The sequence below is a fragment of the Microbacterium sp. NIBRBAC000506063 genome (assembly GCF_017968845.1).
Lineage (GTDB): Bacteria > Actinomycetota > Actinomycetes > Actinomycetales > Microbacteriaceae > Microbacterium.
In genome coordinates, this window is record NZ_CP072876.1 from 1,008,199 (window position 1) to 1,062,793 (window position 54,595).

A 54,595-nucleotide genomic window follows, 5' to 3' on the forward strand; every position below is an offset into this window, starting at 1 on the left:
GCGGCATCGCTGACGGGTTGGCTGATCCTCACAGGCCAGATCTGCCTGCTGGTCGTTGCCATCGTGATGGTCGTCGCGGGATCATGGGTCGGCAGGGGAACCTGCGTGCGCAGCACGTCACTGGCCTGCTGACGGTCGCGGCGATCGCGATCGCCGGGTGGATCGGGGTCACCGCGGCGATGACCCGGCAACCGCCCCGCAGTACTTCGTGCCCACGAGCATCGAGCAAGTCTTCATGGGCTTTGACGTGCCCGACCCGCCAACCGCGGTGGTGCTGTTCACGCACTGGCGCCCCAACCTGCTGTTCCTGGGCCTCGCAGCTGTCGGCGTGACGGTATATCTCCTCGCCGTCCGCATCCTGCATCGCCGGGGAGACCGATGGCCTGTCGGGCGTACCGTGTCCTGGGTGCTCGGGTGGGCGGTGATCGTCTTCGCAACCAGTTCGGGGTTCGGGAAGTACTCAGCACCGGACTTCGGCATCCACATGATCGTGCACATGAGCCTGAACATGCTCGCCCCCGGCCTGCTTGTCCTCGGCGGCATCGTCACTCTCCTGCTGCGCGCCAGCCGTCCCGACCCTCAGAAGCCGGCCGGGCTGCATGACTGGGTCACCTGGGTGCTGCACTGGCGGGTGGCGCACTTCGTCTACAACCCGCTGATCGTCTTCGTCGTGTTCATCGGCTCCTACTACGGGCTATATCTCACGGGCATCTTCGGCGACTTCATGCGCTTCCACTGGGCGCACCAGGCGATGAACCTGCACTTCCTCATCGTCGGCTATCTGTATTACAGCCTGATCATCGGCGTCGATCGCCCGCCCCGACCGCTCCCGCACATCGGCAAGCTCGGCTATGTCCTGGCCGCGATGCCCTTCCACGCTTTCTTCGGCGTCATCCTGATGACAAGCGGCACGATCATCGCCGAGACCTTCTACCGCTACCTCGACCTGCCCTGGGCGGATCTGCAGGCTCAGCAGTACCTTGCCGGCGGCGTCGCGTGGGCGGGCGGGGAGATCCCGTTGCTGATCGTGATCACCGTGCTCTCTATCCAATGGGGGCGTCAGGACGCGAAAGAGGCTCGCCGTAAGGACCGACACTTGGACGCCGGCCGAGACGACGAGTTCGACGCCTACAACCAGATGCTCGCCCGCCTCACCGAACGCGACCGGCGAAGTCCCGCACCCACCCCGGCCACTGGCAAGGAGGAATGAGGCACCATGACCGATACGCTCACGAACCTTGTCGCTGCGGATGCGCTCGAGCTGGACATCTCCGGGATGACCTGCGCCGCCTGCGCGGGGCGCGTCGAACGGGCGCTGAACAAGCTCGACGGTGTCACCGCAACCGTCAACTACGCCACCGAACGCGCTCTGGTCACCGGAATCGCCCCTTCGGATGCGGGAGCCGCGATCCGGCAGATCGAGAACGCCGGGTACGGCGCCCACCTGCGCAAGAACGATGATGACGCCTGGTCACGGCGCGCGACCGAGGTGCGGATCACCTCGCTTCGCCGTCGTCTCATCGTCTCCGCGTTGCTGACCGTGCCGCTCATGGACATCACCATCGTCCTCGCCTTGGTCCCGGAGTGGCGTTTCCCCGGGTGGGAGTGGCTGTGCATCCTCATGGCGCTGCCGATCGTAACCTGGTGCGCCTTGCCCTTCCACAGGGCCACGATCCGCAACCTCCGTCACGGCATGGTCAGCATGGACACCCTCGTCTCCCTGGGCATCGCCGCCGCCTTCGGCTGGGCTGTGGCCACACTCCTGTTCGGATTCGGGCAGACGGGCGAGGGCGGGTACTGGCTCGGCTTCGGAATCACCCCGCCGGGGCGGACTCGCTCTACCTCGATGTCGCCGCCGGGCTGACCACGTTCCAGCTCGCCGGCCGCTACTTCGAGACCCGTTCCCGCCGGAAGGCCGGGGACGTCCTCGGCGCACTGAACGCCCTCGCCGCCACACACGTCCGCATCCTCCGAGACGCCACGGAGACTGTGGAACCGGCGGGGAACCTGCGCGTCGGCGATACCTTCGTCGTCCTGCCCGGCGAGACGATCCCCGCCGACGGCACCATCACCGCCGGAACCGCCGCCGTCGACGCGAGCATGATGACCGGAGAACCTGTACCCGTTGCCGTGAGCGAAGGCGAGGCCGTCACCGGGGGACGATCAGTACCGACGGGCGGCTGGAGGTCACGGCAACTTCCGTCGGCGCGAACACCCAGCTCGCGCAGATGGCCGCCCTTACCGAGCAGGCGCAAGCTCGCAAAGCCCGCGTTCAGGCGCTCGTCGACCGCGTCGTCACCTGGTTCGTCCCGTCCGTCATCACTCTCGCCCTCCTCGTCGGTACCGCCTGGGCGCTGGCCGGCTCACCGATCGAGAATGCCTTCGGCATCGGCATCAGCGTGCTCATCATCGCCTGCCCCTGCGCCCTGGGTCTGGCGACCCCGACCGCTCTCATGGTCGGCATCGGAAGAGCGGCCACCCTCGGGATCCTCATCAAAGGCCATGACGCCCTCGAAGCCTCCGGCGGTGTCACCACCGTCGTCCTCGACAAGACCGGAACCCTCACCACCGGTGCCATGACCGTCCAGGCGCTCACCGTCTTCGACCTACCCGAACACGAGGTGTGGCGTCTGGCCACATCCATCGAACAAGGTTCCGAGCACGCCATTGCCCGAGCGATCGAACGAGGCGCGAAGAACCACGTCACCGATCTGCACCCGCTCCAGGGCTTCACAGCCCTGCCCGGCCTCGGCGCCACCGCCCACGTCAACGGCCACGCTCTCCTCATCGGCAGCCCCACGCTCCTCAACGACAACGGCATCCCCGTGACCGCGCGGGCCCAGCAGGCGATCGAGGAAGCGGATGCTGCCGGGAACACCGTCGTTCTCCTCGCCCAAGACGAACAGATCGTGGGGATCTTCTCCCTCGCCGACACCCTCAAGCCCCGCGCCGCAGAAGCGATCTCCGCCATCCATGACCTCGGACTGGAGACCGTGCTGCTCACCGGAGACAGCCCCGCCGCAGGCTCCCGCATCGCCGCCGAGCTCGGCATAGATCAAGTACACGCCGGCGTCACCCCCGACCGTAAAGCCGACACCATCCGCGCCCTCCAAGCCGAGGGCAAGAAGGTCGCGATGGTCGGCGACGGCATCAACGACGCCGTCGCCCTCGCCACCGCCGACCTCGGCCTGGCCATCGCCACCGGCACCGACATCGCCCTCAAAGCCGCCGACATGATCCTCGTCCGAGACGACCTCCACGTCATCCCCGATGCCATCACCATCGCCCGCAAGACCCTCAGCACCATCCGCATCAATCTCGTCTGGGCCTTCGGATACAACATCGCAGCTATCCCCATCGCCGCCGCCGGCCTCCTCAACCCCCTCATCGCCGCCGGAGCGATGGCACTCTCCTCCGTCTTCGTCGTCTACAACAGCCTCCGCATCCAACGCGTCCACGGCACCCGGTAGTCCCGCCTTCCCCAGCTACGGGAGAACCTGCCGACTCACCAGTCAGCCATGTTCTTCCGAATGAACGTATGCTACCGTGGTAGATAACATAGTTTCCGTACTAGAAATCCTGGGTGGTGAGCCTCATGCATGGCGGTGTGATTCTGTTCCGGGGAACCGGGGCCGATGCGCGCCGTTATGTCGAGGCCGACCGCTCTCGCGCGGATGACTACTACCTCGGCACTGACGCGTCCGTGGCGGATTTCACTGCGCTCGATGGTGCCGGGAACGTGACAGTCGCGCTGGGCCTCGACCCGGAGGCGTATGCAGCCTGGGTGGACTGGACGAGCCCGCTCACAGGCGAGTCGATGGGCAGGCCCCGTTTGCCGGGCGAGGGGCGGCAGGGGTCTCCGAGGTTCGCGGAGATGGTCGTGAACGCCCCGAAGTCGCTGTCGATCGCCGCAGCTCTCCACCCGGAAGTCTCTGCTGCTCTCGACCGGGCGCAGCAGGACGCGGTGGCGGAGATTCAGCGGTGGCTCGCTCAGCACTCCGTGACCCGTGTGGGTCCGCGCGGCAAGCAGGAGGTTGTGCCCGTCCAGCAGTTGCAGACGGTGGCGGTGTCGCACCGCACGTCCCGGGCGGGTGATCCGCATCGGCATATCCACTTCCAGATCGGCACCCGCGTATGGGCGGCCGGGAAGCGGCGGGCGCTGGACACGGCGGCGTTGTTCCGGCAGCAGGGCGCGATTCGCGCGCTCGGTACTGCCGTGATCGCCGCGCACCCGGAGCTTGCGGAGGTGCTGGATCGGCACGGCCTGACTCTTGACCCCGTATCGGGTGAGGTGGTCGAGCTCGAGCGGTTCAACGGCGTGATGAGTAAGCGCGGCGAGCAAGTGCGCCGACACCTCGAACGGTTCGAAGCGGAGTGGGAGGCGGCACATCCCGGCGAGTCGATGGGGCCGGTTGTCTCCGCGCGTCTCGCGGCGAAAGCGTGGGCGCACGAGCGGCCCGCGAAGAAGCCCACGACCCTCCGCGAAGAGCAGGCGTGGGTGACCGAGCTGCACGACGTCGGCTACGACCCGGCCAGGTTGCGCCGGCCTGCGCGCCGTACGCCGGCGTCACTTGACGACCTCTCCGTGCAGACCGTCGCGAACCGGGCACTGGATCGGTGCGCGGCTGGTGGTTCGGCGTGGACGAGGCATACGGTGCAGGAGCACGCGACACGGATCATGACCGAGTATGGCGTGCAAGCAGCGCCCGCCGAGATACGCGAGTTCGTGAACGTCGCAACGGCGTTGGCGATGGAGGATTGCTTCTCGATCCTCCCGCCTGGCGCACCCGCCCCGGAGCATGTGGCGCACCTCACCTCGCTCAGGGTGGTGCAGGCGGAGACGGAGCTGCGCGACCTCATCTCCGCGCGCATCCCGCAACAAGACCCGGAGCACCCGGACGTAAGCCGGGCGGCGCGCAGGCGTGGCCTGGACGCCGGGCAGGAGCGCGCCGCCGCCGCGGTCGCATCGACCGATCCGCTCGTGATCGTGGAAGGCGCAGCAGGTAGTGGGAAGACGACGATGCTCGGTGTTGCAGTCGAGGCCGCCGCACTGCACGGGCGGGCGTCGCGGGTGGTTGCGCCGACGTTGCGCGCCGCGCAGGTCGCGCACGATGAACTCGGCGTGCCCGCGACCAGTGTTGCGGCGCTCGTGCACGCTCACGGGTGGCGATGGAACAGCGACGGCGTCTGGACGCGCCTCGCACCCGGCGACACCGACCCCGACACCGGGCACACCTATCACGGCCCAGTCGAGGGTGCGCGGCTGGCGCGGGGTGAGCGGGTGATCGTGGACGAGGCCGGAATGCTCGACCAGGACACCGCAATCGCCCTCCTGACCGTCTGCGATGAGGCGGGCGCGACGGTCGCGCTCGTAGGGGATCGTGCGCAGCTCGCCGCCGTCGGTCGTGGCGGGGTTCTCGACATGGCCGCACAGCTCCGGGGCCGCACGTTCGACATGGCGCAGGTGCACCGTTTCACTGACCGCGCCTACGCCGACCTGACGGTGCGGATGCGCGACGGTGGCAACCCTGGCGAGGTGTTCGACCGGCTCACCGTGCTCGGCCTCGTACGCCTGCACGCCAGCAACGAAGACGTGCGCGAGCACATCGCCAAGCGAAGCCGGGAGGGAGAAACCGTCACGGTCACGTCCAATGACGAGGCTCGCGCTGTGAACGCGCGTATCCGTGAGGAACGGGTGGCGCGTGGAGAGGTCGACGACCATCGCACCGCGACCGGCAACGACGGCCTCCCCATCGGTGCTGGGGACGTGATCCAAACGCGCAAGAACAACACCAGCATCGGTGTGGCGAACCGTCAGAACTGGATCGTGCAACGCGTCGAGCAGGACGGGGCCTTGCGTGTGCGCGAGGCGGGGAACGGGCGGAAGCGGCAGCGCACCGTGCGCCTGCCCGCCGAGTATGTGGCCGAACACGCGCACCTGTCGTATGCGGCGACCGCCTACGGGGTGCAGGGCGCGACCGTCACCGGGTCGCACACGATCCTCACCGACGCCACCAGCGCCGCAGGCGTGTACGTCGGCATGACTCGCGGCCGCGAACAGAACCTGCTGCACGTCGTTGCCGAGACCCAGGAGCAGGCGTGGGAGCAGTTCATCGCGGCGATGGAGCGGGACCGTGCCGACCGAGGCCTCACCGACGCGACCGAACGCGCAGCAGACGCTGTGCGGGGCTCGTGAACGATGGGCCGGTACGGCTCGTGCAGACGGAGCGGGCACGCCTGACGCAGCTCATCGAACGCGCAGAGCAGCACGCAGCACTGTTCGAGGATGCCGCCGCCCGATTCGCCGCACAGAAGCAAGCGCATCACGTCGAAGCCGAGGAGCACGCCGAGCGTGTGACCCATGCCAAGGCGCTTGCAGAGCACACCCGGCACGCGTTCACCGCCGAAGTGGAGACGCGGGTGCGGACAGATGGGCAAGAACTCGTGGAGGCTCGCGCGCAGCTTCAGGCCGCTCGCGACGCGGCGCGTGCGGCGAAGTTCGGGCGCAGGCGCACCGCCGCCCGGGACATCAACACCGCGGAAGAGTCGGTGGCGAAGATCGAGCAGCGCGTCACCCAGACCTGGGGCACCTCGCCGTCTCTCTTGCGCCCTGTCGCCGAGTGGGCGACGAAGATCGCGACGGAACACGCTGACGCTCACTCGGAGGTGCAGGCGGCTGAACAGGCTCTCAGCGACACCGAGGCCGCGAGGCAGCAGGCGGCCCAGCGGCAGGCCGTCGAACGGGATCGCCTCACCGTCGAGGTGTACGGCGCGGAGCAGGCACGGCAGATGCGAGGCACCTTCCGCACCCCGAACCCCAAGGCCGACGCCGAACGCGCCAGGAAGCGGGCAGCCGACGCGCGGCGGGTCATCGCTGAGTTGGATGCCCGCCCCGTCGCTGAGGCCGCCGAATGGCTCGCCCAGCGGCGAGAGCAGCAACGGGCCGAGCGCGAGGCGCTGCAAGCCCGTCAGGAGGCCCTCGCGCGCCGCAGCGCAGGGCTGACGAGGACTGGCCCGGATCAGCGGCGAGAAGGGCCGGGGCGCAACTTGTGACCCGGCCTGGTGACGCTACAGAGACAGCCCACCGTGGGGCGTTGGCGGCTCCGGGCGGCGCGCGCCCGTGCCGAACGACCCCGCGGCCGAATGAGAACGTCGGCGGCGGGCTGCGTCGAGTTCGCGATCCAGCACGTCCGGCGTCCGCGAGACACCCCGCGCTTGGAAGCTGCGCACCTGCTCCACCGTCACCGCCTCCCCAGCTCGCCCGCCTGCGTCGAGCCGGTGGAGGTTCGGCCGGATCAGCGCGTCGATGCCTGTGTGGTCTTCCACGATCGCGAGGGTGCGGGCGTGGGCGAACACGTCGCCGGGAATCTGAGACCAGTCGATGACCCATCCGGCGTCGCGGGCGAGCTGGTTGAACATGATGTGCTGACTGCGGGTGTTCACGTCACGGAACGGGTGGATCGCGGTCGTCTCACCCCACACCCAGGCCAGCCCGTCGGAGAACGCATCCGCGTCCAGGCCGCGGAGATGGTCACGGGCAGCGAGTTCCCCGAAGACGCGCTCAGCCTCGGGCACGATGAACGGCGGACGGCAGTGTGCGATACCCGTGCCGCCGGGGTGCGTGTCGGTGTCGCGGATGTCACCACCCCAGACATACAGATCGGCAGTCAGATGCCGGTGGATGGCCTGCAAGTGGGCGAGGTCGTATCGGCCGGGGATCGGGTGCTCGGTGAGTTCGACCATGCGCTGATGGATCGCGGCCGTCTCCACGGCTTTCCAGCGGTCGTAGTCGGTGATGCCGAGCTTGTTGATCAGAACGAGGCTGTTCGGGTAGCTGTAGCGGTCGGGCACTGGTGCTCCTGCCCGGACGGGTTACTTCTCGGGGAAGCGGTCAAGCGCCGCAGCGATCGCCTCGCGCACCGCCTCATCCGCGGACAGTTCACCGCGCACCTGACGGCGGGCAATCTCTCGGTCCGCCTCAGTCACGACCGCACCGGCCGTGACCTGCCCGGCCTCGACCTCCGCGAGCACTCGCCGGACATGGGCCTCGGATACCGGAGTCTTGAGAGCCATGCGGGGTGCCTCCTTATGGTTGGCGTTCTGTACCTAGTTTACGTCGCCCCACCGACATCCACCCGGAAGCCAGGGGCGGGGGTGCCGATTCGGCACAGCCAGCGGAGTGTCAGGATTCGCCGGTATCAGTCCCGACATCTGCGAAGAGGGCGAGGAACTTCTCACGCGGGATCACGATGCGCCGACCGAGCTTCACATGCGGGATGGTGCCCTCGTTGATGCTCGTGGTGATCGTGCGGGGATCGACGCCGAGTGCTTCGGCGGCTTCTTTGCGGGTGATGACGAGGCTGCGTCGCCCACGGAGGTCGTCCATGTCGAGGGTGCTCTGCCGCATGTCGCACCATCCGTTCGTGTCAGCGCCGAGAAGTATGGTTCATCCCACCGTAGAGAATCGCACTTGCGCTGTCAAGCATTGCGCTGTAGTTTTCTACTATGGAAACCGAGAGGGTGCGGGGCAACCCCGCAGGCATCACGAACACGCACGTCGCACAGAACATCCGTGCGGCCCGGCAAGCGATCGGTATGGACTTGCGCACCATGTCCGACGGGCTGAGAGCCGCAGGGCGCAAGCTCTCCACCTCGGGCATCAGCAAGTTGGAGGCCGGGGATCGCCGCGTGGACGTGGACGACCTGACCGTGATCGCCTACCTGCTGCGCACCACCCCGCCGCGCTCCTGACCCCGCCCGACGAGCAGACGACCCTCACCGGGGTGCCGGAAGGGTATGAGCCGGAGGAGATCGACAGGTGGATGCGCGGGGAACTCGTGCTCACCGATGAGGGGCTGTTCAACTACTGGCAGCAGGAATGGGTGATCTGCACCGACCGCATCCACCACCTCGAAACCACCCTCGCAGGCATGACCGCCCGAGCAAGGACGATCCCGAGAAGCCGAGCGCCCACCCCAAGACCATCGCCGCCTACCAGGAACGTTTGGAGACAGCGCGGGCACGCGCGCGTGTGATCCGGGAGCGAGGCGTGCAACTCGACCCGGAGGGGCGTGTGTTCAACGCCGCCGACTACATCCAGAACTACGGCGATACCCATCGGCCCGGGCAGACGACGGCAAGGAGCACCCTGTCATGACGAAGAAGCCACAGTCCGCAGGGCGAGGCGGCGGGGGTGAGAAGCAGCAGCGGCGCTCCCGTTCCCGGCAGCCCGGTTCGATCCAGGCTTACGACACCGACATGGGGAAGCGGTGGCGGTTCCAGATCTACGTCCTGAAAGACCCCGAATACCCCGAGATGGGATCGCGGCGGCTGACTCGTTCCGGGTTCACCAGCACCGATGAGGCGAACGACGCCTTGCAGGAGGCGTTGAAGCAGCGCAAGCAGAACGAGAAGTTCGGCAACAAGGTGCCGACCGTGGGGACTTACGCGGATGAGTGGGTGGCAGGACTCAAGCTCGCGGCGTCCACGATCACCGGGTACAAGAAGATCATCCGCAACCACATCAGCCCCCAGCTCGGCGCGATCCGGCTCGACAAGCTCACCGCCACCCGTATCGCCCGCCACTACCGCGACCTCGAAGACCACGGCCGCAACGACGAATACGGCAAAGGACAGCCGCTCTCTGCCAACAGCGTCCACAAGGTGCATGTCGTGCTGGGTGCGATCCTCGACGCGGCGATCGACGACGGGCACCTGACGGTGAACCCGGCGAAGAAGAAGCGAACCGTCAAGCCGCCGAAGTCCAGCGAGGTGCGGGCGCAGAAACCCGAGATCGCGACCTGGACGGCCGAGCAGTTGCAGACCTTCCTCACCTGGAACCGCGACACCCTCGACGACGAACTGTTCCCGCTGTGGCGACTCATCGCCTACACCGGCATGCGCCGCTCCGAAGCGCTCGCCCTCAAGTGGTCGGACATCAACACGAAGACGATGCGAGTCAGCATCCGCCGCGCCGTCGATACCGACGACTGGACGAAGACGAAGACCACCAAGACCGGGCAAGCCCGCGTCATCGACGTGGACACCGAGACATTGAAGGTGCTCGCCTCCTACAAGGTCGCGCGGGCCGAGGTGTCGTTCGAGCTTGCGAAAGCCGACGCCTACATCTTCGGCGACGACGACGGGAAGCTCCGCTCACCCGACGCGATGACCAGCCGCTGGGATCGCCGCCTCAAATGGGCCACCGCGAAGTTCGACTCCCTACACCGGGTCACAATCAAAGGACTGCGTCACACCCACGCGACCCTGCTGCTCGAACTCGGCGAACACCCCAAGGTCGTGCAAGAGCGGCTCGGGCACTCCACGATCACCACGACGATGAACATCTACTCTCACGTCACCCCGACCATGCAGCGCTCCGCTGTAGACCGCTTCGCCGCCCATCTCAACTCGTAAGACCTATGGTCGTGCGTCGGCATCGCAACGCTAAAGGGACCCTGTCGTCGCCGATACGGGACGCCGTTGATCTCCGGGCGTCCAAATGACGCAGCCGCGCTGGTAACCCGCTTGACTCCGAGCCTCTCATAACACGGAAGACGTCATGCCATGCATGAGCCGCATGATTCCGGTCACCTTCTAGTCTCCGAGAGCGTCTCGGCCTGTAGCCGAATGGCGCGAAAACAGTTAGCCTCTCGCAATGTCCCGAGATGGCGTCGGCGTCAGCATGAAGAGTCGCCCGGCCAGCCCGGCTACGAGAGACTGCCGCGGGAATATCATTTCGGAGTCACGGATGATCGGAGCGCTCGAGAGTGTTCGCGAGCGTCTGGATGAACTTGCCGACCGCATCAGGGGCTGGCAGGTCGATTCGGAGTCGGATGCTTCCCGCTTTCGGTCCTGTGCCGTTGACGATTGCCGCCCCGCCGAGTTGGTCGAGAAGCGGGCCTATGGCGTCTGCTGCATCGGCGGGCAGATGGCCGACGCCGCGTCCGTTGGAGGTGACGGCGACCCCGGCTGGGGATCTTCGCGTGCGGGGCTGGGTGCGGAGGACGTAGGTGCGAGGCGCTTGGCTGTCGCGTTCGCGATCGTTCACGAGGTAGTGGGTCCGTTCCAGGGCGACCGGCCGTGTCGGCAGGTGCCGGAGATCGGGAAGTTCGTGGTGGCGACTGATACGACCGGTTGTGATGTGTAGAAGTTGTTCCCACCATGCGGGCATGAGCGCCCCTTCTCCTCGGATCGGTATGCCATCACCGAGGCGGAGCACGCTTCTACTATGTCAGCCCGTGCTGTGAATCCTCCGGTCAGCCGCGGGCCCGGACAGATCGCGCAGAGACAATGTCGTTGATCACCGGTATTCTCTGGCGATTGAGCGTAGCGTGAGGAGCATGTGGACAGTTCTTCTCATCCTGCTTGTGGCCTGGGCGGTGCTGTCGATCGTGGGATTCGTATTCGAGGGCCTGCTCTGGTTGGCCATCATCGGAATCGTGCTCTTCATCGGCACCCTGATCTTCGGGATACTCCGGCAGCGCGCCAAGCGCGCCAAGGCGTAGTCACCCCGCACGGGACGCACGGGGCGCGGTCCACCTCCCTTGCCGTGGCGTCGGGGTTTCTAAAGGCGTGACGGCCGCTGCCGGGCGGCGGTGCCCTTCTCCACCGAGTTCGTTTCGGCCGCCACGCGCACATGCAGGGCGCCCGGGCGGACGCTGACGCGGACACGGGTGATGTGACCGAAGCTGTCGCCGTCGAGTTCGATGAGGTGAGGGGCGTCGAACCGGGCTTCGAACCGGGTTCCTTGGACGTAGGCGAGCGCGTGGAGGTCGGGTGTCTGCTGGAGGAGCCGGCGGCTGAGCGGGGAGCGGCGGGCGAGGCCTTGCAGGGTGAGGCGGGTTCCGATCCGCGCCCACCCGAAGCGTCCTGTCGGGCGCATCATCACGACGTCCAACAGCCCGTCGTCGATGATCGCAGCGGGGATCAGGAGCATGTTCCCGGTAAGGGTTCCGCAGTTGCCGACGATCACCGTGTGCGCCCGCGTCGACCTCACCCGCCCTCCGTCGATTCGGTAGTCGAGATGGAAGAGCTTGTTCGCGATGACCGAGCGGGCGATCGGTGTGACATACGCGAACCAGCCGAGATGCTTCTTCGCAATGGCGCTCGTGCTCTCCGCCATCTCCGCATCCAGTCCGATGCCGGCCATGACCATGAACGTATGCGAACGCCGGGCGCCGCTCTCGTCCTCGAGCTCAGCCACCCCGACATCCACGGACCGGTCCTCACCTGCGAAGGCAACGGAGACGCAGGCGGCGATGTCGTTGAGCGGCGCACCGACATCACGTGCGAGGAGATTGCCGGTGCCCAGGGAACCAGCGCGACCGGGATGCCCGTCCCTTGCATCACCTCCGCGACGGCTCGGACCGTGCCGTCGCCGCCCGCGACCATCACCACCGCCGGAGCAGCAGCGAGAGCGTGCTCCGCGGCGGCCCGGCCCGCGTCGTCGCTGCGGGTCTCGTACCAGCGCGTCTGCGCCCACCCGTGCTGGGCCTCATACTCCGCGACCACGGGGCGAAGCCGCTCCAGCGGGGTCTTCACAGGGTTGTAGACGACGGCGGCGTGCCGTCGCCCGGCTGCCGTGTGGTCGTGCGTGCTCACTGCGGGGCTGCGGTGAAGTAGCGGCGCTGCTCGACCAGGGGCAGGTGAACACGTCGCGCTCCCCGAGCCCGACACGGTTGATGTACCGCACGATGATCGCATAGGACGCCAGCAGCCCGGTCTGCACATAGGGCACATCATGGCTCCGGCAGTACGCGGCGATGATGGGCGCTGCCTTGCGCAGGTGAGGGCGCGGCATGGATGGGAACAGGTGATGCTCGATCTGATAGTTCAACCCGCCCATCGCCGTGTCAAGCAGACGACCGCCGCGGACGTTCCGGCTCATCATCGCCTGGCGGCGCAGGAAGTCGAAGCTCGCATCGCGCGGCACGATCGGCATCCCCTTGTGGTTCGGGGCGAACGAGACGCCCATGTAGAACCCGAAAAGCCCGAGCTGCACCGCGAGGAACACGAACGCGATGCCCGGCGACAGCACGACGAAGACGAGCACCGGGAAACCGACCAGACGGACCAAGAGGAACCCGACCTCGACCCATCGCCTGCTCAACGGACCGCGCGTGACCACCCGACGCACCCCGGACGCATGCAGCGAGACGCCCTCCAGGAGCAGGACCGGGAAGAAAAAGATCCCCTGATGCGAGCGCAACCACGACAAGACCCGTCCTCTCGGCGCGGCACGCTCCGGGGCCACGACGATCACCGGCAACTCAATGTCGGGATCAGACCCCAGCTTGTTCGGATTCGCGTGGTGACGGGTGTGCTTGTGCTGCCACCATCCATAGCTCATCCCCACCAGCAGGTCGCCGAGCACGAGACTTGTCCAGTCATTCCACTTGCCCGAAACGAAGATCTGCCGGTGCGCCGAATCATGCCCGAGAAACGCGATCTGCGTGAACACGACCGCCAGGAACACCGCCGTGAACAGCTGCCACCACGTGTCACCGATCCACACGAACACCAACAGTCCGCCAGCGAGCACAAGCGGCAAGCCGATCAGCTTCGACCAGTAATACCCATACCGGCGACGCAGCAACCCCTGATCTCGGATCGCCTTCGCCAGGGCCGTGAACTCACTCCCCTGCTGCTCCGCCGATCCATCGAGCGCGGTGTGGTCGAACGAAACCCACCCATGATGCGCCCCACATCCCACGGCCACGGACGCCATCAACGCCCGTGACCACCCTCGTCAGTCCAGTCGTCGATACGGGCACGATCGTCGGTCGCCACGGCACGCCGATCCGGCTCAGGCACTCGTCTCTCGGAGGTGCGGAACGTCACCGACTCCGCGAGAGCCGCGACAGAGGCCGCTCTGTCATGCTCACCCGCAGCCGCCTCCCGGAACCGGACCGCCGCCGCATCCTGCTTCGCACGGACACCCTCGCTGATCTCCGCCAGGCGGTCAGCGAGCACGCCGCCGAGACCGTCGCGCAACTCCTCAAGATTCGTGTTCGCGATCTCCAAGCGACGATCCGAGATCGTCACCTCGACAGTCGAGTACCCAGCCTTCGCGAGACGTTCCCGCGTCTCGCTCCCCAGGATCTCCGTAATCTCGTCCCGATCGGGGCGGCGCGTGAACACCGCCTCCACCGTGTAACGATCCGGGGCCTCATCAGTCATCAGCGCCGCAGGCAACGAACCCACCAGCACCGATCCCAGGCCCAGCGTCGCGGTATCTGCACCGCTCGTTCGTGTCTGCGTCTCCATAACCCCACGGTACGCCCCAACATGTACGCCTCACAGGTTCAACCAAACCCGCGCGCGCCGCAGAAAACTCCAGGAAACAACCGACCCCAGCACAGCGGTCGCACTCGCACCGGGGCTCGACACCGTCACATGTCTACGCATGGCACCGTGACCTGCACGACGCGCAGGGGACGAGCCGATGAACCGCCCCTTCAACGCGCGAAGGACAAATCTCCACCTCAGCCCGAGGAAGCCCTGAATGTCACCGTCGTTGGCGTCTTACGATCCTTCCGGATCCGCGCTTAGCACTTTTTCTAGCACTTCCAACACGAATGGCCCCCGACCCGAGAGATAGAATCCCAGGTCAGGGGCCATTTCATTCGTGTGCGCGAGGGGGACTTGAACCCCCACGTCCGTAAGGACACTGGCACCTGAAGCCAGCGCGTCTACCAATTCCGCCACTCGCGCGAGTGGGATCGGGTTCGTTCAGAACCCAACCTCCCGAGGATATCACGCACTCGCGGGTGCTTCCGAACCGGCAATCCACAGCCTCACGCCGGAAAAGTCCGCAACCCTCAGGTGGGCTGACTACGATGTCCATACCGGTCGATGAGCCTTGGGAGCCCCGTGGGACTACTGGACAGCTTTGAGAAAGGTCTTGAGCGCGCTGTGAACAGCGCCTTTGCCAAGACCTTCCGCAGCGGCATCCAACCGGTCGAGATCGCCTCGGCCCTGCGCCGAGAGGTCGACACCAAGGCCGCGGTCGTCACCCGCGACCGCATCATCGCACCCAACTCCTTCGTGGTCCGGCTCAGCGAAGACGACCACGGGCGCATGCACGGACTCGGCGGCGCGCTCACCGATGAACTGCACGCGCTGCTCACGAAGCACGCCGACTCGCAGGGCTACAGCTTCGCCGGTCCCATAGCGATCAGCCTCGAGGCCGACGAGAAGGTCACCACCGGCACCGTGCGGGTGCACTCGACCACGGCCGAGGGCCGCGTGACCTGGCAGGCCGTGCTGGACGTCGACGGGCGCCGGCATCCGATCACCCAGGCGCGCACGGTCATCGGACGCGGAAGCGACGCGAACGTCGTGATATCGGATGCCGGATCCAGCCGCCGCCACGCCGAGGTCCTCTGGGACGGCGAGCGCGCCATGATGCGCGATCTGGGCTCGACCAACGGCACCAAGGTCAACGGCGTCCGCGTCGGCGAGGCCGCGCTTCCCACCGACACGACCCTCACGATCGGGCGCACCGACCTGGTGTTCCGGATCGTGCCGATCGCCGCGCCGACGACAGCGCCGCACGACGACGCGACCCGCGCCTACGGGGTGAGGCCGCAATGAGCGCCGTCCGGAGGTCGTGTCACCACGTTTCGTCTCGCTGCGCTCGCTCAACGACCGGGTTGCGTGGGAAGGATCTGCCGTGAGCGAGTTGACACTGCTCCTGCTGCGCATCGGCTTCCTCGTGCTGCTGTGGTTCTTCGTGTTCGCGGTCGTGTACTCGTTGCGCGCCGACCTGTTCGGGGTGAAGGTGCGCAAGCTCCCGGTGGAGGCGACCGCCGGGGCGGGCGCGACCGCGCCGGCTCCGACTCCGGCGCCGCGCGCGTCGAGCCCGGGTGCGGCATCCGGAGCCCCCGCCGCCCTCGGCGCCGCATCCCGACTCGTGATCACCTCCGGCCCGAAGGCGGGTCTGGAGCTGCCGCTCGGCGACGAGCCGATGACGATCGGGCGCTCGAGCGAGTGCGGCCTCGTCATCCGCGACGACTACACCTCCAGCCAGCACGCCCGTCTGCTCGTGCGCAGCGGCGTCTGGACGATCCAGGACCTCGACTCGACCAACGGCACCTTCCACGGCAAGGACCGCGTGGGCTCGGGCACGCCCGTCACGATCGGCACCCCCATCAAGGTGGGCGCCACGACCTTCGAGCTGCGGGCATAAGAACGGCATGGTCTTCGAGGGCTCGAGCGCCGCGATCTCGCACACCGGGAAGGTCCGCTCCAACAACCAGGACTCCGGCTACGCCGGAGACAACCTGTTCGTCGTCGCCGACGGCATGGGCGGGCACGCCGGCGGCGATGTCGCCTCGAGCATCGCGATCGCCCACCTGGAGGGTCTGGACGAGACCTACTCGTCCACCGACGACGCGCAGGCCGCGCTGCAGGCGGCGACCACGACCGCCGCACGCGCGCTGATCAAGGCCGCCAAGGAGCGTCCCGAGCTCGCGGGCCTGGGCACGACCGTGAGCGGGATCATCATGGTCGACGACTCGGCGGTCATCGGCCACATCGGCGACTCCCGCATCTACCTGTTCCGCGACGACGAGGTCACCCAGATCACGGCGGACCACACCTTCGTCCAGCGGCTCGTCGACTCCGGGCGCATCACCCCCGAAGAGGCCCGCTACCACCCGCGGCGCTCGGTGCTCATGCGCGTACTCAGCGACATGGACCCCGACCCGGAGCTCGACCTCTCGGTCATGCCGACCCTGCCCGGCGATCGCTGGCTGCTGTGCTCGGACGGGCTCTCCGGCGTGGTCGACGACGCGCATCTGCGCAAGGCGCTGCGCCTGGGCCTGGCGCCGGGACGCACGGCCGACATCCTGCTCAAGCAGGCCCTCGACGGTGGCGCCCCCGACAACGTCACGATCGTCATCGTCGACGTGGGCGGGCAGCATCCGCTCCGCTCCGGCCCGCCGATCATCGTCGGCTCGGCCTCGAACCCCTCCGGCGTCGTCGTGCCCACGGCCCGGCCCGGGCGCACGAGCTGGCTGCACCCGGTCCGCCAGGCGGCGAACGAGCCCAGCCACTTCGAGCCGGCCGCCGCATACCTCGAGGAGATCATCGAGGAGGACCGCCGCCGCGCCCGGCGCCGCCGCATCGGCTGGTTCGCCGGCCTCGTGCTCGTGCTCGGGCTGTTCGCCGGCGCCCTGTGGTCGGCCTACAACTGGACGCAGACGCGGTACTTCATCGGTGCCGACGAGGACACCGTGGTGATCTTCCAGGGCATCCAGCAGAACATCGGGCCGTGGTCGCTCTCCGAGGTCCACGAGGACACCGGCATCCTGATGGACGATCTTCCGTACTTCACCCGCACCCAGGTCGAGCGCACGATCACCGCGGCCTCGCTCGAAGACGCCGAGGCCATCGCCGAACGGCTGCGCGTCACCGCGGAGGACAACGTCGCCCGTCAGCTCGAACGCGAGCAGGCCCAGCGCGAGCAGGCCGAACGCGAGGCGCAGCGCGAGCGGGAACGGGAGCAGGAGCAGGACGACGAGGCCGATGAGGACGAGGGGTGACCGGATGAGCACCGACATCTCCCCCGACACCAGCATCGTCAAGGCCCTGCGGAAGACCCGGATGCCGCAGACGCAGCGAAACCGCGAACTCTGGCTGATCCTGTTCGCCCTGGGGCTCAGCGGCGCGGCCCTCACACTCGTGCAGCTGGGCGCGCTCGGTCACATCGAGCCGGAGATCCTGTCCCTCGGCGGCGGTCTCGCGGTCCTCGTCCTCGCCCTGCACGTGACCCTGCGCATCGTCGCCGCCAACGCCGACCCCTTCGTCGTGCCGATCGCGACCCTACTGACGGGCTTCGGCATCGCGATGATCTACCGGATCGACATCGCCCGCGGACTCGAGGGCTGGAGCGCGCTGTCGGTGCGTCAGCTGGCGTGGACGGCGATCTCGCTCGCCGGCGCCATCGTCGTGGTGATCGCCTTGCGCAACTATCGCGTCCTCTTCCGCTACACCTATGTGTTCGGCCTGGCGGGCATCCTGCTGCTCCTGCTGCCGTTCGTGCCGGGCCTACGCATCCCGGGGGCGAACGCCGACGTGTGGGTATCGGTCGGGAACCTCTTCACCTTCCAGCCCGGCGAGATGGCCAAGCTGTGCCTCGCGGTGTTCTTCGCCGGCTACCTCGTGCGCACCCGCGAGAGCCTGACCTCGGTGGGCACGCGCTTCCTCGGCATCACCTGGCCGCGCGCCCGCGAGCTCGGCCCGGTGCTGGTGATCTGGCTCGTCTCGCTGGCGATCATCGTCGTGCAGCGGGACCTCGGCACGGGACTGCTGCTGTTCGGCATGTTCATCGCGATGCTCTACGTCGCCACCGGGAAGACCAGCTGGGTGCTGATCGGCCTGACCCTCGTGGTGCTGGGCGCCGTCGCCGCCACGCGGGTGCTGCCCTACGTGCGCGGGCGCTTCGCCGCCTGGCTCGATCCCTTCAACCCCGAGGTGATCGAGGCCGCCGGCGGCAGCTACCAGCTCATCCAGGGCCTGTTCGGCCTGGCGCACGGCGGGCTGATCGGCCGCGGGCTCGGCCAGGGCCGCCCGCACCTGACCCCGCTGTCGCAGAGCGACTACATCATCCCCAGCCTCGGCGAGGAGCTCGGGCTCATCGGGCTGTTCGCGATCCTGTGCCTGTACATGCTGTTCGTCAGCCGCGGCATCCGGATCGGCATGGCCGGGCAGGACGACTTCGGCAAGCTCCTCGCGACCGGCCTGTCGTTCACGATCGCCCTGCAGGTGTTCATCATGGTCGGCGGTGTCACGCGCGTCATCCCCCTCACGGGTCTGACGACCCCTTCCTCGCCGCGGGCGGTTCCTCGCTCGTGGCCAACTGGCTCATCGTGGCGCTGCTGCTGCGCATCTCCGACGGCGTGCGCCGCCAGCCCCGGGTGGTGATCGGATGATCCTTCACTCGGTCACTGAGCCCGTCGAAGTGCAGGGACCCGCGTGCACTCCGCCTCAAGGAGGCGTCGCGTGACGAAAGAGCTCCGGCGCCTCAGCGTCATCATGCTGTTCATGTTCATCGCCCTGTTCGGGGCGACGAGCTGGATCCAGGTGGTGCACGCCGATGCCCTGATCCAGCATCCGAACAACAACCGCACCCTCTACGACAGCTACGAGATCCAGCGCGGGGCCATCATCGTCGACGGGACGCCGATCGCCTCCTCCGTGCGCTCGGACGACGTGTACTCCTTCCAGCGCATGTACCCCGATGCGGAGATCTGGGCGCCGGTGACCGGCTACTTCAACCCGGCGCTGCGCTCCTCGACGGGCATCGAACGCGCACTGAACGCCGATCTGTCGGGCACGGGCGCGAGCGCGTTCTTCGCGAGCATCGAGCGGATCCTCTCGGGGCAGCCGCAGCGCGGGGCCAACGTCGTGCTCACCCTCGACGCGGCCGGCCAGGAGGCCGCCTATGCGGCGCTGGAGGGCCTGCAGGGGGCCGTGCTCGCGCTCGATCCGGCGACGGGCCAGATCCTCGTGATGGCCTCGACGCCGGGCTTCGACACCAACCGCCTGGCGGTCCACAGCGTGAGCGACGCCAATGCCGCCTACGAGAGCCTCCAGGACGACCCCTCGAACCCCATGTACAACCGGGCCATCGCCGGCGACACCAACCCGCCCGGCTCGACATTCAAGGTCGTCGTGGCGGCGGCCGCCTTCGACACCGGCGAGTGGACGCCCGAGTCGACCTTCCCGAACGAGACGAGTTACACCCTTCCGGGGACCTCGACGCCGATCTACAACGCCTGGAACGGGGCCTGCGGCCCGGGGGACACGGCCACGATCGCCGATGCGCTGCGCTTGAGCTGCAACACGATCTTCGCCCAGCTCGCCGTCGAGCTCGGCGATGACACGATCCGCGAGATGGCCGAGAAGTTCGGCTTCAACCAGGGCTTCGAGACCCCGCTGGAATCGATCGCCTCCTCCTACCCGCGAGCGCTCTCCCCCGACCGCACGGCGCTGTCCGGCTACGGCCAGGGCGACGTCACCGCGACCCCGCTGCAGATGGCGATGGTCTCGGCCGGCATCGCCAACGACGGCGTGGTGATGAACCCGTGGATGGTCGAGTCCGTGCTCGGCAACGACCTCTCGGTGCAGCGCTCCTACGACCCCTCGGTGTTCCAGGAGGCGCTGTCACCGGAAGTGGCCCAGACGCTGACCGAGATGATGGTCGACGGCGTCGAGAACGGCGCCGCCGGGAATGCAAGAATAGACGGGATCGCTGTCGCGGGTAAGACCGGAACGGCGCAGAAGGGTGACGAGCAGCCGAAGGTGCTGTGGTTCACCGGATTCGCGCCGGCCGACAACCCACGGATCGCGATCGCAGTCGTCGTCGAGGACGGCGGAGGACAAGGACAGTCGGGAACGGGCGATGGCATCGCCTCCCCGATTGCGAAGAGGGTCATAGAGGCGGTGCTGAACAGATGAGGCCGACGCAGGGTGTGTCGTTCGGTGGTCGCTACGAGCTGCAGTCGCGGATCGCGATCGGCGGCATGGGTGAGGTGTGGGAGGCGACCGATCACGTCATCGGACGGGTCGTCGCGATCAAGATCCTCAAAGACGAATACATGGGCGACCCCGGATTCCTCGAGCGCTTCCGCGCCGAGGCCCGCCACGCCGCGCTCGTCAACCACGAGGGCATCGCGAGCGTCTTCGACTACGGCGAGGAGAACGGCAGCGCCTACCTCGTCATGGAGCTCGTGCCCGGAGAGGCGCTCTCCACCATCCTCGAGCGCGACGGGATGCTCAGCGCCGACAAGACGCTCGACATCGTCTCGCAGACGGCCGCGGCGCTCCAGGCCGCGCACGCGGCGGGCCTGGTCCATCGCGACATCAAGCCCGGCAACCTCCTGATCACCCCCGACGGGCGGGTGAAGATCACCGACTTCGGCATCGCCCGCATCGCCGACCAGGTGCCGCTGACGGCGACCGGCCAGGTCATGGGCACGGTGCAGTACCTCTCGCCCGAGCAGGCCTCAGGTCATGCCGCCTCGCCCGCGACCGACATCTACTCGCTGGGAATCGTCGCCTACGAGGCCCTCGCCGGCAAGCGCCCCTTCACCGGGGAGTCGCAGGTCGCGATCGCGATGGCGCAGATCAACGATGCGCCGCCGCCGCTGCCCTCGACAGTGCCCGTGCCGGTGCAGAACCTCGTCATGGCGATGATCGCCAAGAAGCCCGCCGACCGGCCCTCCTCGGCCGCGACGGTCTCGCGCGCCGCCCAGGCCCTGCGTCGCGGCGACATCAACTCCGCCGCGATCGCCGTTCCGGCCATCGCCACCGGGGTCGCCGACGACGATGTGACGCGGATCCTCGGCACCTCCTCCGGTGAGGATGCGACGCGGATCCTGCCGACGACGGCGCAGCTTCCGGCATCCGAGGGGAGGAAGAGGACAAGCCCAAGCGGAGCCCGTGGACCTGGCCCCTCATCGCGCTGATCGCGCTGCTGCTGCTCGTGCTCGGCGGCACGGTGTGGGCCCTGGTGAACGGGGGAGCGGGCGAGCCTGATCCGACGACGACATCCGAGACACCGTCCGTCACGCCGAGCTCACCCGAGCCGACGCCCACCGAGACGCGGATCGACGTCGACGCGCTCGGCCTCATCGGCCTCGACTGCACGGAGGCGCGCTCGATCGCGCAGAACCGCGGCCTCTCCGCGGAGTGCGTCGACGGCAACGCGGCGGAGAACGAGCAGCAGGAGGGCACGGTCTACCGCGTCAACCCCGAGGGCTCCGTCCCGGAAGGGACTTCCCTCACCCTCACCGTCTACGGCGGGGTCGTGCCGATCGGGGCGCCGCAGAACGCGCCGACCCTGTCGGCGACGCCGGAGACCGACGCCACCGTGACGCTCAGCTGGAGTGCATTCCAGTGCCCGAGCGGCACCGGCCCCTCACCAGCTACGAGGTCTTCCTCCAGAACGCGGTCTTCGACGACAACCGGACGGATCGCCAGTTCTCCGACACGACCCGCTCGGCCGACATCACCATCACCGGCGGCGCCGGCCAGCAGGTGACCGCCGAATACATCGCCTACTGCGGAGATCGCAAGTCGGGCTCCTCGCCGCAGATGTCGCAGACGATCCAGGCCGCGCCGGATCCGACCGACCCCGGTGAGGACGACGACGAGGACGACTAACCTTAGAGACAGATCACTTCTTCGCAACACAGGGGGCCACCGTGTCGACTGAGCCGCGCGTTCTCGCCGGTCGCTACCGCGTCGGCGAGCTCATCGGCCAGGGCGGCATGGCCCAGGTCTTCCGCGGGCACGACGTGACCCTCGGCCGCGACGTGGCCATCAAGATCCTCAACACCTCGCTCGCCGCCGACACGGCCTTCCGCACCCGGTTCCGTCTGGAGGCGCAGGCCGCCTCCCGCATGTCGCACTCGTCGATCGTCCGCGTCTTCGACGCCGGCGAGGACACGGATCCGCAGACGGGTGCGCCGGTGCCGTACATCGTCATGGAGCTCATCGACGGCACCCTGCTGAAGGACATCATGTCGGCGGGCCCCGTCCCGGTCGACGACGCGGTCCGCTACGTGGACGGCATCCTCGAAGCGCTCGACTACTCGCACCGGGCCGGGGTCGTCCACCGCGACATCAAGCCCGGCAACGTCATGATCACCCGCGCCGGCGCCGTGAAGGTCATGGACTTCGGCATCGCCCGCGCGGTCTCGGACTCCTCCTCCACCGTCGCCGAGACGAACCGCATCCTCGGCACCGCCGCCTACCTCTCACCCGAGCAGGCCAAGGGCGAGGCCGTGGATGCCCGCACCGACCTGTACTCGGCCGGGGTCGTCCTGTACGAACTGCTCGCCGGGCGCCAGCCGTTCCGCGGGGACTCCCCGTGGCGGTCGCCTACCAGCATGTGAGCGAGACGCCGCTCGCGCCCACCGAGGTCAACGACGCCGCCCCCGGCGCTCTGAACCCGATCGTGCTGCGCGCTCTCGCGAAGGACCCCTCGCAGCGATTCCCGGATGCGGCGTCCTTCCGCAAGGCCTCACCGCCGCCGTCGCCGGACGCGTCCCCTCGAAGCGCCAGCTCACCCACCTGACGAACGAGCTGTACGGGCAGAGTCCGCGCCAGGCGGAGGAGACCGCCCGGTCGCTCCGCCAGCTCAGCACCGATACGACGATGACCAGGACGCAGTCCGGGCCCCCGATCGTGTGGATCTGGGCGGGCGTCGCCCTGCTGGCGATCCTCATCGCCTCCGTGCTGTTCTGGGCGATCACGATGCAGCCGCGCGGCGAGGTGAGCGCCGGGTCGCGCATCGTGCCCGACCTCAGCGGCATGACCTTCGATCGCGCGAAGCAGGAGCTCGAGGCGCTCGACCTTGTGGCCAAGCAGTCGCCGGAGTCCAGCGCCGAAGTCGCCGAGGGCCTCGTGATCCGCAGCGACCCCGGCCCGACATCCCCGTCGCGCCGGAGACGACGATCCTCGTGTACGTGTCGACGGGTGCCGAGATGACGACGGTGCCGACCCTCGTCGGCCTCAGCGACGCCGCGGCGCGCGACGCCCTGGACGAGGCCGACCTCGAGCTCGGCACCGTGACGCGCCGCAACCACCCGGAGCTCAGCGCCGGCACCGTGCTGGAGGCCAGCGCGGAGGCGAACACCGAGGTCGAGCCGGGAACCGTCATCAACCTCGTCATCGCCAGCGGCTTCGTGACCCTCAACGACCTGACCGGCTGGACGCTCGACGCGGCCACCGCCGCGATCGAAGAGCTGAACCTCGAGGCGAACCCCGTCGCGAGCACGGCCTGCACGGAGACGAGCCCGCCGACCGTGTCCTCGATGTCGGTGGCGCCCGGCGACGTGCCGATCCGCTCGACGATCGACCTGACCTACTGCACGGGCGAGTAGCCCGCGCACCCGGTCGCTCCGCCCGAGTTCGCCAACAGGCTCCTTTCGGTCGCCCCGCGAGCACCGCCGGAGGCGGAGCGAGCGCCGTACTGAGCGAGCGCAGCGAGTCGAAGTGACGAAGCGCAGCAAGATTGCCGTGAACGCCGAGCAGCCGATGCATGGCAACGTCGAGCGGTGTCCTCGCCCCGTTTCGGCTTGCTGCGCTCGCTCAACGACCGGGTGGGACGGAGAGTTCAGGCATCCGCACGCGACAGCGGGTCCAGGCCGGCGGATGCCGCGACGGCCCGCTCGTCGCCGCACAGCGCCAGCCAGTTCGCCAGCAGCCGGTGGCCGTGCGCGGTGAGCACGCTCTCGGGGTGGTACTGCACCCCCACAGCGGCAACGACCGGTGGGCGATCCCCATCACAGTGCCGGTCTCGGTGCGTGCGGTCACCGCGAGCTCGGCGGGCAGGTCCGTCTCGGCGAGCGCGAGCGAGTGGTAGCGGCCGACGGTGAAGGGCGATCGGATGCCGTCGTACAGCCCGGTACCGTCGTGTGCGACATCCGACACCATCCCGTGCATGAGCTCGGGCGCTTCCGTCACCGGTACCCCGAAGGCCGCACCGATCGCCTGGTGGCCCAGGCACACGCCCAGCAGCGGCATCCCGCGCTCGGCCGCCCGGCGCACGATGGCCACGGAGGCGCCGGCGTCGTCGGGCGTGCCAGGGCCGGGCGAGATCATCACGGCGTCGTAAGGGGTCAGAAGCGTGTCGATGTCGCCGGCGGCATCCGACTCGACGACGTCCACCTCGGCTCCGAGCTCGCGCAGGTAGCCGACGAGCGTGAACACGAAGCTGTCGTGGTTGTCGACGACGAGCACCCGTGTCGTCATTCCAGGTCGACCTCGGCGGGGTTGATGAAGGGCGCGACCCACGGGAAGACGTAGAAGAACAACCCGTACAGGACGGCGCCGATGAGGATGAGCAGGAGGAGGAGCTTCACCAGCCAGGGCCGGGAAGGATCCGCCAGAGCGCGGCGTACATCAGCTCTCACCCCGCCCAGCGATGCGGGCGGGCCCTCGGCACGCGGTTGGAAGCTCTCGAAGACGCCGTAGGCGATGATGCGCTCGGCCAGCGAGTGCTTGGGCGAGCAGGCCGTCAGGGTGAGGAAGCGCTCCCCGGTCTCGACCCCGGGCATCTGCGGGACGTCGAGCAGCACCTCGACCTGCGTCGGGCGCACGTACTCGAGCGTGCGGAAGCGATAGGTGTACCAGCCCTCGCGCATCTCGACGACGATCGCGTCGCCGAGCTGGAGGCGGTCGATCTTGTTCAGCGGGGCGCCCCAGGTCGTACGGTGCCCGGCGACGGCGAAGTTGCCGACCTCGCCGGGCATCACGGACTGGTCGTACAGGCCGAGCCGCTGGAGATCCAGTGTGAGCGGTCGCGTGGTGCCTCCGGCGATGGGGAAGCTGTAGTCCTCGCCGAACCGCGGGATACGCATCGTTGCGAAGACCTCGGTGCCCACCGGGCGCTCGCCGATGACGGGCTCGAACCAGATCTCATCGTCCTCGACGATCGGCACGGGCGCTTCGGGCACCGGCAGCGCATCCCACTCCGCCGACAGCGCCGCGCCGTTCTCGTTGGCCTCGGCGCCCATGATCATGTCACCGATCCACATCTGCCAGGCGACGAACAGCAGCACGACGACGCCGGCGGTCAGCAGCAGCTCGCCGAGCACACTCGTGAACGTCGCGCGCCGGCGCGGCTTCCGTGCGGGCGGCGCAGATGCGGCGGGTTCGGCCTCGGCGAGCAGCTCTTCGAGACCGATCTGCTCCGCCTGCGGCGCGCGTGCGGCCCGCGCCGCGCGGCGCGAGGACGGCGCCGTGGAGACGCCGGAGGAATCGGTCATGTCGCGAGTTTATCGAGGTCTGCTGAAATCTTGCCGCGCGGGTAGAATGTCGGCATGGCACGAGACCGCAAGCCCGAAGAACCCCTGATCGAGCGCGCCGAAGGCGAGACCGCGCCGAACCCGGTGTGGTTCAAGCCCGTCATGGTGGGCTTCATGCTGCTCGGCCTGGTGTGGGTGCTGGTGTTCTACATCAGCGGCACGACCTACCCGGTCCCCGGGATCGGCGCCTGGAACCTCGGCATCGGCCTCGGCATCGCGATGATCGGCTTCCTCATGACGACCCGCTGGCGATAGCCCGGAGCGAATTACACGCGTGTAGTTCTCCCCAGCTGTGCATAAGGCTGTGGATAAGTTCAGACGAACCGCGCCATGAACAGCGCCGGCACGACGAACACGGTGACCGCGACCAGCGCGATCACCAGCAGCGACAGCAGGAGCACCTGCATGCGCTGACGCTTCTGATCCCTGGTCTTCAGCAGGATGAGCGCCACGAGCGCTCCGACCACGGCGCCGCCGATGTGCGCCTGCCAGGCGATGTTGAAGCCGGGCATGAACCCGATCACGAGGTTCGCGGCGAGGATCACCACGATCCCGGTGATGTTCGCCCCGCCTTGCGCCCGATCACGAGGAGCGCGCCAAAGAGGCCGAAAATGGCGCCCGAGGCGCCCACCACCGGGGTCAGCGGCGAGATGAGCGCGACCGCCACCGATCCGCCGAGCCCGGAGATCAGGTAGAGCGCGAGGAAGCGCCACTTGCCGAGCATGGGCTCCAGGCTCCGGCCGATCACATAGAGCGCGAGCATGTTCAGCGCGAGGTGGAAGAACCCGCCGTGCACGAGCAACGGCGTGAGCAGCCGCCACGGCTCGCTCACCCCGCCGTTGAGGCTCGGGTACAGCGACGGCGCGAAGAACATGAGCGCCCGGGTGATCTCGTTCCCGATCCCGGGGATCATCTGCAGCAGCCCGATGAACCCGGTGAGGATGACGATCGCCGCCGTCACCGTCGGCGGACGGCCCGCGAACATCGCCGCCATGCTCCGGCTCTGGCGACGCGCACGGCGCTGCGCGGGCGACTCGGCCTTGCGCTGCGCCTTCAGGCATTCGGGACAGATGACGCCCACGGGCGCCTGCGTCTGGCAGTCCGCGCAGATCGTGCGCATGCACCGCTGACACAGCACGAAGCTCTGCGTACCCGGATGCCGGTAGCAGAAGTTGTCGCGATTGCGCGCGAAGTCCGCGGACGTCATCCGAACGAGCGCTAGGCGGAGACGATGTCGACGGAGTGCAGCACGACCGGCTCGATCGGACGGTCGCCGGCTCCGGTGGCCACGGCGCCGATCGCGTCGACGACCTTCTTCGAGGCGTCGTCGGCGACCTCGCCGAAAATCGTGTGCTTGCCCTGCAGCCACGGCGTCGGGTCGGTCGTGATGAAGAACTGCGAGCCGTTGGTGCCCTCGGGCTGGCCGGTGATGGCGTTGCGGCGGAGTCCGGCGTTGGCCATCGCGAGGATGTAGGGCTCGCTGAAGTTCAGCTCGGGGTGGATCTCGTCGTTGAACGTGTATCCGGGCCCGCCGACGCCCTGACCGAGCGGGTCGCCGCCCTGGATCATGAAGTTCGGGATGATGCGGTGGAAGATGACGTCCTTGTAGAGCGCGCCCTCGCCGGGCTTGCCCGTGGCGGGGTCGGTCCAGGCGCCGGTGCCGTCGGCGAGACCGATGAAGTTCTTGACGGTCTGGGGGCGTGGTCGCCGAAGAGGTTGATGACGATGTCGCCGTGGTTGGTGTGCAGGGTTGCGACGTGTGAAGCGTGAGGCATACCCCCATTGTCTCAGAGCATCCTCGGAGTTCGGCCCGAACCCTGCCGGTTGACAGATGCGCATGGCAAGATGGGGAAACGAACCGCTATGGACAGGGAGAGCATCGTGAGCCTCAGCCGCAAGCGCAAGAAGGAACTCCGCCGACTCCAGAACGACGCCAACAAGCTGTGGGAGTCGCAGCAGGAAGTCGCGGGGCAGGCCGCTCAGATCGCCCGCGCGGCGGGAAGGCAGCTGGGCACCGTCACGCGTGAGGACGTGCTGCCGGCCGTGCACGATTCGTACGAGCGCCACGTCGCACCGGTCGTGAACCGCGGGGTGAATGCATCCCGCAAGGTGGTCGACAAGACGATCGTGCCCGCCGTCGGGGCGTCATCGGCACCGCGCTCTCGGCCTGGGACGTCGCCAACGAGAAGCGTCGCTCGGTCTCCTGGCTGCCCGGCTACGTCGAGCCCGTGCCCGCCAAGCGCGGCCCGAGCGTTGGATCGGTCATCGCCGTGATCCTCGGAGTCGCCGCCGCTGTCGGCGTCGTCTACGCCGCCTGGCAGACGCTGCGCGCCGACGACGAGCTCTGGGTCGCCGACGACCCGCTCGGCACGCCCAACGCGTGAGCGACGGCTCCGAGAGGGTTCGCGCCGCCGCCGAGGCGCGGGGTCTGGAGATCGAGTTCCGCGAGCGGCCGAGAGCCCGGAGCCTGCACGAGGCGGCAGAGCTCATGGGCATCGAGCCTCGGACATCGTCAAGACCCTCGTCGTGAAGAGATCCGACGACACCTACCTATTCGCCCTCGTGCCGGGCGGACGCATGATTTCCTGGCCGAAGCTGCGAGCGCTGGTCGGAGTGAACAAGCTCCGGATGCCGGAACCCGAGCTCGCCCTGGCCGCCACCGGGTTCGAGCGCGGCACGATCACGCCGATCGGCAGCACGACCGAATGGCCCGTCTACGCCGATGAGACGATCACCGGCAAGCGCATCGCGATGGGCAGCGGCGCGCACGGCACACAGCTGTTCGTCGACGCGGATGCCCTCATCACGGCCTACGGCGCGACCGTCGCCGACATCTCCGACCCGGAGCCGGTCGCTGCCGCCCTTCGGGTCGTTGAGCGAGGACCGCCGTAGGCGGAGCGAGTCGGAACGCGGTGGTGCTTCCGGACGGGTGCTGCGTTTCGTCACTTCGACGCGCTGCGCTTGCTCAGTACATCGCTCGGTCTCGCTGCGCGAGGCCTCGCTCAACGACCGGGAGGGCCGCTCGCCTACGTTCCGCACAGAGGCGCGACGAGATGCGGCGTCATCCGCTCAGATCTGCCCGATGGGCTCGCGCTTCTCCGCCTGGAAGGTGTCCTCCACCCGCCCGTGCGCCCAGTATGCCGACAGTGAGAGCTGGGAGCGTTCGAGGCCCCGCTCATCGGTGAAGTAGGGGCGCAGCGACTTCATCGCGCCGCGCTCGCCGTGCGCGAAGACCTGCACGCGGCCGTCGCGCCACGCCCGCGCGCGCACGGCGTCGGCGAGCAGTGTCGTCGTGCCCGCCTCCGCGCCGTCGCGGTGCAGCCAGACGACCTCGATCCCCGAGGGTGCGGCGAGCTCGAGATGGTCGGCGTCGCCGTCGACCTCGAGGAAGGCGACGCCCTCGGCATCCTTCGGCATGGCCTCCAGCGCAGCGGCGATCGCCGGCAGTGCGGAGTCGTCTCCGGCGAGCAGGTGCCACCCGGCATCCGGATCCGGGGCGTAGCCCCGCCGATGCCACCGAGCACGACCGCGTCGCCCGGCTGCGCGGCATCCGCCCACGGGCCGGCGATGCCCGCGCTGCCGTGGACGACGAAGTCGATCCAGATCTGCCCCTGCTCGAGGTCGAAGCGCCGGATCGTGTAGGTGCGACGCGACGGCATGAGCTCCGGCGGCAGCTCGTCGCGCAGCGCCTCCATGTCGTAGGGCGCAGTCAGGTTCGTGTCCGGATGCGCGAAGAGCATCTTCGTGTAGGCGTCGGTCATCCCGTTGTCCTCCACGGCGGCGATGCCCGGTCCACCGGCGACGACGCGCACCATGTGCGGTGTGAGCTGCACGCGCTCGAGCACCTCCAGGACGATCTGGGACGTGGGGGCGGCGGGTGGGCACGGCAGACATAGATCTCTTTCCGGAAGTTAGGGTGACCTAACCAGCCTAGCCCGTCTGCGGGCAGGTGCGGCGAGTTGCGCCCACCGACCCGTAACACCTCACTGCGTTTCGACTCGCCTGCGGCTCGCTCAACGACCGGTGGGGGCGTGGACCGGTCGGGCAGGTCAGGGGATCTCCAGCCCCGCCATCTTCAGCGCGATGTCGACGAGCTTGACCCGCTGCATCCCGGCGATCTGCTCGAGCGTGAACCACCCGGCCATGTCGGTCGAGCCGTCCTCCTCGAAGCGCAGCTCGCCCCGCGTCACATGGGCGCGGTAGACGATCCGCAGCGTGTGCAGAGGGGTCTCGGATGCCGTGATCCGCTGGGTCGCCGGCAGCACCCGGGAGTGGATGCCGAGCAGCTCGTCGAGCTCGACCGTGTAGCCGGTCTCCTCGCGGACCTCGCGACGCGCCGCGGCCTCCGGGTCTTCGCCCGACTCGAGTCCTCCGCCCGGCATCGTCCAGGCGACGCGGCGACCCTGGATCCAGCGCGCCAGCAGCACCCGGTCGCGGTCGTCGGAGACGACCGCGTACGCCGCGACCCGCATGTCCATGCGGTTCAGCCTAGCGGCGGCATCTGCCGCGGCTCCTGTACGCACCCGGGCGAAGACTCCGGACCGGGCCGATTCCGCCACCACCCGCCTGTCACGGCGCACGGGCGGGCGGCCCAGCGAGAGCATCATCCGGTTCGCTGGCCGTCGGGAAGCGGGCCGGTCGCGACGGGCCGGCCGGGGTCGTGGACCACTGGCTCCACGACCCGGGGAAGACCTTGCCCTCGATGCCCGCTTCGGCGAGCGCGAGCGCGGTGTGCGCGGCGGTGATGCCCGAGCCGCAGTACGCCGCGACGCGCGTGCCCGGCTCCACGCCGACCTCCGCGAAGGCTGCGCGCAGCGTGGCGGCGTCGTGCAGGGTGCCGTCGGGCGCGATGTGGACGAAGGTGGGCAGGTTCACCGCGCCCGGAATGTGCCCGGCGGCCGGATCGAGCGGCTCGACCTCGCCCCGATACCGCTCGGGTGCACGCACGTCCAGGAGGACGCCGGATGCCGGGAACGCCGCCGCCTCGTCGATCGTGAGCGCGTCGGCGCCGATATCGGCGAGCTCGACGTCTCCCAGAGCCGGAGCGATCTCGCCCGTCTCGAGGCTCTTGCCCGCCGCGATCCACGCGCGCAGCCCGCCGTCGAGGACGAGGACGTCGACTCCCGCCTGACGCAGCAGCCACCAGGCCCGGGCGGCGGCGATGCCCTTCACGTCGTCGTAGGCCACGACCAGGTCGCGGGCGTTCACGCCCCAGCGCCGTGCGGCGCTCTGCAGTGAGGCCGTGTCCGGGAGCGGATGCCGGCCGGCATCCGGAGTCTCCAATGAGGCCAGTTCGCCGTCGAGATCGACGTAGACGGCGCCGGGGAGGTGGCCTTCGAGGTAGTCGGCGCGACCGTCCGGGCGGTCGAGCCGCCAGCGCACATCGAGCAGGCGCACGGGGGCTGCGCGATCCAGGAGTTCGGAGAGTTCCGCGACGCTCAGAAGGTGGCTCATGGCCCGAGGCTAACCATCCCGGCACCCGCCTGGGGTTTGTCACCCGGCGTTGCCCCGGAGGACTTTCCCTGACATCACCGGTTGCGCGTGTCTCGTGGAGGCCTTTCCGAGCCTGTGTGGGAGCGATTCCATCGGCACGGGTGATACCCGGTTCTGGCCCGGAATTACGGGGTTTTCCGGAGTCCTGAGCAAACCCTGAGGGTGAACTTCAGCGCGCCTCGGCGGATCCGGCAATGGATCGAGTCGGTGTTCGACACCCTCAAGGGACAGCTCACCCTCGAACAGCACGGCGGCCGCACACCAGCGGGCGTCTACTCCCGCATCGCCGCACGCCTCCTCGCCCTCGCCGCCGGCATCTGGCACAACTGGCTCACAGGCGCGCCAGCGAAACGCTCCCTCATCGCCTACGACCACTGAAAGCAAACGGACTCACTCATCTAGGGTTCCGGGGGTGTCAGCGAAACTCTCCGGGGATCATCCGGTATTGGGCTTCGCGCGACAGGTGCCGGTCGCTGAGCTTGTCGAAGCGCCCGGCACCGGGGTTCGGGCCCTTCGACAAGCTCAGGGACCGAACTTCAGAGACGACGACGGGCACGGAGCAGTCCGCCCCGTGCCCGTGCCTCGCGTCGCTCCTCGCGGAGCGGAACGACTCTTACAGCTCTGCGACGATGGTCTTCAGCTCGGTGTAGTCCTCGACGCCGAAGGAGCCGAGCTCACGGCCCCAGCCGGACTCCTTGTAGCCGCCGCGCGGAAGCGTGACGTCGTCGGCGTGCCAGGAGTTGAGCCAGACGGTGCCGGCGCGCAGACGCCCGCCGACCCGGTGGGCGGTGCCGATGTCGCGCGACCAGACGCCCGCGGCCAGGCCGTAGCGGGTGTTGTTCGCGGCCGCGATGGCCTCCTCCTCGGTGTCGAACGGCACGGCCGTCACGACCGGTCCGAAGATCTCGTCCGTCTGGATGGACATCTGCTCGCTGACGTCGGTGAACACCGTCGGGCGCACGAAGTAGCCGCGGTCGCCCACGCGGACCCGCCCTCGGCGACCGTCGCACCCTCGGCCACACCGGCCTCCAGGTAGCCGGTGACCTTGGCGAACTGCTCGTCGGAGATGAGCGGCCCCATGTCGGTGGACTCGTCGAAGGCGCTGCCCACGTTGATGCCCCGGGCGATCTCCGCGATGCCGGCGACGACCTCGTCGAACACGCCGCGCTGCACGTAGAGGCGCGAGCCATTGACGCAGCACTGGCCCTGGTTGAAGAAGGCGGCGTGCGCCGAACCAGGGATCGCCTTGCTGAGGTCGGCATCGTCGAAGACGATGTTCGGTGCCTTGCCGCCGAGCTCCAGCGAGACCTTCTTGAGGTTCTGGCTGGCCGCCGCGGCGATCTTCTTGCCGACGGCGGTGGAGCCGGTGAAGGCCACTTTGTCGACGTCGATGTGGTCGACCAGCGCCGCGCCCGTGTCGCCGAAGCCCGGGAGCACGTTGACGACGCCCGCGGGCAGGCCGGCCTCCAGCATGAGCTCGCCCAGGCGCAGTGCGCTCAGCGGCGTCTGCTCGGCGGGCTTGAGCACGACGGTGTTGCCGACCGTGATGGCGGGGATGATCTTGAACGCGGCCATCGTCAGCGGGAAGTTCCACGGGACGATGCCGGCCACGACGCCGATCGGCTCGCGCACCGTGTAGGCGTGGAACTGCGCGCTCTCGCTGGAAAACGGGATCGTGGTGCCCTCGATCTTGTTCGCCCAGCCCGCGAAGTAGCGGAACAGCTCTGCGGCCGTGGCCACATCGCCGTCACGCGCGCCCACGAACGGCTTGCCGCCGTCGAGAGCCTCCAGCTGCGCGAACTCGTCGGCGTTCTCCTCGAGAAGATCGGCGATCTTCCAGAGCAGACGCCCGCGCTGACGAGGAGTGAAGCGGTTCCAGGCCGAGCCGTGCTCGAAGGCGCGGCGTGCGGCGGCGACGGCACGGTTCACGTCCTCGATGCCCGCCTGGGCGACCTGGACGATCTCGGTCTCGGTCGCCGGGTCGATCGTGGCGAAGGTGCGGCCGTCGGCCGCATCCTGCAGCTTCCCATCGATGAGAAGCTGACGGGGCGAGCCGATGAAGTCGGCCACGCGGGGAAGAAGTGTCGCGTCGGTCATGAGTCTTGTCCTTTCATTTGACGAACGGGAGCTTGGAGCGGTCGATGGTGAGAGCGACCGCGAGGATGACGAGCAGACCGTAGAAGATCTGCTCATAGGACGAGGGGACACCGGCGACCGAGAGGCCGACGCGCAGCACCGTGATGATGAGGACGCCGATCACGACGCGGCCGATGCCGCCGAATCCACCGGTGATCGCCGTCCCACCCACCACGATGGCGGCGACCACCGGCAGAAGCAGAGAGTCAGCCAGAGCCGGAGCCCCGCTGTAGGTGCGGCCCACGAGCATGACGCCCGCGAAGCCCGCACAGGCGCCCGAGACCGCGAAGGCGACGACCTTGGTCTGCAGAACCGGAACACCGGCGAGCAGCGCCGAAGGCTCGGAGCTGCCGATCGCGATCAGCCAGCGACGCACCGGGGTGAGTCCCATCACGAGTGCGAACACGACGACCAGTCCGGCGCCGATGAGCACGGCGCTGGGCACTCGCCAGTCGCCGATGCGGGTGAAGGTCCAGTCCAGGGTGTTGACCGAGATGCCGATGGTGGATGCGCCGGAGGCGAGGAGACCCACACCCGACCACACCGCCATGCCACCGAGGGTGACGAGGAACGACGGCACCTGTCCGATCACGTGGATCGCCCCCTGCAGGGCACCGGCCGAGGCGCAGGCGAGGATCACCAGCAACACGGTCCACCCGCCGAGATGCGGCAGCCAGAGCGCCGTGAACACGGAGGCCATCGACGCCATCGCGGCAATCGACAGGTCGATGCCGCCGCAGAGGATGACGAGCATCGCACCCGCGGCGAGAATCAGCAGCGGAATGGACGAGTCCAGTGCCGTCCAGAGGCTGCCGGGCCGCAGAAAGGCGGGGTTGGCGATGGAGATCGCGGCCACGAGCACGACGAGCACTCCGATCGGCATGACCGTCAGCAAGAGCTGACGCCTGGCCGTCTCGGTCATCTTGGGGCCCTCGCCCAGGCGGGCGAAAGTGCCGGTCTTGTCTGTGATGCTCATCATCACACCATCCGTTCCAGCACCCGCAGCGGGTGGGTTTGTCATCTTTGGGCGCGGGGATCTCGTCGGTCACCTTGCCGTCCTTCATGACGATCACGCGGTGGCTCATCGCGATGAGCTCTTCGAGGCTGTCGGCCATGAGGATCACCGCCACGCCCGCTTCGGTGAGTTCGTGGATCAGGTTGTAGACATCGGCTTTGGCGCCGATGTCGAGACCCCGCGTCGGGTGGTCGAGGATCAGCACCCGGGGTGCCTCGGCGATCAGCCAGCGGGCGAGCACCGCCTTCTGCTGATTGCCGCCCGACAGCGAGCCCAGGGCGTCGCGGGCGACCCGGTGCGGATGCGCAGACGCTCGATCCACTTCTCGGCGACGGACTTCTCCTTGCCGCGCAGCAGGATCGGACCGGCACTGACCGCTTCGATATGCGGCAGGCTGATGTTCTCGGCCACCGACATCGTGCCGACCATGCCCTCACGACGGCGCTCGGCGGGAACGTAGCCGATGTGCGCCCCGATGGCATCGCGCGGAGAACCGGGACGGAAAGGCTTGCCGTCGAGCGTCATGGCCTTGGCCTTGTACGGAAGCGCACCGAAGATCGCCCGGCACATCTCTTCACGGCCTGAGCCCTGCACACCGGCGATGCCGAGCACCTCTCCGGCGTGCACATCGAAGTCGATGCCCTTGCAGGCGTTCCTGATCGTCAGGCCTCGCACCGAGAAGCGCACGTCTTCGCCCGCAGGCTGCTGGCGCTCTTCGTTGTAGTGGCTGCCTTCCATGTCGCGGCCGATCATGAGACTGCGAAGCTTCGCCTCATCGACCTCGTCCGGGGTGCACTCGGCGACGGTCTGGCCGTTGCGCAGCACATAGACGCGGTCCGAGACCCGCAGCACCTCGTCGAGGCGGTGCGAGACGAAGACGACCGATGCGCGCGTGCGGAGCCGCTCGATCTGGGCGAACAGCACCTCGGCCTCATCCCGATCCAGCACCGACGTCGGCTCGTCCAGCAGCACGACGGGTTCGGCGTGCGAGCGCTCCTCGGTGGCGAGGACCTTCGCGACCTCCACCATCTGGCGGTCGGCGAAGCTGAGGTCCTCGGTGATCGCGTTGACGTCGATCTTCGAGCCGATCTTGTCGAGCTGCACCTGGGCGCGCGTGCGCAGTTCGTTCCAGCGGTACAGGCCCGCCTTCACACCGTCACCCTCGGCTCCGAGAAGGATGTTCTCGGCGACCGTGAGGTTGGGGATCAGCGACTGCTCTTGAAAGACCATGCCGATGCCGGCGGCGCCGGCCTGTGCGATCCCGCGCATCTTGATGCGCTCCCCGCGCATCTCGATGTGCCCGGAGTCGGGCTGGGCAAGGCCGACGAGCATCTTCAGCAGTGTCGACTTGCCCGCGCCGTTCTCGCCGATGAGGCCGACGACCTCGTGCGGGCGCACCTCGAAGGACACGCCGTCGAGAGCCGTCGTCTCGGCGAACTTCTTGCGCAGTTCGTGAACCGCGAGCACCGGCTGCGCGGCATTCGGGATCTGAGGACCCGGGATCGCCGCATCCGGCGTGGAGGGGACTGATCGCTCATTTGACGACTCGCAATCTCTTGCGCAGCGGCCATGCGGTGATGACCACGGCGGCGACGACGATGACACCCTGCACGGCACCCTGCACATAGGGGCTGACGCCGGCGAGGATGAGGCCGTTGGTGAGGACGGTGACGATCAGCACGCCGACCATCGACTGCAGCACGCCACCGCGACCACCCGAAAGGAGGGTGCCGCCGACGACCGCCGCGGTGATCGCGGCGAAGTTCTGGCCGACACCGGCCTGCACGATGCCCGTGCCCAGCTGGATCGTGACCATCACGCCCGCGATGCCGTAGCATGCGCCGGCGATGGTGAAGGCAAGGATCTTGTACTTGCGGACGTTGATGCCCGACAGCAGGGTGAGCTCCTCTGCACCGCCGATCGCTCGCGTGTAGCGGCCGAGACGGGTGTAGCGCTGGATGAGCACCGCCACGATGACGACGGCGAGGGCGACGTAGGTGAGCCGGGTGAGTCCGAACAGGCGACCCGAGGCCCACTCGCGAATCACCGGGTCGGCGACGACGGGCTGGATGCCTCCGAAGAGCACCGTGGCGACACCGATGCCGATGGCCGAGACGCCGAGCGTGGTCATGAAGGACGGGATCTTCAGGCCTGTGGACAGACTGCCGCTGAGCAGACCGAAGCAGGCGCCCAGCACAACGGCGAGCACGATGCCGAGGAGTCCGAGATCGTTGTCGTTCCTGGTGTTGGCCACGAGCAGCGCCATGCTCAGCGCGGCAGTCGCCATCACGCCCTCGACGGAGAGGTCGATGGCCCCATCATCAGCACGAAGGTGATGCCCACGGCGATGACGGCGAGAACGGACCCCGCATCGAGAATGTTGCGGATGTTGCCGAAGGAGGCGAACTGCGGGTTGAGGAAGGTGAAGATCACGCACAGCAGGATGAGGGCGACCAGAGGGCCGAAGTCAGCCAGGAGGCTGGCGCGATTACGTGTAGTGGGAAGTTTCATGGGGCCAAGACCCGCCCGGACCTGGGCGGGGCTTGCCCAGTCCGGGCGGAGTTCATCTCAGTTCAGTCCTCGCAGGACGCGGTCGAACACGCGGTCGCATGCGAAGTCCGCAGGGTCGGCCTGGGGCTCGAGGAAGTCGGAGGCGTTGCTTCCGTCGACGAGCACTGCGGCGGTGACCGAACCACGCTTGTCGGCGCTGAGCGATTCGATGTCGATCTCACCGGTCAGAGCGCAGTAGCCCATCGCCAGGCCGACGCCACCCTGCCAGGGACCATCCACCGACGCGGTCGCAACCATCTGGCCGTCGACGATGGCCTGAACGGCCTCGGGGACGGCGTCGATGCCGGCGATCGCGACCTGGCCTTCCATGCCTGCGGCCACGACAGCCTGCAGGGCACCGAGTGCCATGTCATCGTTCGCAGCCCAGATGCCCTTGACCTTGTCACCGTGCTGGGTGAGCAGGGTGCGGGTGACCTCGAAGCCCTCGGTGCGACCGAAGTCGGCGACCTGGTCGGCGAGCAGCTCGATGCCCGAGTTCTCAGCCAGTGCCTCCTCGAGACCGGCGAAGCGGTCCTGCGCAGCCGACGTGGCCAGGATGCCCTGGAGGGCGATGATGCCGCCCTCGCCGCCCATCTCTTCGAAGATCGCCTCGGCGATCTGCTTGCCCATGGCCTGGTCGTCGAAGGCGATGTGCGTGATCCAGTTGTCGTAGTCGGAGACGGTCATGTCTGCCGGCTTGTTCCAGTGGGTCACCAGCAGCGCGCCGGCGGCGTTCGTCTCACGCACGATCGGGGTGGTGTCCGAGTCGCCGTTGGGCAGAACGTTCAGGACCATGCACTCGGGGTTCGACGAGGTGGCCAGAGCCTGACGGATCTGCTCCTGCTGACGCGGCGACTCGCTGTCGTAGGTGAGTCGCGTCTGCGTCAGGCCGACGGACTCGGCGAACACGTCGCCGCCGTCGAGCCACGACTTCTCGTAGGGGTTGGTCTCGTTGCGGACCTGACCGATCAGCTGGATGTCCTCGGGCGCGCAGATGGCTGCCTCGGGCGCCTCGGGCGCCTCGCCTTCGGGGTCGTCTCCGTTGCTCGCACAGGCGGCGAGGGAGAGGACCATCAGTCCGGCTGCGGCGAGCCCCAGTGCTCGCTTGCCGCGGAATGCTGTTGCGTTCATTGCAGTACTCCTGTTCTGGTGTCGGGATGTGGGGTGGGTGGTCGGTGTCAACGCGACATCCATCCGCCATCGACCACGAGGGTGTGGCCGGTGACGTAGTCGGATGCCGCGGAGGAGAGATAGACGGCGGCGCCGGCGAGATCGTCCGCCGTGCCCCAGCGTCCGGTGGGGATGCGCGAGAGGATCTCGGCGTCGCGCTGCGCGTCGGCGCGCAGCGGCGCGGTGTTGTCGGTGTCGATGTAGCCGGGCGCGATGGCGTTGACCTGCACGCCGCGGCTCGCCCACTCATTGGCGAGGGCTTTGGTGAGCCCGACGAGCGCGTGCTTGCTCGTCGTGTACGCCGCCACGTTCACCCCGCCCTGGAAGGAGAGGAGGCTGGCGATGTTGACGATCTTGCCGCGTCCGCGGTCGACCATCTGCGCGCCGAAGGCACGGCTGAGCACGCGCGGCGCCTCGAGGTTGATGTCCAACACGTCGCGCCACCGCTCGTCTTCGTGCTCCAGGAAAGGACTGCGATAGATGGTTCCCGCGCAGTTGACCAGGATATCGACCTCGGTGTCCTCGCCGATGGTGCGCGGCAACTCGTCCGCCGCCCGCAGGTCGGAGAGGTCCGCCTGCACGGCGCGCGCCGCGCCCCCGGAGCTCGTGATCTCCTCGGCGGTGCGGTGCACGGCCTCGGAGCGTCCGACGAGGATCACCTCGGCACCGGCGGCGGCCAGGCCGTGGGCGATGCCGCGGCCGATGCCGGAGCCGGCGCCGGTCACCAGCGCCGTCCGGTCGTCGAGGGAGAAGGGAGTGGCGCGGCTCATCGCAGCTCTTCTGTCGGGACGCCGGCCAGGTCGCCGTAGTCGCGGTTGTCGCCGGCCATGGCCCAGATGAAGGTGTAGCGCCCGGTGCCCGCACCGGAGTGGATCGACCAGCGCGGGGAGATCACGGCCTGCTCGTTGCGCACGATGAGATGCCGGGTGTGCGCGGGCTCGCCCATGAGGTGCACGACGGCGCCGGCGGGGTCGAGCTCGAAGTAGAGGTAGATCTCGGTGCGGCGCTCGTGCAGGTGCGCGGGGAAGGTGTTCCACACCGAGCCCTCCTCGAGCACGGTGATGCCGAACTGCAGCTGGCTGGAGGCGACCGGGCCGTCGCCCCAGACGTAGCGGTGCAGACCCCGGCGGCCGGCGCCGGCGGTGTCGCCGATCATCAGCGGCTCGCTCTGGGCGAAGGGGATGTGCACGGTCTTGTTGTCGGAGTGGGCGAGCACGGCCACGACGTAAAAGCGGGCGCCCTCGCCGCGGAAGGACAGCTGTGCGCCACGGCCGGCGTACAGGCCGTCACGGTGCTCCAGGGAGTAGACCTCACCGTCGACGACGACCTCGCCGGCCTCGCCGATGTTGATGACGCCGAACTCGCGCCGACTGTATCCCTCTGCACCGAGCGCGGGCAGTTCGGGCAGGCTCAGCTCGCCGGTGCCGGGCACGACGCCCGCCACGACCATGCGGTCTTCGGCGGTGTGCGCAGCGTGCGCTTCGCCGTCGACGAAGAGGTTCTCCAGCAGGAAGGCATCCCGCAGTTCCTCCGTCGTGGCCGTACGCGCCCTGGTCGGGTCGATGGTGGGCCGGTCCGTGGTCATGAACCGCTCCTTTCTGCGGCCTCGACCGCATCACGGGCCGTCTGTTCGACGGCGGCATCCTGTCCTTGTCTCCATGCCGTGCTCAGCGCGCCGGCGAGGCCCGCTGCGGCGGCCCCGGCGTCGAGCCAGGCGCCGACGCCGTCGGCGGCGATGCCACCGGTGGGCATGAGCCGGACGTCCGGCATCACGTCCCGGAGGGCGGAGATGAAAGAGGTACCCAGCGAAGACGCGGGGAAGATCTTGACGGCGAAGGCGCCGGCGCGCGCGGCGCGCGCGACCTCGGTCGGGGTGAACGCGCCGGGCATGAAGGGGACGTCGAGCTCGATCGCGCGGGCGATGAGCTCCTCGTCGATCAGGGGGAGACGGCGAACTTCGCCCCGGCGGCCGCCGCGCGCTCCAGCTGCTCGGCGGTGAGGACCGTGCCTGCGCCGATGACCGCCTCCGGTTCCTGGTCGCGCAGCTTCTCGATGAGCAGCTCGGCACCCGGCACCGTGAAGGTGATCTCGATGAGACGCACGCCGCCGCGGATGGCGGCCCGCGCGATCCGCTCCGCGGCCTCGATCGAATCGTTGCGCACGACCGCGACGACCGGTGCGGCCGCCAGTGCGCGCTCCAGCGCGGTCATCGGGTCACCGCCAGCTCAGCGCGACGATCATCGAGCTCGCCCTCGTAGGGAAGGCCCTGATAGTCGCCGCGGCATCCGATCACCCGTGCGGCGACCTTCGCCCCGCGCGACAGTGCGTCGGCGATCGTGCCGCCGGAGAGCATCGTGTCCAGGTAGCCGACGACGAAGCCGTCCCCGGAACCGACCGGGTCGACCACCGGGACCTGCTCGGCCTCGACGGAGATGCGGTCGCCCGCGAAGAACGCCGTCGCCCCGCCGTTTCCGCCCTTGAGGACGACGGTCTCCACGTCGAGGCCCTGCGCGTACTGCTCGGGCGTCGACTCGGTGCCCGCGCAGAGCGCCGCCTCGCCGCGGCCGAGGAAGACCTCGTCGGCGAGGGCGGCCGCGTTCTCGAACTCACGGACGAGGACGTCGTCGCTCGCGAGCGTGCGGCGGAAGTTCGCGTCGAGGCTGACCCGGGCGCCGGCGCCGCGGGCGCGCTGCATCGCCTCGAGCGCGGCGTCGCGCGCGGAGGCGGAGAGGACCAGGGTGATGCCGGTCACGTGCAGGCGGCGGATGCCGGAGAAGTCCTGGGGGATGTCGGCCGGGCTCAGGGTCGCACCGGCGGCGTGGCGGCGGTGGTAGGTCACGCCGACCCGACCGGGCGCGGTCTGCTCCTTGATGAGCACCGCGGTGGGGAGGTCGGCGACCGTGCGCACCCCGGAGACGTCGACGCCCTCGCCGCGCAGCGTGCGCACGATCTCACGACCGCCCGCGTCGGTGCCGACGCGGCCGATGTAGGCGACGGAGCGTCCGAGGCGGGCGAGCCCGATCGCGACGTTGCTCTCTGCTCCGACGACATACTTGCGGACGCGGGAAGCGGCGTCGAGGCGGTCCTCACCGCTGTCGAAGCAGATCAGCGACTCGCCGAGTGTCAGGAGTGTCATCCTCATCCTTGAATGATGTTCGGTAGCTTGTACGACGACGGTAGGCTATCGTGACGATGTAGTCAAGTAGCGGAACAAGATTCACTCTTGTGAACGCGAAGGAGAAATCAGTGGCACAGTCAGTGATCGACGCAGACACCGGCGCAGAGCAGGACTTCGTCCCCGTGAAGTCGGCGGACCGTACGCTCGACGTGCTCGAAGCCCTGGCTTCGGGAGCGGCGAGTCTCGCGGATCTCGCGCAGCGGCTGCGCATCCCCAAGAGCAGCCTGCACAGCATCCTGCGCACGCTCGACCACCGGGGGTGGATCGAGACGAACGCGGCACGCTCGACCTACAGTCTCGGTCTGAACGCCCTGCTGATCGGCTCCTCCTACGTCGATCAGGATCCGACCGTGACCCGCACCTCCGACATCATGGACCGCCTCGCGGCCGACACCGGCGAGACCATCCACCTCGCCCGGCTGGAGGCCACCGATGTCGTCTATCTGGCCAAACGCGAGTCCGTGCATCCGCTGCGCATGTTCTCCGCCATCGGCCGCCGCCTGCCCGCGCACGCCACCGCCCTCGGCAAGATCCTTCTCGCCGACCTGCCCGACGAGAAGGTCCGCACGACCTTCCCCGAGCAGCTGGCCGGCACGACCGCCCACACGATCACCTCCCGCGACGCACTCGTCGAGCACCTCGGCGACGTCCGTCGCGCGGGCTACGCCATCGACGCCGAAGAGGCCGGTCTCGGCATGCGCTGCTTCGCCGTCGCTCTCCCGTTCCAGTTCCCCGCGAAGGACGCCATCAGCTGCTCTGCGCCGATCGCGCGGCTGACGCCCGAGAAGGAACAGGAGATCATCACGCTTCTCCTCGCGGCCCGCGAGGAGTTGAGCCACCAGTTCGGTGGCCGGAAACGGACGATCTGAGGAGGATCACATGCCCAACATCACCGTCGAGCTCCTGAAGGGGCGCACGATCGAGCAGCGTCGCGACTTCGCCGAGGCCGTCACCGCGAGCGCCGTCGACATCCTCGGCGCCCGCCGCCAGGACGTCCGCCTCGTCTACAGCGAGATCACCGCCGACTTCGTCGCCAACGGCGGCGTGCTCGCCAGCGAGGACAACTCGCGCGCGGAGGTCGTCGCCAAGCACGGCGCCTGACGACCCGACGAGAGAACGCGGTGACCCTCCCGGAGGCGTCACCGCGTTCTCTCGTCCCGGGACCGCTCAGCGGCGAGCGGGCACGGCGACCTCGCGCTGCGGAGGGGCGGCGGCCACGCGCGGCGTCTTCACCCAGGTGTTCCGACCGCGCGCGATGTTGACGATCGCCTTGAGCGACACCCACAGCCAGGCGTAGCTGTACGCCGTGAACGCGACGCCCGCCGCCGGCACCTCCCACCAGCGGAACGGATGCCGGCTGTTGACCTGATAGGTGCCCATGAACACCACGACGGGCAGCAGCGAGAGGGCCACGCTCGCCAGGCGCCGGGGGATGCCGTAAGGCACGAAGACGAGGAAGTCGTTGACGACATCCACGACGCCGACGGCGCCCAGCAGCGCCACCCCCATCGTGGCCGACACCAGCAGCACCGTCACCACCAGGACGAGGTAGAGGATCAGGTCGAAGCGCGTCGCCAGACGCACCCGCCCTGCCGCGGCGAGTCCGCCGATGTGCCGCCAGCACTGATAGTGCCCCTGGATCCACCGTGTACGCTGCCGGATCAAGGGCTTCCACTCGGTCAGGCCCTGCTGCGCGACGAAGGTCGCGTAGCAGAACCGCGTCCGCCACCCGGCTCTGACCAGCCACAGGCCCAGATCGAGGTCCTCGGTCAGCGCGCCCCGGCTCCACGGCCCGTCGCCGCCGGCCGCGCCCCGGTCGATGCTCGCCAGCGCCGCCAGGCGGGTGAACTGTCCGTTGCCGCCCAGCCCCGAGGAGCCGATCCAGTCGCGGGCGATCTGCACGAGGCAGGAGAAGCCCACGAACTCGATGTCCTGCATCCGGGCGAGCAGATTGTCGCGGGCGTTCGCGATGCGCACGCCGATCTGCACCGACCCCACGCGGGCATCGTCGAAGAACGGCGCCACCTTCTCCAGCGCGTCCTTCTCCAGCCGCCCGTCGGCGTCGACGATCACCAGCACGACCTCATCGCGACGGCGCCCGCCCATCCACGGATCGCCCTCGGCGATCCAGCGCTCCAGCAGCCGATAGCAGTGGTTGAGGACCTCGCTCTTGCCCTGCGCGGCCTCGGGGAGCACCCGTCGACTCAGCCGGATGCGGGCGTCGGTCGCCGCCCAGCGCGCGGCGATCTCACCCGTCGCGTCCTCGGAGGCGTCGTCGACCACGAGCACGCGGTAGTCGCCGGAGTAGCGCAGCCGCGACATCGCCGAGAGGGTCCCCTCGAGCACGAGCTCCTCGTTGCGGGCCGGGATGAGGAGCACCATGAGCGGAGGCGCCGCCGAGCGGCTCCGGGGCTGCCGCGGACGAACCAGGCTCGCCAGGAACAGCAGCCCGTAGTACATCACGATCGCGCCGATCACCCAGCTGACGATCGTGATGTCGATCGTCATCGGCGCCGCGGTCGAGGTCACGGCGAGTCCGGCAGGAGGAGTTCGGGCATGTCGTCCAGGAGATCCTCGCCGGAGAGCTCCGAGAGCTCCCGCAGCGCCTGGGTCCAGCTGTCATCGGCCTCGCCGAGCGCGTCGAACCACTTCGACGACAGTGCCTCGTCGTCCGCGGTCCAGTCCGCCAGCTCCTCCGCGAGCTCCGCGTACTCCGTCAGCGACTCCACCAGGAGGGCGGCCGGCGTGCCTGCGGGCGGCTCGATCATGGTCGCCTCCTGGATGAGGCCGAGAAGATCCGTGCCGACCTGCTCGGCCTGCGCGGGGATGAGGTCCTGCGGGATGCCGTCCTCGTGCGTCGTGCTCATGCCCAGCCCGTGCAGCAGGAAGACCTGGTCGCGGCTCCGCTTCCCGATCGCGGAGGCGGCGACGATGAGGGGGAGTTCACATCGGTCGTGCCGGCAGCGGGAGGGGCGGCGTCGTGCCCTCGGGGGCCGCGCCATCGCCTCCCCAGCAGCCGACGATTCCCAGGCCGAGCGTCAGGACGAGAGCGGCGGCGGCCGCCCGGCGGACGAAGCGCGGGTTTCGGTGGGGGTGCGGTGAGACATGACTTTCCTTCAGCGTGCGAGATGTGAGTGGCGGACGGCCACGAGGTCCAGTGCGGTCACGATGCGCTCGCCGGCCTTCCCGTCGCCGAACGGGAGGCTCCGACAGGAGAGCCTCTCATGCGCGTCGGCGTCGGTGAGCAGGCGCCCCGCCTCGGCGGCGATCTTGTGCGGATCCGTGCCGACGAGCAGCAGACCCCGGCATCCGCCCCTCCGGCCGCTCGGTCGTGTCGCGGGCGACGAGGGTCGGCACGCCGAGCGAGCACGCCTCCTCCTGGATGCCGCCCGAGTCCGTCAGGACGAGCGTCGCGAGACGGAGGGTCCGGACGAGGTCGGGGTAGCCGAGCGGTTCGGTCAGGACGATGCGGGGGTCACCGGCCAGCCGGGGAGGATCTCGGCGCGCACGACGGGGTTCGGATGCACGGGGAAGACGACCCGCAGCTCCGGATGCGCGGCGACGATCGTCCGGACGGCGTCGGCGATCGCGGCGATCCCCCGTCCCAGGACTCGCGGCGATGCGCCGTGACCAGGAGCGTCGGCGACCGCTCGATCTCCTGCAGCGCGAGCGCCTCCGGTCCCTGAAAGGGCAGATCCCGCTCGATCGTCGCGAACAGCGCGTCGACGACGGTGTTGCCCGTCTCCACGACGCGCTCGGGCGCGACGCCCTCCGCGCGGAGCCGGTCGGCCGCCAGACGGGTCGGGGCGAAGTGCAGATCCGCCGCCTGGGTGATCATGCGGCGATTGACCTCCTCCGGGAAGGCGAGAGCCGGTCGTCGGTGCGCAGGCCTGCTTCGACGTGTGCGACCGGGATGCGCCGGTAGAAGCCGGCGAGGGCGCCGGCGAGGGCCGTGGACGTGTCGCCCTGCACGATCACGACGTCGATGTCGGCGTCGTCCAGCGCGGCGGCGATCCGGGAGATCGCCTGACCGGCGAGGTCGGCGAGGCCCTGGCCCTCGGTCATGAGCGCGAGATCGACGTCGGCAACGATGCCGAAGTGGCCCAGCAGGGGCTCCACGAGGTCGCGGTGCTGGCCGGTCGAGATGACCACGGGCTCGTAGCCGGGTCGGCTGCGCAGTGCGTCGATGACGGGAGCGAGCTTGATCGCCTCCGGGCGCGTGCCCAGCACGACGCCCACGCGGATCGGATCCTGGACGAGCACGGTCATCAGTACACCGAGATCGGGAAGAAGGTCACGACGCCGCCTTCGCGCACCTGCACCTCGACACCGTAGTGCTTGTCGTCCTCGAGGTCGCGGTACAGGGTGATGTCGATGAGCTCGCCGGCGACCTCCATCGTGACGATGACCTGGTACGCGCCGGGGATCAGCTCGACGACGGAACGGAAGGTGTCGGTGTCGTCGATGCGGATGACGGCCTCCTCCCCTCGGTCTCCTCCGCCGCGCCCCTCAGCGTGACGGTGATGTCCGAGACCGGGACCCCGCGGACGTCGACCGCGCCGTAGATGACCTGGCTGCCCCGATCCGCCGCATCCGACGTCGAGACCTGCTCGGCGGTGATCTCGCGCTCCGCCGCGGGAGTCTCGGTGAGCTCGACCATCGTCAGGTTCAGCGAGGGGTCCGTCGGCGTCAGCACAAACGCCACGATCCCCCGACGACGAGCAGCGAGACCGCTGCGGCCAGCACGGTGTAGAGCGGGCGGCGCCGGGGACGTTCCCGTCCGCGCAAGGGTGTCGCGCCCACCGCTTCCTCTTCCTTCATTGTGCTCTTCCTCATATTCGTTGCTGTCTGTACGCGTCCTCGGGTTGGACGCGTCCCTGCCCGCCCCGGTGCATCACCGGAGCGGGCAGGGTCCTTCTGCTGTGACCTCCGTGTGGGGAGGCCGTCATCGTCAGGGTGTGGGGTTGAGGGTGGCGTTGACCCCGGTGACCGTCTGCCCGCCGGTGACCGTCAACGCGGTGCTGCCGGTGTACCCGGGAGAACCGGATGCGGTCCCGTCCCACCACTGGGTGTGATGGCCGCCGGAGTGATCGGCGAACGCGACCCGGTACTCACCCGCGGTCACATCCCCGATCCACCACGACCCGTCCGCACCCGTGCACGTGGCATGGGTGGCCGGCCCCGTCTCCCCTCATAGAGGTAGATGCACACCCCGAAAGCGGTGCCCCGCCCGCGGTGACCTGCCCCGTCACCGCACCGGCCGCAACCGGCAGCATGCTCGCATCCGCCGTGACCGTCCCGCCCCGGCAGGAACGACCACCGCCGCGGCACCGGCCTGCGAGGCCGCACCCCCGGGCTGGCCATCCCACCACTGGGTCAGAAGCACCCCGGCCGGATCGAAGAACGCCACGTCATAGCCCTGCGCGTCGATCCCATACAGGCCATACCCGCCGGCCGCATCCGCACACGTCGCGAACGACGCCGCATCCGACACCCCCGCTCATACGCGAACACACACACCGACCCAGCAGGACCGGACGGAGCCGTCACCGCACCGACCAAGTGACCAGTCGGCTCACCCTGCAGCGAGACGTCCAGTGCCGAGGTCTCCCCGGCGTCGACGACGACGGGCTCCTCCAGCCACAGGGTGGCGTAGGCACCCGAGGGGTCGGCGACGGCGACCACGTACTCGCCGGCCGTCACTCCGCCCACGTAGTAGACGCCGTCCGCACCCGCGCAGGAGGCGAAGGAGGCACTCGGTGCCGCATCGCTCTCGTACAGGTAGATGCACGCGCCTTCCAGCGGCGAACCGCCCGCCGTCACCGCACCCGACACCGCGCCCGGCTCACCGGCGGCGACCGTGATGGTCACCGTCGCCGCGGGGACTCGGCGGTCCCGTCGCTGGCGCGGTAGGTGAAGGTGTCGGCACCGGAGAATCCGGCATCCGGGGTGTAGGTGAACGAACCGTCGGCGTTCAACTCCAGCTCGCCGTTCGCCGGCTCCGTCACCAGGACCGCCGTGAGAGTGTCGCCGTCGGCATCCGTGTCGTTGCCCAGCACACCGGGCGCCGCCACCGTCAGCACCTGACCGAAGCCGGTCGTGTAGCTGTCGCCGATCGCGACCGGGACCTGGTTCGAGCCCGACTCGCCGACCGTCAGCTGGAGCGTCGTGGAGATCTTCCCCTCGGCGTTCACGAACGGCGGACGCAGCAGGGTGCCCTCGATGATGTGCACGCCCGGGGTGTTGACGATCTCCTCGTCGAAGTCCCAGTCCACGACGATGGAGCGGTTGTCGCGCGATCCATCGCTGTAGAGGACCTCGGCGAAGCGGGGAAGAGTCGCCTCCTCGCCCGGCTCCACGCGGAGCTGGAACGACTGCACCTCGTCGATGGCGATGCCGCCCTCGGGGTTGGTGCGGACGTAGATCTGCGCCTCGGCCACCCGGCTGTGCGCCTTGTTGGAGCCGTACACCGTGAACGGCTGATCGTTCACCGCGGAGACCATGCCCGACGAGATCGGCTGCCAGTCCACCTCGATGAAGGTCTCGGTGCCGTCTTCGTAGACCGCGTCCAGCGCCTCCGGGAGGAACGGGATCTGCCCGACGGTGGTACGCACCAGCAGGCGGTCGTCGAAGGACGCGATCCCCGGGCCGCCCGCAGCCCAGCGCAGCACGCCGGTGCCGTTGCCGGCCCCCGCGACGCCCCAGATGCGGATGCGCAGGAACTTCGCGCTGACCTCCTCGAACTCGACGTGGTTGAAGGTGTCGACCTCGAGCGCACCGGCGTAGGTCGAACCGTTCGTCAGCGTCACCGGCGTCCAGCTCGTCCCGTTGTTCGAGTACTCGATCGCCCAGGTGTTCCCGCGGGGTACGCGTGACCCGGCTCCGTCATCCAGCCAGTAGATGTCGGTCGAGTCCAGCGTGACCGCCTTGTCCCAGCCGTAGCTGATCCACGCCTGACGGGCGGTGCTGATGCCGTTGTTGGCCAGTCCCCAGGTGCCCCAGCCGTGGCCGGCGCCCGGCCCCGAGCTCGTCGGGGTGTTCGGGAAGTTGACCTTCTCCGGCGCCTCCCACGAGGCGCTGCCCGAGTGGTCGATCGTCGCCGCGGGGGCGAAGTTCGTCACCGGAGCGGTCGGCGTCGCAGGACCGGCCGCCATGCGGCGGACCTCTTCGGCCGTCAGCTCGTGATCGAACAGCTGGAAGTCATCGACCCAACCGTTCCATCGGCCGTCGGGCCAGCTCGTGCCACCGATCATGTTGGCCGAGGTCTGCTGGTTGGCTCCTCCCACATCCTGGATGCGCAGCGAGAAGTCGTCACGCGTCGCCTGCAGCACGCCGTCGAAGTAGATCTTCCCCGTGCTCCCGCTCATCGTGAAGACCACGTGGGTCCACTTGTTCAGGGCGAGGTCGTTGCCGGCACCCAGCGTCAAACGCTCCTGGACGGGGTTGCCCGGTGCCTTCAGCGTCGCGGCAAAACCGGTGGCTCCGGCCGCGCTCGTGTTCGACTGCAGCAGGAAGAAGGTGTCGGTGCTGCTGCCGAGCTGGACGAGCGACACCCAGCCGGGAAGGCTGCGCGGGTTCGCCCAGATCGACACCGAGAACTCCTCCTCGAAGTCCTGCGTGAGGTTGTCAGGCAGGAGGATGTGGTTGCCCGTGCCCGAGCCGCCACCGGGCAGGTTCACACCCGGCCCGTAGAAGCCCTGCGACCACCAGTTGGCGCTGTTCAGGGAGGCGGTCGTGCGATCCACGTCCCATCCCACGTTCGATGCCGTCAAACCCTCACCCTCGTCGAAGGGGAAGTGCACAGCCGGACCCTGGCCCGTACCCGGTCGCAGGACCGTGTGGACCACGGATGCCGTCGAGTTGCGGAAGCCTTCCGCCGCCTCGAACCGCACCTCGATGGTGTGGTCGCCGCGCGCTCGGGTGATCGCGGGGAACGTCGCCGATCCCGCCTCGAGTTCGATGGCGTTGCCGACGCTCACGCCGTTGACCCACAGCGTGACGCTGCCTTCGGCGTCCTCGCCGCCGGGGCCGATCACCTTCGCGGTGACCGTGAGCGGCTCGCTGTGCGGCGACGGCGACTCCGGCGAGACCTCGACGGTCGTCGTGGTGCGCAGTGCCGAACCGTCGTCGTACAGACGCGCGATGGAACTCGCATCCAGCGCCGTGCTGTACAGGCGAACCTCATCCATCTTTCCGACGAAGGGGTCGTCTGGGTAGCCGTTCTTGCCGAGCCAGTTCGCGGTCTGGTTCCCGACGTCGGGCAGCCCGATCGAGAAGTCGTCGCGACTTCCGACCACCTCACCATTCAGGTACAGCGTTCCGGTGTCACCCTCACGTGTGAAGGCGACGTGCGCCCACGATCCGATGGGCAGGTCGGTCGCCCCGCCAGCGAGGATCCGCTCCTCGACCACCGAACCGCCCGGGGACAGCGAACCCGGGTTCTTGAACGTGGCGGCCAGTCCCGAACCACCGGGGTCACCCGGGTGTTGCTCTGGATCTGGAAGTATCCGCCGGTTTCGCCGGTGCCCTCACCGACCTGGAAGAGTCCGGTCCAGTCCTTGCGCTCGTCGAGCTTGGTCCACATCGACACCGAGAAATCGGTGACGCCCTGGAGCACGCCGTTCGGGAGCGTGACGAAGTCGTCGTCGCCGCCGGGGAAGGCCAGCGACTTGCCGAAGACGGCATCATCCGACCATCCGACGTCTCCGCTCAGCGAAGCCGCACCCGCGCTAGCCCGCGTGCCGCTGTTGGCAGCGGTGGAGCCGGTTCCCTCGTCGAAGCGGTAGTGCACGAGGGCGTCCTCGATGCCGGGGTCCGCCCCGATGATGACGAGATCGTCGATCATCATTCCCGCGGCACCGACGCCCTCCAGCGTGAGCTTCTCCGTGCGCTGCTCGGCCGTGAAGGTGCCGACGTAGGTGCCGAAGGTGATCTGGCCGCTGCCGCTGGCCGACGGCGTCGCCGTGGTCGCGATTATCGAGTACTGAAGGTCGCCGATCGACAGCGCGGTCACGGCATCGGCGGAGCCGGCCGTCCTGCTGTCGCGTGCGTAGCGCAGCGAAATGCGGTACTCCCGACCGGGGTCGAGAGCAGCGATCGTGCGCTCCAGGCTCGTCTCCGGTGCGACCGCGAGGTGCGTGCCGACCCGGCCGAGACCGCCCATGCTGCCGGCGGTGCCGCGCACGAGCTCGGCGGTGCCGTCGGTGACGGTCCAGGGAGCCATGCGGCCATCGCCGGTGTTCACCGCGGTGACGGCGGGGTAGGTGCCGCTGCGCCAGGTGGTGGGCACCCGCGGGTACTCGAACTGGTCGACGACCTCGGGGTGCGCTGGTCCATCTCGACCTCGGGGTCGAAGTGGACGATCTCGGCGATCGAGGGCGTGCCGTCCGCGTTGAAGACGAACAGCATGTACGCACCGGGAGGGCGTAGGTCGCGTCCTGCGGGGCGTCGACCGTCAGCGTGCTTCCCGACTGCGTGAACTCCAGCTCCTGGAAGTTCTGGTCGTTGTTGAAGCTGTGCGTGACCGAGCCGTTGCGCACGAGCGTGACGCGCGAGATGTCACCGCCGTTGGTCTGCACCTGGAAGGTGCCGTCGTAGCCGAGGTCGCTCTTGACGTTCGTGATCTCGGGTCGTACTGCTTCCTCGTCCCCGTCGAACAGGTACGCCGGCGAGTAGAACTCGACGTCGGTGTAGTTGCGGGGCCCGGGGCGCCGCCACCGCCGATCATGATGCGCCCGTCCGGCACGAGCAGAGCGGTCGAGTGGTACAGCCGCGCGTGCTCGTAGGGGATCTCCACCAGCGTCCACTCACCGGTCTGGGGTTCCAGATCTCAGGGTTGGTGACGTAGCGGTCGTTGTTGTTGTTGCCGGCCGAGCCGCCCGTGACGATGACGTTGCCGTCGGGCATCACCGTGGCGTTGGCCCAGTGACGGTGGTACGTCATCGGCTGGATCGCAGAGATCTGCGGGTTCTCGGTGCCGCCGGTGATGTCGATCACCATGCCGCCGCGGGCACCCTGCCGCCGCCGCCGTTGGACCATCCGCCGCCGCCGACCTGCAGGATCTTTCCGGGCTCGTACATGACGGCCGTCGAGGTGGCGCCGACCGGACGGCCGAGGTCACTGCCCTGGTCACGGATCGCAGCGGGGATGGAGCCGCGCATCGTCAGCTCGCCGGTGCCGTCGTTGGCGTAGGGGTCGAGATCCCACATGACGGTGCCACTCACGTTGAAGAGGTGACCGGAGCCCGGGGCCACGAAGGCACGCGGGTACCACCAGCGGTTCTCGCCGCCGCCGTTGTAGGCCTCGGTGCTGGTCGCACCGGTCAGCGCGGTCCAGCCGGCACCCTCGTTCGGGGTGTAGATCTCCGGGTCGGAGCTCCGGGGCCGGTGTTGCCACGCAGGTCGCCGCCTGGACGACGATGTCGCCGGTCGGCATCGTGGTCGCGGTCGGGTACCAGCGCGGGAACTGCATGGGCGCCTCGTTGACCAGGCCCGTGTGGCTGGAGTAGCTGGTGACGCCGATCGCGCCGTCGACGGGGTCGTTGGCGCCCAGCATGTCGTCGCCGCCCATCGTCATGACGGTGCGCCGGTGCGGGTTCTGCACCTGCACGGAGCAGAACAGGTCGGTGTAGGTGTTGTTCGCGACGATGCCCTCGCGCAGGTTGTCGAGGGTGCGCTCCTCTGCGGGGTCCCAGACGTCGGTCTCGAAGTGACCGCCCTGGCTCACCGAGGAGTTGCCCGTCCAGTCGTAGGGGGTCGAGTCGGTGCCCCATCCATCGACGCTGCCGAAGCTCTGGATCTTGCCCTCGGCGGTCAGCGACATGTTGATCGCCATGAGCGGCCACGGCTGAACGCCGCTCCACGCGCCTGCCTCGTCCTTCGCCGGCGGCGAGCAGTCCGCGGGGAGCAGGCCCGCGGCGAAGGCGAGACCGTGACGCATCTGGGTGCGCATGTAGGACTCGGAGTAGTGCGCGCCCTCGTGTCCCATCGAGGTGTACCAGGAGCGTCCGTTGTCGATCTCCTGGCACCAGGTGACCGGGTGCGTCGTGCCCTGGCGACCCAGGTTGTTGTAGGAGGACTCGGCCACCGACACGAGCGTGCGCACGTTCTGCGCCGGGTTGACGTTCCAGTCGTACCACTCGTCCGAGCGGGTGTGCGTGGCCGGGAGTCCCTGGGTGAGCGGGTGGCCGGCATCCTGCACCGAGATCTGACCCGGGCGCACGGCGGGGTTCTCCGGGTGCCCTCCGAGACGGCGCCGACGAGCTGCAGATAGAAGGGGTTCACGTCGTGCTCGCTGACGGTGCCGGCCGACCAGGACGCGTAGTGAAGACCCATGTAGCCGCCGCCCCGCGGATGTAGTCCTCGAGCGCCTCGCGCTGCTCCGTGTTGAAGAGCACGCCACCGGTCTGGGCGAACACGACGGCGTCGTGAGTGGCCAGGTTGTCGGCGTTGAAGGCCGCGGGGTTGTCGGTCTCCTCGACCTGCAGGACCTGACCGTGCTGCGTGGCCAGCTCCTGGGCGAGCTCGTTGACCGCCTGGCGCGCCTGCACATGCGAGGCATGGAAGTTGGTCTTGTAGAACAGCAGGACCCGGAGGATCCCGTCGTCTGCGGCGGCCGTGGCCGGAGAGGCCGTCGTCACCGCCATCGCCGGGGCCGCGACGAGGATCGCGGTGGCGAGAGCAAGCAGGCGCCAGAGCGACCGACGGGTGCGCGCAGCCAGGGTGGTGCGCTCGGACTTCTTAAGCACGTTCATTGGGCTCCTCGACTCACAGGGCGACGACGACGTCACACCTCGGATGGGCCGAGTCTAAGGAACGCGAGACTACAGAGTCAAGAACTTAAGTCGAATACGTGAATTTATGTCTGTGATCGTTCGCTTACTTGAACGGATCCGGTCTTGGCGCTGCCCGGGCCTCGTCTCCTCTAGCGGACGAACGCATGATCCAGCTCGGAGGAAAGACGCGCCTTGATGCTGAGCAGCGTCTCGATGATGTAGGACTCGCGCGCATCGTCCAGGCGGCTCTGCGGCACCGCGACGCTGATGCCGTCGACCGTCGACCGCCCGCCGGCAGGGCGACGCCGAAACAGCGCACCCCACGCAGGACTCGTCGCTCTCTGCGGCGTACCCGACCCGCTCGGCTTCATCGATCAGCGCCAGGACTCCGGCCCGATCGGTGACGGTGCGTGCCGTCAACGGCTCGATGCGCTCGGGACGATCGCCTCGCGCTCCTCCCTCGGGAGCTCGGCGAGGACGGCGCGTCCCAGCGCCGTGGAGTAGGCGGGCAGTCGGCGCCCGATGGGCGAGTGCATCCGGAGAGGTGGACGGACTCGCGCTTGGCGGTATAGATGACATCGGCACCGACCAGCCTGCCGAGGTTGACCGTCTCCTCGGTGGCCGCCGAGATCTGATCCATGATGGCCGCCGCGCGTGCGACCACCGGGTCGCCGGCGAGGTAGGCGGAGCTGACCACGAGGGAGTGGATGCCGAGCTGGTACACGCTGCCGGTCGAATCCGTCTGCAGCCACCCCGATCGGTCATCGTGCGCAGCAGGGCATGGAGGCTGCTGCGGGGGATCCCAGCCGGGCCGAGAGCTGGACCTGAGTCCCGGGGCCGTTGCCGGCGATCTCATCGAGGAGATCCAGCGCACGCGCAGCGGACTTCACCGCCCCGCCGCATTGCCCTTGGTGTTGTCAGTCGTCATCACGCCTCTTCTCCTGGCATCTGGGAAGCATGAAGCCCTATGCTAGTCGCTGTCCGCATACTTGGACGGCTTTCCACAGGTCGACAGCACACCCCGCGTCCAGCGTTCACATACTTGACTTTCGTTCAGCATGTTGATTGAGTTTCGACCGTGCCTCGCTTCGCCGGAACCCAGCCTTCGCCCCGCGCAGGGGGATGCGGGCCGGTTCGATCCTCTTCTTCGCCGCGGCGCTCATCGCCCTCCTCGTCCTGGGGCCGGCTGCGCCCGCCAGCGCACACGCGACGCTGATCGACACCGACCCGCCGAAGGGGCCGTGCTGTCGGCACAGCCGGAGGCGATCACCTTCACCTTCAGCGAGTCGGTCACCCTCGTCCCCGGTGGCGTGCGGGTCTACGACGCCACCGGGGAGACCGTGGCGTCGACGGCGGAGACGGATGGCTCCGCGCTGTCGGTCGTCCTGGAGGAAGAGGTGGGCGAGGGCACCCTCATCGTGGCCTGGCGCGTCGTCTCCGGTGACGGCCATCCCGTC

At 68.6% G+C, this 54,595-nt stretch carries 60 protein-coding genes, 1 tRNA gene and 13 pseudogenes (2 of these 74 running past the window's edge); 29 read left to right on the forward strand and 45 right to left on the reverse strand.

Translation table 11 applies throughout. The features are described from left to right. From KAE78_RS05725 to KAE78_RS05745, 6 genes and pseudogenes are all read left to right on the forward strand, one after another. A protein-coding gene (locus KAE78_RS05725) for a hypothetical protein (protein ID WP_223172120.1) crosses the window boundary here: on the forward strand, positions 1-132 show its final stretch. Its footprint begins 459 nt before the window's first position; 132 of the gene's 591 nt are visible here — the last part of the coding sequence; its start codon lies beyond the left edge, outside the window; the stop codon is at positions 130-132. Positions 133-235: 103 nt separating this feature from the next. Next, a complete protein-coding gene (locus KAE78_RS05730) occupies positions 236-1,210 on the forward strand; it encodes a cytochrome c oxidase assembly protein (protein WP_223172121.1) in 975 nt (324 codons plus the stop codon). A 6-nt stretch (positions 1,211-1,216) separates the two neighbouring features. Continuing rightward, complete coding sequence (locus KAE78_RS18450) at positions 1,217-1,864, forward strand: cation transporter (RefSeq protein WP_317451870.1); 648 nt, start codon at positions 1,217-1,219, stop codon at positions 1,862-1,864. A 125-nt stretch (positions 1,865-1,989) separates the two neighbouring features. After that, a pseudogene (locus KAE78_RS05735) lies at positions 1,990-3,470 on the forward strand (heavy metal translocating P-type ATPase). Between the two features lie 113 nt (positions 3,471-3,583). Next, positions 3,584-6,196 carry a MobF family relaxase gene (gene mobF / locus KAE78_RS05740; RefSeq protein ID WP_223172122.1) on the forward strand — a complete coding sequence of 871 codons (2,613 nt, stop codon included), beginning with the start codon at positions 3,584-3,586 and terminating at the stop codon, positions 6,194-6,196. 20 nt (positions 6,197-6,216) lie between these two features. Beyond that, positions 6,217-7,053 carry a hypothetical protein gene (locus KAE78_RS05745; RefSeq protein ID WP_223172123.1) on the forward strand — a complete coding sequence of 279 codons (837 nt, stop codon included), beginning with the start codon at positions 6,217-6,219 and terminating at the stop codon, positions 7,051-7,053. A 15-nt stretch (positions 7,054-7,068) separates the two neighbouring features. On the opposite strand, the gene KAE78_RS05750 is transcribed toward KAE78_RS05745, so the two are convergent. From KAE78_RS05750 to KAE78_RS05760, 3 genes are all read right to left on the reverse strand, one after another. Beyond that, a complete protein-coding gene (locus KAE78_RS05750) occupies positions 7,069-7,851 on the reverse strand; it encodes a Fic/DOC family protein (RefSeq protein WP_223172124.1) in 783 nt (260 codons plus the stop codon). 21 nt (positions 7,852-7,872) lie between these two features. After that, the gene (locus tag KAE78_RS05755) at positions 7,873-8,073 is read right to left on the reverse strand and encodes a hypothetical protein (protein ID WP_053546674.1); all 201 of its coding nucleotides are present in this window, start codon (positions 8,071-8,073) and stop codon (positions 7,873-7,875) included. A gap of 109 nt (positions 8,074-8,182) precedes the next feature. Continuing rightward, positions 8,183-8,407: a helix-turn-helix domain-containing protein gene (locus KAE78_RS05760; RefSeq protein WP_223172125.1), complete on the reverse strand. Its 225-nt coding sequence runs from the start codon at positions 8,405-8,407 to the stop codon at positions 8,183-8,185. A gap of 98 nt (positions 8,408-8,505) precedes the next feature. Here KAE78_RS05760 and KAE78_RS05765 point away from each other — a divergent pair, with 98 nt between their 5' ends. The 5 genes from KAE78_RS05765 (at position 8,506) to KAE78_RS05785 (ending at position 11,507) form a co-directional block, all read left to right on the forward strand. Further along, entirely contained in the window at positions 8,506-8,751 is a 246-nt protein-coding gene (locus tag KAE78_RS05765) for a helix-turn-helix transcriptional regulator (RefSeq protein ID WP_223172126.1), read from the forward strand. 71 nt (positions 8,752-8,822) lie between these two features. Continuing rightward, positions 8,823-9,035 (forward strand): hypothetical protein, encoded by a 213-nt coding sequence (locus KAE78_RS05770; RefSeq protein ID WP_223172127.1) that lies wholly within the window; start codon positions 8,823-8,825, stop codon positions 9,033-9,035. 118 nt (positions 9,036-9,153) lie between these two features. After that, positions 9,154-10,416, forward strand: a complete 1,263-nt coding sequence (locus KAE78_RS05775; protein WP_223172128.1) for a tyrosine-type recombinase/integrase — start codon at positions 9,154-9,156, stop codon at positions 10,414-10,416. Between the two features lie 334 nt (positions 10,417-10,750). Continuing rightward, on the forward strand, positions 10,751-11,149 hold the full coding sequence (locus KAE78_RS05780) for a hypothetical protein (RefSeq protein WP_223172129.1): 399 nt from the start codon (positions 10,751-10,753) through the stop codon (positions 11,147-11,149). 193 nt (positions 11,150-11,342) lie between these two features. Then, positions 11,343-11,507: a hypothetical protein gene (locus tag KAE78_RS05785; RefSeq protein ID WP_193598841.1), complete on the forward strand. Its 165-nt coding sequence runs from the start codon at positions 11,343-11,345 to the stop codon at positions 11,505-11,507. A gap of 59 nt (positions 11,508-11,566) precedes the next feature. On the opposite strand, the gene KAE78_RS05790 is transcribed toward KAE78_RS05785, so the two are convergent. The 5 genes and pseudogenes from KAE78_RS05790 to KAE78_RS05810 all read right to left on the reverse strand — a co-directional run bounded on the left by KAE78_RS05790 (position 11,567) and on the right by KAE78_RS05810 (position 14,715). Next, positions 11,567-12,205 carry a diacylglycerol/lipid kinase family protein gene (locus KAE78_RS05790; protein ID WP_223172130.1) on the reverse strand — a complete coding sequence of 213 codons (639 nt, stop codon included), beginning with the start codon at positions 12,203-12,205 and terminating at the stop codon, positions 11,567-11,569. 161 nt (positions 12,206-12,366) lie between these two features. Further along, positions 12,367-12,603: pseudogene (locus KAE78_RS05795) on the reverse strand (transcriptional regulator); the annotation flags it as partial. Further along, positions 12,497-13,543, reverse strand: a complete 1,047-nt coding sequence (locus KAE78_RS05800; protein ID WP_223172416.1) for a fatty acid desaturase family protein — start codon at positions 13,541-13,543, stop codon at positions 12,497-12,499. The pseudogene KAE78_RS05795 and the gene KAE78_RS05800, both read right to left, overlap by 107 nt. A gap of 185 nt (positions 13,544-13,728) precedes the next feature. Then, positions 13,729-14,151 carry a hypothetical protein gene (locus KAE78_RS05805; RefSeq protein WP_223172131.1) on the reverse strand — a complete coding sequence of 141 codons (423 nt, stop codon included), beginning with the start codon at positions 14,149-14,151 and terminating at the stop codon, positions 13,729-13,731. Positions 14,152-14,632: 481 nt separating this feature from the next. Next, positions 14,633-14,715: transfer RNA gene (locus KAE78_RS05810), tRNA-Leu, on the reverse strand. Positions 14,716-14,874: 159 nt separating this feature from the next. Here KAE78_RS05810 and KAE78_RS05815 point away from each other — a divergent pair. From KAE78_RS05815 to KAE78_RS18470, 11 genes and pseudogenes are all read left to right on the forward strand, one after another. After that, a complete protein-coding gene (locus tag KAE78_RS05815) occupies positions 14,875-15,597 on the forward strand; it encodes an FhaA domain-containing protein (RefSeq protein WP_223172132.1) in 723 nt (240 codons plus the stop codon). Positions 15,598-15,676: 79 nt separating this feature from the next. Then, positions 15,677-16,192 carry an FHA domain-containing protein gene (locus KAE78_RS05820; protein ID WP_223172133.1) on the forward strand — a complete coding sequence of 172 codons (516 nt, stop codon included), beginning with the start codon at positions 15,677-15,679 and terminating at the stop codon, positions 16,190-16,192. A gap of 7 nt (positions 16,193-16,199) precedes the next feature. After that, positions 16,200-17,549 carry a PP2C family protein-serine/threonine phosphatase gene (locus tag KAE78_RS05825; RefSeq protein WP_223172134.1) on the forward strand — a complete coding sequence of 450 codons (1,350 nt, stop codon included), beginning with the start codon at positions 16,200-16,202 and terminating at the stop codon, positions 17,547-17,549. 4 nt (positions 17,550-17,553) lie between these two features. Next, positions 17,554-18,938, forward strand: a pseudogene (locus KAE78_RS05830) (FtsW/RodA/SpoVE family cell cycle protein). A 70-nt stretch (positions 18,939-19,008) separates the two neighbouring features. Beyond that, positions 19,009-20,466 carry a peptidoglycan D,D-transpeptidase FtsI family protein gene (locus tag KAE78_RS05835; RefSeq protein WP_223172135.1) on the forward strand — a complete coding sequence of 486 codons (1,458 nt, stop codon included), beginning with the start codon at positions 19,009-19,011 and terminating at the stop codon, positions 20,464-20,466. Continuing rightward, positions 20,463-21,919 (forward strand): annotated as a pseudogene (locus KAE78_RS05840) (protein kinase domain-containing protein); the annotation flags it as partial. The gene KAE78_RS05835 and the pseudogene KAE78_RS05840, both read left to right, overlap by 4 nt. 128 nt (positions 21,920-22,047) lie before the next feature. After that, on the forward strand, positions 22,048-22,173 hold the full coding sequence (locus tag KAE78_RS17380; RefSeq protein ID WP_262927772.1) for a hypothetical protein: 126 nt from the start codon (positions 22,048-22,050) through the stop codon (positions 22,171-22,173). Positions 22,174-22,214: 41 nt separating this feature from the next. Beyond that, entirely contained in the window at positions 22,215-22,907 is a 693-nt protein-coding gene (locus KAE78_RS18455; RefSeq protein WP_317451872.1) for a protein kinase domain-containing protein, read from the forward strand. Continuing rightward, complete coding sequence (locus KAE78_RS18460) at positions 22,883-23,089, forward strand: hypothetical protein (RefSeq protein ID WP_317451873.1); 207 nt, start codon at positions 22,883-22,885, stop codon at positions 23,087-23,089. Before KAE78_RS18455 ends, KAE78_RS18460 begins: the two co-directional genes overlap by 25 nt. An 80-nt stretch (positions 23,090-23,169) precedes the next feature. Continuing rightward, complete coding sequence (locus KAE78_RS18465) at positions 23,170-23,502, forward strand: PASTA domain-containing protein (RefSeq protein WP_317451874.1); 333 nt, start codon at positions 23,170-23,172, stop codon at positions 23,500-23,502. Beyond that, a complete protein-coding gene (locus KAE78_RS18470) occupies positions 23,481-23,897 on the forward strand; it encodes a PASTA domain-containing protein (RefSeq protein WP_317451875.1) in 417 nt (138 codons plus the stop codon). Before KAE78_RS18465 ends, KAE78_RS18470 begins: the two co-directional genes overlap by 22 nt. A gap of 233 nt (positions 23,898-24,130) precedes the next feature. On the opposite strand, the pseudogene KAE78_RS05855 reads toward KAE78_RS18470, so the two are convergent. Together KAE78_RS05855 and KAE78_RS05860 are read right to left on the reverse strand one after the other, a co-directional pair. Then, positions 24,131-24,768, reverse strand: a pseudogene (locus KAE78_RS05855) (anthranilate synthase component II). Beyond that, a complete protein-coding gene (locus tag KAE78_RS05860; RefSeq protein WP_223172137.1) occupies positions 24,765-25,784 on the reverse strand; it encodes a class E sortase in 1,020 nt (339 codons plus the stop codon). The pseudogene KAE78_RS05855 and the gene KAE78_RS05860 overlap by 4 nt, the downstream one beginning before the upstream one ends. Positions 25,785-25,838: 54 nt before the next feature. On the opposite strand from KAE78_RS05860, the gene KAE78_RS05865 reads away from it, so the two are divergent. Further along, positions 25,839-26,078, forward strand: a complete 240-nt coding sequence (locus KAE78_RS05865) for a cell division protein CrgA (protein ID WP_223172138.1) — start codon at positions 25,839-25,841, stop codon at positions 26,076-26,078. 59 nt (positions 26,079-26,137) lie between these two features. Here KAE78_RS05865 and KAE78_RS18475 read toward each other — a convergent pair whose 3' ends face one another. The 3 genes and pseudogenes from KAE78_RS18475 to KAE78_RS05875 form a co-directional block, all read right to left on the reverse strand. Next, entirely contained in the window at positions 26,138-26,371 is a 234-nt protein-coding gene (locus KAE78_RS18475; protein ID WP_317451876.1) for a rhomboid family intramembrane serine protease, read from the reverse strand. Beyond that, positions 26,365-27,030 (reverse strand): rhomboid family intramembrane serine protease, encoded by a 666-nt coding sequence (locus KAE78_RS05870; RefSeq protein ID WP_317451877.1) that lies wholly within the window; start codon positions 27,028-27,030, stop codon positions 26,365-26,367. Before KAE78_RS05870 ends, KAE78_RS18475 begins: the two co-directional genes overlap by 7 nt. An 11-nt stretch (positions 27,031-27,041) precedes the next feature. Further along, a pseudogene (locus KAE78_RS05875) lies at positions 27,042-27,598 on the reverse strand (peptidylprolyl isomerase). Between the two features lie 88 nt (positions 27,599-27,686). Here KAE78_RS05875 and KAE78_RS05880 point away from each other — a divergent pair. Both KAE78_RS05880 and KAE78_RS05885 read left to right on the forward strand, forming a co-directional pair. Next, the gene (locus KAE78_RS05880; protein WP_317451878.1) at positions 27,687-28,097 is read left to right on the forward strand and encodes a hypothetical protein; all 411 of its coding nucleotides are present in this window, start codon (positions 27,687-27,689) and stop codon (positions 28,095-28,097) included. A 106-nt stretch (positions 28,098-28,203) separates the two neighbouring features. Further along, positions 28,204-28,715: pseudogene (locus tag KAE78_RS05885) on the forward strand (aminoacyl-tRNA deacylase). Between the two features lie 177 nt (positions 28,716-28,892). On the opposite strand, the gene KAE78_RS18480 reads toward KAE78_RS05885, so the two are convergent. The 4 genes and pseudogenes from KAE78_RS18480 to KAE78_RS05900 all read right to left on the reverse strand — a co-directional run bounded on the left by KAE78_RS18480 (position 28,893) and on the right by KAE78_RS05900 (position 31,277). Beyond that, positions 28,893-29,381: a siderophore-interacting protein gene (locus KAE78_RS18480; RefSeq protein ID WP_317451879.1), complete on the reverse strand. Its 489-nt coding sequence runs from the start codon at positions 29,379-29,381 to the stop codon at positions 28,893-28,895. A 5-nt stretch (positions 29,382-29,386) separates the two neighbouring features. Beyond that, positions 29,387-29,638 (reverse strand): annotated as a pseudogene (locus KAE78_RS18485) (siderophore-interacting protein); the annotation flags it as partial. 234 nt (positions 29,639-29,872) lie between these two features. Next, a complete protein-coding gene (locus KAE78_RS05895) occupies positions 29,873-30,301 on the reverse strand; it encodes an NUDIX hydrolase (RefSeq protein WP_223172139.1) in 429 nt (142 codons plus the stop codon). A 91-nt stretch (positions 30,302-30,392) separates the two neighbouring features. Continuing rightward, positions 30,393-31,277, reverse strand: coding sequence for a sulfurtransferase (locus KAE78_RS05900; protein ID WP_223172140.1), 885 nt, complete (start codon positions 31,275-31,277; stop codon positions 30,393-30,395). 207 nt (positions 31,278-31,484) lie between these two features. Here KAE78_RS05900 and KAE78_RS05905 point away from each other — a divergent pair. After that, positions 31,485-31,694, forward strand: a pseudogene (locus KAE78_RS05905) (IS982 family transposase); the annotation flags it as partial. A gap of 37 nt (positions 31,695-31,731) precedes the next feature. On the opposite strand, the gene KAE78_RS05910 reads toward KAE78_RS05905, so the two are convergent. The 11 genes and pseudogenes from KAE78_RS05910 to KAE78_RS05960 form a co-directional block, all read right to left on the reverse strand. Beyond that, entirely contained in the window at positions 31,732-31,872 is a 141-nt protein-coding gene (locus KAE78_RS05910) for a hypothetical protein (RefSeq protein ID WP_223172141.1), read from the reverse strand. A 57-nt stretch (positions 31,873-31,929) separates the two neighbouring features. Next, positions 31,930-33,509, reverse strand: a pseudogene (locus tag KAE78_RS05915) (aldehyde dehydrogenase family protein). Beyond that, the gene (locus KAE78_RS05920) at positions 33,427-34,431 is read right to left on the reverse strand and encodes an ABC transporter permease (RefSeq protein WP_223172142.1); all 1,005 of its coding nucleotides are present in this window, start codon (positions 34,429-34,431) and stop codon (positions 33,427-33,429) included. The pseudogene KAE78_RS05915 and the gene KAE78_RS05920 overlap by 83 nt, the downstream one beginning before the upstream one ends. A 258-nt stretch (positions 34,432-34,689) precedes the next feature. Further along, a complete protein-coding gene (locus KAE78_RS05925; protein WP_223172143.1) occupies positions 34,690-35,934 on the reverse strand; it encodes a sugar ABC transporter ATP-binding protein in 1,245 nt (414 codons plus the stop codon). 67 nt (positions 35,935-36,001) lie between these two features. Then, positions 36,002-36,754: an ABC transporter permease gene (locus KAE78_RS05930; RefSeq protein WP_262927834.1), complete on the reverse strand. Its 753-nt coding sequence runs from the start codon at positions 36,752-36,754 to the stop codon at positions 36,002-36,004. Beyond that, complete coding sequence (locus KAE78_RS05935; RefSeq protein ID WP_223172549.1) at positions 36,754-36,978, reverse strand: hypothetical protein; 225 nt, start codon at positions 36,976-36,978, stop codon at positions 36,754-36,756. The genes KAE78_RS05930 and KAE78_RS05935 overlap by 1 nt, the downstream gene beginning before the upstream one ends. Before the next feature lie 57 nt (positions 36,979-37,035). Next, positions 37,036-38,148: a sugar ABC transporter substrate-binding protein gene (locus KAE78_RS05940; RefSeq protein WP_223172144.1), complete on the reverse strand. Its 1,113-nt coding sequence runs from the start codon at positions 38,146-38,148 to the stop codon at positions 37,036-37,038. 47 nt (positions 38,149-38,195) lie between these two features. Then, on the reverse strand, positions 38,196-38,957 hold the full coding sequence (locus tag KAE78_RS05945; RefSeq protein WP_223172145.1) for an SDR family oxidoreductase: 762 nt from the start codon (positions 38,955-38,957) through the stop codon (positions 38,196-38,198). Beyond that, positions 38,954-39,772 carry a 5-dehydro-4-deoxy-D-glucuronate isomerase gene (kduI, locus tag KAE78_RS05950; protein ID WP_223172146.1) on the reverse strand — a complete coding sequence of 273 codons (819 nt, stop codon included), beginning with the start codon at positions 39,770-39,772 and terminating at the stop codon, positions 38,954-38,956. Before kduI ends, KAE78_RS05945 begins: the two co-directional genes overlap by 4 nt. Next, a pseudogene (locus tag KAE78_RS19490) lies at positions 39,769-40,397 on the reverse strand (bifunctional 4-hydroxy-2-oxoglutarate aldolase/2-dehydro-3-deoxy-phosphogluconate aldolase). The gene kduI and the pseudogene KAE78_RS19490 overlap by 4 nt, the downstream one beginning before the upstream one ends. Next, complete coding sequence (locus tag KAE78_RS05960) at positions 40,394-41,323, reverse strand: sugar kinase (RefSeq protein WP_223172147.1); 930 nt, start codon at positions 41,321-41,323, stop codon at positions 40,394-40,396. Before KAE78_RS05960 ends, KAE78_RS19490 begins: the two are co-directional and overlap by 4 nt. Before the next feature lie 110 nt (positions 41,324-41,433). Here KAE78_RS05960 and KAE78_RS05965 point away from each other — a divergent pair, with 110 nt between their 5' ends. Both KAE78_RS05965 and KAE78_RS05970 read left to right on the forward strand, forming a co-directional pair. Then, on the forward strand, positions 41,434-42,234 hold the full coding sequence (locus KAE78_RS05965; protein ID WP_223172148.1) for an IclR family transcriptional regulator: 801 nt from the start codon (positions 41,434-41,436) through the stop codon (positions 42,232-42,234). A 10-nt stretch (positions 42,235-42,244) separates the two neighbouring features. Further along, positions 42,245-42,466 carry a tautomerase family protein gene (locus KAE78_RS05970; protein ID WP_223172149.1) on the forward strand — a complete coding sequence of 74 codons (222 nt, stop codon included), beginning with the start codon at positions 42,245-42,247 and terminating at the stop codon, positions 42,464-42,466. 66 nt (positions 42,467-42,532) lie between these two features. Here the strand turns inward: KAE78_RS05970 and KAE78_RS05975 are convergent, their stop codons facing one another. The 17 genes and pseudogenes from KAE78_RS05975 to KAE78_RS06050 form a co-directional block, all read right to left on the reverse strand. Further along, positions 42,533-43,873, reverse strand: coding sequence for a glycosyltransferase (locus tag KAE78_RS05975; RefSeq protein ID WP_223172150.1), 1,341 nt, complete (start codon positions 43,871-43,873; stop codon positions 42,533-42,535). A 17-nt stretch (positions 43,874-43,890) separates the two neighbouring features. After that, positions 43,891-44,367: a hypothetical protein gene (locus tag KAE78_RS05980; protein WP_223172151.1), complete on the reverse strand. Its 477-nt coding sequence runs from the start codon at positions 44,365-44,367 to the stop codon at positions 43,891-43,893. A gap of 220 nt (positions 44,368-44,587) precedes the next feature. Further along, positions 44,588-44,851 (reverse strand): UDP-N-acetylglucosamine 2-epimerase, encoded by a 264-nt coding sequence (locus tag KAE78_RS19495; RefSeq protein WP_411156018.1) that lies wholly within the window; start codon positions 44,849-44,851, stop codon positions 44,588-44,590. Further along, positions 44,841-45,634, reverse strand: a pseudogene (wecB, locus tag KAE78_RS19500) (non-hydrolyzing UDP-N-acetylglucosamine 2-epimerase). Before wecB ends, KAE78_RS19495 begins: the two are co-directional and overlap by 11 nt. After that, on the reverse strand, positions 45,634-45,762 hold the full coding sequence (locus tag KAE78_RS17410; RefSeq protein WP_262927779.1) for a hypothetical protein: 129 nt from the start codon (positions 45,760-45,762) through the stop codon (positions 45,634-45,636). Before KAE78_RS17410 ends, wecB begins: the two are co-directional and overlap by 1 nt. 29 nt (positions 45,763-45,791) lie before the next feature. Beyond that, complete coding sequence (locus KAE78_RS05995) at positions 45,792-46,070, reverse strand: hypothetical protein (RefSeq protein WP_223172152.1); 279 nt, start codon at positions 46,068-46,070, stop codon at positions 45,792-45,794. 246 nt (positions 46,071-46,316) lie between these two features. Then, a complete protein-coding gene (locus tag KAE78_RS06000) occupies positions 46,317-46,490 on the reverse strand; it encodes a hypothetical protein (protein ID WP_223172153.1) in 174 nt (57 codons plus the stop codon). Positions 46,491-46,741: 251 nt separating this feature from the next. Then, positions 46,742-47,236, reverse strand: coding sequence for a carboxypeptidase-like regulatory domain-containing protein (locus tag KAE78_RS06005; protein ID WP_223172154.1), 495 nt, complete (start codon positions 47,234-47,236; stop codon positions 46,742-46,744). Further along, on the reverse strand, positions 47,233-49,776 hold the full coding sequence (locus KAE78_RS06010) for a LamG-like jellyroll fold domain-containing protein (RefSeq protein WP_223172155.1): 2,544 nt from the start codon (positions 49,774-49,776) through the stop codon (positions 47,233-47,235). The genes KAE78_RS06005 and KAE78_RS06010 overlap by 4 nt, the downstream gene beginning before the upstream one ends. After that, positions 49,671-50,654: a hypothetical protein gene (locus KAE78_RS06015; protein ID WP_223172156.1), complete on the reverse strand. Its 984-nt coding sequence runs from the start codon at positions 50,652-50,654 to the stop codon at positions 49,671-49,673. Before KAE78_RS06015 ends, KAE78_RS06010 begins: the two co-directional genes overlap by 106 nt. Further along, complete coding sequence (locus tag KAE78_RS06020; RefSeq protein WP_223172550.1) at positions 50,606-50,773, reverse strand: hypothetical protein; 168 nt, start codon at positions 50,771-50,773, stop codon at positions 50,606-50,608. The genes KAE78_RS06015 and KAE78_RS06020 overlap by 49 nt, the downstream gene beginning before the upstream one ends. 6 nt (positions 50,774-50,779) lie before the next feature. Further along, positions 50,780-51,171 (reverse strand): annotated as a pseudogene (locus KAE78_RS18490) (galactose oxidase early set domain-containing protein); the annotation flags it as partial. Next, on the reverse strand, positions 51,089-51,364 hold the full coding sequence (locus KAE78_RS06030) for a hypothetical protein (RefSeq protein ID WP_223172157.1): 276 nt from the start codon (positions 51,362-51,364) through the stop codon (positions 51,089-51,091). The pseudogene KAE78_RS18490 and the gene KAE78_RS06030, both read right to left, overlap by 83 nt. After that, positions 51,358-51,525 (reverse strand): hypothetical protein, encoded by a 168-nt coding sequence (locus KAE78_RS06035; RefSeq protein WP_223172158.1) that lies wholly within the window; start codon positions 51,523-51,525, stop codon positions 51,358-51,360. The genes KAE78_RS06030 and KAE78_RS06035 overlap by 7 nt, the downstream gene beginning before the upstream one ends. Continuing rightward, the gene (locus KAE78_RS06040; protein WP_223172159.1) at positions 51,494-52,585 is read right to left on the reverse strand and encodes a ThuA domain-containing protein; all 1,092 of its coding nucleotides are present in this window, start codon (positions 52,583-52,585) and stop codon (positions 51,494-51,496) included. The genes KAE78_RS06035 and KAE78_RS06040 overlap by 32 nt, the downstream gene beginning before the upstream one ends. A gap of 58 nt (positions 52,586-52,643) precedes the next feature. After that, positions 52,644-53,117 carry a ThuA domain-containing protein gene (locus tag KAE78_RS06045; protein ID WP_262927780.1) on the reverse strand — a complete coding sequence of 158 codons (474 nt, stop codon included), beginning with the start codon at positions 53,115-53,117 and terminating at the stop codon, positions 52,644-52,646. A gap of 437 nt (positions 53,118-53,554) precedes the next feature. Further along, positions 53,555-53,674, reverse strand: a complete 120-nt coding sequence (locus tag KAE78_RS06050) for an IclR family transcriptional regulator C-terminal domain-containing protein (protein WP_223172160.1) — start codon at positions 53,672-53,674, stop codon at positions 53,555-53,557. Between the two features lie 705 nt (positions 53,675-54,379). Here KAE78_RS06050 and KAE78_RS17420 point away from each other — a divergent pair. After that, on the forward strand, positions 54,380-54,595 hold the 5' portion of the coding sequence (locus KAE78_RS17420; protein ID WP_262927781.1) for a copper resistance protein CopC. Its footprint extends 87 nt past the window's final position; 216 of the gene's 303 nt are visible here — the first part of the coding sequence; it begins with the start codon at positions 54,380-54,382; the stop codon falls past the right edge of the window.

Bases quoted from the DNA above. Each gene is read 5' to 3' on its own strand.
- KAE78_RS06045 (WP_262927780.1), bottom strand. From the start codon at position 53,117: ATGAACGTGCTTAAGAAGTCCGAGCGCACCACCCTGGCTGCGCGCACC.
- KAE78_RS17410 (WP_262927779.1), bottom strand. From the start codon at position 45,762: ATGGAGGTCGCCGGCGAGCTCATCGACATCACCCTGTACCGCGACCTC.
- KAE78_RS05935 (WP_223172549.1), bottom strand. From the start codon at position 36,978: ATGAAACTTCCCACTACACGTAATCGCGCCAGCCTCCTGGCTGACTTC.
- KAE78_RS05755 (WP_053546674.1), bottom strand. From the start codon at position 8,073: ATGGCTCTCAAGACTCCGGTATCCGAGGCCCATGTCCGGCGAGTGCTC.
- KAE78_RS06020 (WP_223172550.1), bottom strand. From the start codon at position 50,773: ATGCTGTTCGTCTTCAACGCGGACGGCACGCCCTCGATCGCCGAGATC.
- KAE78_RS05775 (WP_223172128.1), top strand. From the start codon at position 9,154: ATGACGAAGAAGCCACAGTCCGCAGGGCGAGGCGGCGGGGGTGAGAAG.
- KAE78_RS05880 (WP_317451878.1), top strand. From the start codon at position 27,687: ATGGACAGGGAGAGCATCGTGAGCCTCAGCCGCAAGCGCAAGAAGGAA.
- KAE78_RS05960 (WP_223172147.1), bottom strand. From the start codon at position 41,323: ATGACACTCCTGACACTCGGCGAGTCGCTGATCTGCTTCGACAGCGGT.
- KAE78_RS05860 (WP_223172137.1), bottom strand. From the start codon at position 25,784: ATGACCGATTCCTCCGGCGTCTCCACGGCGCCGTCCTCGCGCCGCGCG.
- KAE78_RS05945 (WP_223172145.1), bottom strand. From the start codon at position 38,957: ATGAGCCGCGCCACTCCCTTCTCCCTCGACGACCGGACGGCGCTGGTG.
- KAE78_RS06030 (WP_223172157.1), bottom strand. From the start codon at position 51,364: ATGGTGATCGACATCACCGGCGGCACCGAGAACCCGCAGATCTCTGCG.
- kduI (WP_223172146.1), bottom strand. From the start codon at position 39,772: ATGACCACGGACCGGCCCACCATCGACCCGACCAGGGCGCGTACGGCC.
- KAE78_RS05920 (WP_223172142.1), bottom strand. From the start codon at position 34,431: ATGATGAGCATCACAGACAAGACCGGCACTTTCGCCCGCCTGGGCGAG.
- KAE78_RS05895 (WP_223172139.1), bottom strand. From the start codon at position 30,301: ATGGACATGCGGGTCGCGGCGTACGCGGTCGTCTCCGACGACCGCGAC.
- KAE78_RS05980 (WP_223172151.1), bottom strand. From the start codon at position 44,367: ATGGCGCGGCCCCCGAGGGCACGACGCCGCCCCTCCCGCTGCCGGCAC.
- KAE78_RS05930 (WP_262927834.1), bottom strand. From the start codon at position 36,754: ATGGCGACTGCCGCGCTGAGCATGGCGCTGCTCGTGGCCAACACCAGG.
- KAE78_RS05785 (WP_193598841.1), top strand. From the start codon at position 11,343: ATGTGGACAGTTCTTCTCATCCTGCTTGTGGCCTGGGCGGTGCTGTCG.
- KAE78_RS05970 (WP_223172149.1), top strand. From the start codon at position 42,245: ATGCCCAACATCACCGTCGAGCTCCTGAAGGGGCGCACGATCGAGCAG.
- KAE78_RS05900 (WP_223172140.1), bottom strand. From the start codon at position 31,277: ATGAGCCACCTTCTGAGCGTCGCGGAACTCTCCGAACTCCTGGATCGC.
- KAE78_RS05865 (WP_223172138.1), top strand. From the start codon at position 25,839: ATGGCACGAGACCGCAAGCCCGAAGAACCCCTGATCGAGCGCGCCGAA.
- KAE78_RS18465 (WP_317451874.1), top strand. From the start codon at position 23,170: ATGACCAGGACGCAGTCCGGGCCCCCGATCGTGTGGATCTGGGCGGGC.
- KAE78_RS05780 (WP_223172129.1), top strand. From the start codon at position 10,751: ATGATCGGAGCGCTCGAGAGTGTTCGCGAGCGTCTGGATGAACTTGCC.
- KAE78_RS05940 (WP_223172144.1), bottom strand. From the start codon at position 38,148: ATGAACGCAACAGCATTCCGCGGCAAGCGAGCACTGGGGCTCGCCGCA.
- KAE78_RS05760 (WP_223172125.1), bottom strand. From the start codon at position 8,407: ATGCGGCAGAGCACCCTCGACATGGACGACCTCCGTGGGCGACGCAGC.
- KAE78_RS05870 (WP_317451877.1), bottom strand. From the start codon at position 27,030: ATGACGTCCGCGGACTTCGCGCGCAATCGCGACAACTTCTGCTACCGG.
- KAE78_RS05730 (WP_223172121.1), top strand. From the start codon at position 236: ATGGGCTTTGACGTGCCCGACCCGCCAACCGCGGTGGTGCTGTTCACG.
- KAE78_RS06050 (WP_223172160.1), bottom strand. From the start codon at position 53,674: ATGCACTCGCCCATCGGGCGCCGACTGCCCGCCTACTCCACGGCGCTG.
- KAE78_RS05770 (WP_223172127.1), top strand. From the start codon at position 8,823: ATGCGCGGGGAACTCGTGCTCACCGATGAGGGGCTGTTCAACTACTGG.
- KAE78_RS05765 (WP_223172126.1), top strand. From the start codon at position 8,506: ATGGAAACCGAGAGGGTGCGGGGCAACCCCGCAGGCATCACGAACACG.
- KAE78_RS05975 (WP_223172150.1), bottom strand. From the start codon at position 43,873: ATGACGATCGACATCACGATCGTCAGCTGGGTGATCGGCGCGATCGTG.
- KAE78_RS18450 (WP_317451870.1), top strand. From the start codon at position 1,217: ATGACCGATACGCTCACGAACCTTGTCGCTGCGGATGCGCTCGAGCTG.
- KAE78_RS06035 (WP_223172158.1), bottom strand. From the start codon at position 51,525: ATGCGCGGCTCCATCCCCGCTGCGATCCGTGACCAGGGCAGTGACCTC.
- KAE78_RS05825 (WP_223172134.1), top strand. From the start codon at position 16,200: ATGGTCTTCGAGGGCTCGAGCGCCGCGATCTCGCACACCGGGAAGGTC.